At 70.6% G+C, this 56525-nt stretch carries 51 protein-coding genes (2 of these 51 running past the window's edge); 25 read left to right on the forward strand and 26 right to left on the reverse strand.

Annotated elements, in window-relative coordinates; all coding sequences use genetic code 11:
- The 4 genes from L3Q67_RS11285 to L3Q67_RS11300 all read left to right on the forward strand — a co-directional run.
- On the forward strand, nucleotides 1-1736 hold the 3' portion of the coding sequence (locus tag L3Q67_RS11285) for a serine/threonine-protein kinase (RefSeq protein ID WP_499189459.1). 451 nt of this gene lie to the left of the window's left edge; 1736 of the gene's 2187 nt are visible here — the last part of the coding sequence; its start codon lies beyond the left edge, outside the window; it ends in the stop codon at nucleotides 1734-1736.
- Nucleotides 1733-4006 carry a serine/threonine-protein kinase gene (locus tag L3Q67_RS11290; RefSeq protein ID WP_499189460.1) on the forward strand — a complete coding sequence of 758 codons (2274 nt, stop codon included), beginning with the start codon at nucleotides 1733-1735 and terminating at the stop codon, nucleotides 4004-4006. The genes L3Q67_RS11285 and L3Q67_RS11290 overlap by 4 nt, the downstream gene beginning before the upstream one ends.
- Nucleotides 4007-4228: 222 nt before the next feature.
- Nucleotides 4229-4870: a hypothetical protein gene (locus L3Q67_RS11295; RefSeq protein ID WP_499189461.1), complete on the forward strand. Its 642-nt coding sequence runs from the start codon at nucleotides 4229-4231 to the stop codon at nucleotides 4868-4870.
- 22 nt (nucleotides 4871-4892) lie between these two features.
- The gene (locus L3Q67_RS11300; protein ID WP_499189462.1) at nucleotides 4893-5543 is read left to right on the forward strand and encodes a Rossmann-fold NAD(P)-binding domain-containing protein; all 651 of its coding nucleotides are present in this window, start codon (nucleotides 4893-4895) and stop codon (nucleotides 5541-5543) included.
- Here the strand turns inward: L3Q67_RS11300 and L3Q67_RS11305 are convergent.
- Complete coding sequence (locus L3Q67_RS11305; protein WP_499189463.1) at nucleotides 5540-6847, reverse strand: FAD-binding oxidoreductase; 1308 nt, start codon at nucleotides 6845-6847, stop codon at nucleotides 5540-5542. The two genes, L3Q67_RS11300 and L3Q67_RS11305, sit on opposite strands and share 4 nt — an antisense overlap.
- 86 nt (nucleotides 6848-6933) lie before the next feature.
- Here L3Q67_RS11305 and L3Q67_RS11310 point away from each other — a divergent pair, with 86 nt between their 5' ends.
- Nucleotides 6934-8121 (forward strand): amino acid deaminase/aldolase, encoded by a 1188-nt coding sequence (locus L3Q67_RS11310; protein ID WP_499189464.1) that lies wholly within the window; start codon nucleotides 6934-6936, stop codon nucleotides 8119-8121.
- Between the two features lie 639 nt (nucleotides 8122-8760).
- On the opposite strand, the gene L3Q67_RS11315 is transcribed toward L3Q67_RS11310, so the two are convergent.
- Nucleotides 8761-9426: a TetR/AcrR family transcriptional regulator gene (locus L3Q67_RS11315; protein WP_209663350.1), complete on the reverse strand. Its 666-nt coding sequence runs from the start codon at nucleotides 9424-9426 to the stop codon at nucleotides 8761-8763.
- 128 nt (nucleotides 9427-9554) lie between these two features.
- Between L3Q67_RS11315 and L3Q67_RS11320 the strand changes: the two genes are divergently transcribed.
- Entirely contained in the window at nucleotides 9555-10883 is a 1329-nt protein-coding gene (locus L3Q67_RS11320) for a glycoside hydrolase family 1 protein (RefSeq protein ID WP_499189465.1), read from the forward strand.
- On the forward strand, nucleotides 10873-12114 hold the full coding sequence (locus L3Q67_RS11325; protein ID WP_499189466.1) for an MFS transporter: 1242 nt from the start codon (nucleotides 10873-10875) through the stop codon (nucleotides 12112-12114). Before L3Q67_RS11320 ends, L3Q67_RS11325 begins: the two co-directional genes overlap by 11 nt.
- Nucleotides 12115-12440: 326 nt before the next feature.
- Here L3Q67_RS11325 and L3Q67_RS11330 read toward each other — a convergent pair whose 3' ends face one another.
- Both L3Q67_RS11330 and L3Q67_RS11335 read right to left on the reverse strand, forming a co-directional pair.
- Nucleotides 12441-12836, reverse strand: coding sequence for a hypothetical protein (locus L3Q67_RS11330; RefSeq protein WP_499189467.1), 396 nt, complete (start codon nucleotides 12834-12836; stop codon nucleotides 12441-12443).
- Nucleotides 12837-12849: 13 nt separating this feature from the next.
- Nucleotides 12850-13110 carry a hypothetical protein gene (locus L3Q67_RS11335; protein ID WP_209663346.1) on the reverse strand — a complete coding sequence of 87 codons (261 nt, stop codon included), beginning with the start codon at nucleotides 13108-13110 and terminating at the stop codon, nucleotides 12850-12852.
- A gap of 376 nt (nucleotides 13111-13486) precedes the next feature.
- Here L3Q67_RS11335 and L3Q67_RS11340 point away from each other — a divergent pair, with 376 nt between their 5' ends.
- Together L3Q67_RS11340 and L3Q67_RS11345 are read left to right on the forward strand one after the other, a co-directional pair.
- The gene (locus tag L3Q67_RS11340) at nucleotides 13487-14878 is read left to right on the forward strand and encodes a helix-turn-helix domain-containing protein (RefSeq protein ID WP_499189468.1); all 1392 of its coding nucleotides are present in this window, start codon (nucleotides 13487-13489) and stop codon (nucleotides 14876-14878) included.
- A gap of 42 nt (nucleotides 14879-14920) precedes the next feature.
- A complete protein-coding gene (locus L3Q67_RS11345; protein ID WP_499191501.1) occupies nucleotides 14921-15808 on the forward strand; it encodes a phosphotransferase enzyme family protein in 888 nt (295 codons plus the stop codon).
- Nucleotides 15809-15997: 189 nt separating this feature from the next.
- Here L3Q67_RS11345 and L3Q67_RS11350 read toward each other — a convergent pair whose 3' ends face one another.
- The 5 genes from L3Q67_RS11350 to L3Q67_RS11370 all read right to left on the reverse strand — a co-directional run bounded on the left by L3Q67_RS11350 (nucleotide 15998) and on the right by L3Q67_RS11370 (nucleotide 21270).
- Nucleotides 15998-18052: an ATP-binding protein gene (locus tag L3Q67_RS11350; RefSeq protein ID WP_499189469.1), complete on the reverse strand. Its 2055-nt coding sequence runs from the start codon at nucleotides 18050-18052 to the stop codon at nucleotides 15998-16000.
- Nucleotides 18053-18321: 269 nt separating this feature from the next.
- Complete coding sequence (locus L3Q67_RS11355) at nucleotides 18322-19344, reverse strand: CopD family protein (protein WP_499189470.1); 1023 nt, start codon at nucleotides 19342-19344, stop codon at nucleotides 18322-18324.
- Nucleotides 19341-19880 carry a copper resistance CopC family protein gene (locus tag L3Q67_RS11360; protein ID WP_499189471.1) on the reverse strand — a complete coding sequence of 180 codons (540 nt, stop codon included), beginning with the start codon at nucleotides 19878-19880 and terminating at the stop codon, nucleotides 19341-19343. The genes L3Q67_RS11355 and L3Q67_RS11360 overlap by 4 nt, the downstream gene beginning before the upstream one ends.
- Nucleotides 19877-20647: a YcnI family copper-binding membrane protein gene (locus L3Q67_RS11365; protein WP_499189472.1), complete on the reverse strand. Its 771-nt coding sequence runs from the start codon at nucleotides 20645-20647 to the stop codon at nucleotides 19877-19879. The genes L3Q67_RS11360 and L3Q67_RS11365 overlap by 4 nt, the downstream gene beginning before the upstream one ends.
- 71 nt (nucleotides 20648-20718) lie before the next feature.
- On the reverse strand, nucleotides 20719-21270 hold the full coding sequence (locus tag L3Q67_RS11370; RefSeq protein ID WP_499189473.1) for a hypothetical protein: 552 nt from the start codon (nucleotides 21268-21270) through the stop codon (nucleotides 20719-20721).
- A gap of 323 nt (nucleotides 21271-21593) precedes the next feature.
- Between L3Q67_RS11370 and L3Q67_RS11375 the strand changes: the two genes are divergently transcribed.
- The 5 genes from L3Q67_RS11375 to L3Q67_RS11395 are packed head-to-tail and all read left to right on the forward strand — an operon-like array spanning nucleotide 21594 to nucleotide 26934.
- Nucleotides 21594-23354 carry a BCCT family transporter gene (locus L3Q67_RS11375; protein ID WP_499191502.1) on the forward strand — a complete coding sequence of 587 codons (1761 nt, stop codon included), beginning with the start codon at nucleotides 21594-21596 and terminating at the stop codon, nucleotides 23352-23354.
- Nucleotides 23351-23998 carry an ABC transporter permease gene (locus tag L3Q67_RS11380; protein WP_499189474.1) on the forward strand — a complete coding sequence of 216 codons (648 nt, stop codon included), beginning with the start codon at nucleotides 23351-23353 and terminating at the stop codon, nucleotides 23996-23998. Before L3Q67_RS11375 ends, L3Q67_RS11380 begins: the two co-directional genes overlap by 4 nt.
- Complete coding sequence (locus L3Q67_RS11385; protein ID WP_499189475.1) at nucleotides 23985-25181, forward strand: ABC transporter ATP-binding protein; 1197 nt, start codon at nucleotides 23985-23987, stop codon at nucleotides 25179-25181. The genes L3Q67_RS11380 and L3Q67_RS11385 overlap by 14 nt, the downstream gene beginning before the upstream one ends.
- Nucleotides 25178-25960 carry an ABC transporter permease gene (locus L3Q67_RS11390; protein WP_499189476.1) on the forward strand — a complete coding sequence of 261 codons (783 nt, stop codon included), beginning with the start codon at nucleotides 25178-25180 and terminating at the stop codon, nucleotides 25958-25960. Before L3Q67_RS11385 ends, L3Q67_RS11390 begins: the two co-directional genes overlap by 4 nt.
- Nucleotides 25957-26934 (forward strand): glycine betaine ABC transporter substrate-binding protein, encoded by a 978-nt coding sequence (locus L3Q67_RS11395; RefSeq protein WP_499189477.1) that lies wholly within the window; start codon nucleotides 25957-25959, stop codon nucleotides 26932-26934. The genes L3Q67_RS11390 and L3Q67_RS11395 overlap by 4 nt, the downstream gene beginning before the upstream one ends.
- Nucleotides 26935-27458: 524 nt before the next feature.
- On the opposite strand, the gene L3Q67_RS11400 is transcribed toward L3Q67_RS11395, so the two are convergent.
- Nucleotides 27459-27923 (reverse strand): DUF6474 family protein, encoded by a 465-nt coding sequence (locus tag L3Q67_RS11400; RefSeq protein WP_499189478.1) that lies wholly within the window; start codon nucleotides 27921-27923, stop codon nucleotides 27459-27461.
- Between the two features lie 135 nt (nucleotides 27924-28058).
- On the opposite strand from L3Q67_RS11400, the gene L3Q67_RS11405 reads away from it, so the two are divergent.
- Nucleotides 28059-29690, forward strand: coding sequence for a TM0106 family RecB-like putative nuclease (locus tag L3Q67_RS11405; RefSeq protein WP_499189479.1), 1632 nt, complete (start codon nucleotides 28059-28061; stop codon nucleotides 29688-29690).
- Here the strand turns inward: L3Q67_RS11405 and L3Q67_RS11410 are convergent.
- A complete protein-coding gene (locus L3Q67_RS11410) occupies nucleotides 29687-30445 on the reverse strand; it encodes an SDR family NAD(P)-dependent oxidoreductase (RefSeq protein ID WP_209663336.1) in 759 nt (252 codons plus the stop codon). The two genes, L3Q67_RS11405 and L3Q67_RS11410, sit on opposite strands and share 4 nt — an antisense overlap.
- Nucleotides 30446-30586: 141 nt before the next feature.
- Between L3Q67_RS11410 and L3Q67_RS11415 the strand changes: the two genes are divergently transcribed.
- Nucleotides 30587-31897: a UDP-glucose dehydrogenase family protein gene (locus tag L3Q67_RS11415; protein ID WP_499189480.1), complete on the forward strand. Its 1311-nt coding sequence runs from the start codon at nucleotides 30587-30589 to the stop codon at nucleotides 31895-31897.
- Here the strand turns inward: L3Q67_RS11415 and L3Q67_RS11420 are convergent.
- On the reverse strand, nucleotides 31836-32777 hold the full coding sequence (locus tag L3Q67_RS11420; protein ID WP_499189481.1) for a DMT family transporter: 942 nt from the start codon (nucleotides 32775-32777) through the stop codon (nucleotides 31836-31838). The genes L3Q67_RS11415 and L3Q67_RS11420 overlap by 62 nt on opposite strands.
- A 69-nt stretch (nucleotides 32778-32846) precedes the next feature.
- Between L3Q67_RS11420 and L3Q67_RS11425 the strand changes: the two genes are divergently transcribed.
- Together L3Q67_RS11425 and L3Q67_RS11430 are read left to right on the forward strand one after the other, a co-directional pair.
- Nucleotides 32847-33416 carry a TetR/AcrR family transcriptional regulator gene (locus L3Q67_RS11425; RefSeq protein ID WP_499191503.1) on the forward strand — a complete coding sequence of 190 codons (570 nt, stop codon included), beginning with the start codon at nucleotides 32847-32849 and terminating at the stop codon, nucleotides 33414-33416.
- A 20-nt stretch (nucleotides 33417-33436) separates the two neighbouring features.
- Nucleotides 33437-35206: a gamma-glutamyltransferase family protein gene (locus L3Q67_RS11430; RefSeq protein ID WP_499189482.1), complete on the forward strand. Its 1770-nt coding sequence runs from the start codon at nucleotides 33437-33439 to the stop codon at nucleotides 35204-35206.
- 55 nt (nucleotides 35207-35261) lie between these two features.
- On the opposite strand, the gene L3Q67_RS11435 is transcribed toward L3Q67_RS11430, so the two are convergent.
- Complete coding sequence (locus L3Q67_RS11435) at nucleotides 35262-36137, reverse strand: VOC family protein (protein ID WP_499189483.1); 876 nt, start codon at nucleotides 36135-36137, stop codon at nucleotides 35262-35264.
- Entirely contained in the window at nucleotides 36134-36649 is a 516-nt protein-coding gene (locus tag L3Q67_RS11440) for an RNA polymerase sigma factor (protein WP_499189484.1), read from the reverse strand. Before L3Q67_RS11440 ends, L3Q67_RS11435 begins: the two co-directional genes overlap by 4 nt.
- Before the next feature lie 77 nt (nucleotides 36650-36726).
- Between L3Q67_RS11440 and L3Q67_RS11445 the strand changes: the two genes are divergently transcribed.
- On the forward strand, nucleotides 36727-37284 hold the full coding sequence (locus L3Q67_RS11445; protein WP_499189485.1) for a hypothetical protein: 558 nt from the start codon (nucleotides 36727-36729) through the stop codon (nucleotides 37282-37284).
- 16 nt (nucleotides 37285-37300) lie between these two features.
- Here L3Q67_RS11445 and L3Q67_RS11450 read toward each other — a convergent pair whose 3' ends face one another.
- Complete coding sequence (locus L3Q67_RS11450; protein WP_499189486.1) at nucleotides 37301-37861, reverse strand: hypothetical protein; 561 nt, start codon at nucleotides 37859-37861, stop codon at nucleotides 37301-37303.
- 162 nt (nucleotides 37862-38023) lie between these two features.
- On the opposite strand from L3Q67_RS11450, the gene L3Q67_RS11455 reads away from it, so the two are divergent.
- The 4 genes from L3Q67_RS11455 (at nucleotide 38024) to L3Q67_RS11470 (ending at nucleotide 41609) form a co-directional block, all read left to right on the forward strand.
- Nucleotides 38024-39010, forward strand: coding sequence for a LysR family transcriptional regulator (locus L3Q67_RS11455; RefSeq protein WP_499189487.1), 987 nt, complete (start codon nucleotides 38024-38026; stop codon nucleotides 39008-39010).
- Nucleotides 39011-39243: 233 nt separating this feature from the next.
- Nucleotides 39244-40401, forward strand: a complete 1158-nt coding sequence (locus tag L3Q67_RS11460; protein WP_499189488.1) for a sensor histidine kinase — start codon at nucleotides 39244-39246, stop codon at nucleotides 40399-40401.
- On the forward strand, nucleotides 40398-41069 hold the full coding sequence (locus L3Q67_RS11465; RefSeq protein ID WP_499189489.1) for a transcriptional regulator: 672 nt from the start codon (nucleotides 40398-40400) through the stop codon (nucleotides 41067-41069). The genes L3Q67_RS11460 and L3Q67_RS11465 overlap by 4 nt, the downstream gene beginning before the upstream one ends.
- Nucleotides 41070-41165: 96 nt before the next feature.
- Nucleotides 41166-41609, forward strand: coding sequence for a hypothetical protein (locus tag L3Q67_RS11470; protein ID WP_499189490.1), 444 nt, complete (start codon nucleotides 41166-41168; stop codon nucleotides 41607-41609).
- Between the two features lie 135 nt (nucleotides 41610-41744).
- On the opposite strand, the gene L3Q67_RS11475 is transcribed toward L3Q67_RS11470, so the two are convergent.
- The 5 genes from L3Q67_RS11475 to L3Q67_RS11495 all read right to left on the reverse strand — a co-directional run bounded on the left by L3Q67_RS11475 (nucleotide 41745) and on the right by L3Q67_RS11495 (nucleotide 47229).
- Complete coding sequence (locus L3Q67_RS11475; RefSeq protein ID WP_499189491.1) at nucleotides 41745-42677, reverse strand: Gfo/Idh/MocA family protein; 933 nt, start codon at nucleotides 42675-42677, stop codon at nucleotides 41745-41747.
- A complete protein-coding gene (locus tag L3Q67_RS11480) occupies nucleotides 42665-44035 on the reverse strand; it encodes an NDP-hexose 2,3-dehydratase family protein (RefSeq protein ID WP_499189492.1) in 1371 nt (456 codons plus the stop codon). Before L3Q67_RS11480 ends, L3Q67_RS11475 begins: the two co-directional genes overlap by 13 nt.
- The gene (locus L3Q67_RS11485) at nucleotides 44010-45320 is read right to left on the reverse strand and encodes a class I SAM-dependent methyltransferase (RefSeq protein WP_499189493.1); all 1311 of its coding nucleotides are present in this window, start codon (nucleotides 45318-45320) and stop codon (nucleotides 44010-44012) included. The genes L3Q67_RS11480 and L3Q67_RS11485 overlap by 26 nt, the downstream gene beginning before the upstream one ends.
- A gap of 136 nt (nucleotides 45321-45456) precedes the next feature.
- A complete protein-coding gene (locus tag L3Q67_RS11490; protein WP_499189494.1) occupies nucleotides 45457-46062 on the reverse strand; it encodes a dTDP-4-dehydrorhamnose 3,5-epimerase family protein in 606 nt (201 codons plus the stop codon).
- A 6-nt stretch (nucleotides 46063-46068) separates the two neighbouring features.
- Complete coding sequence (locus L3Q67_RS11495) at nucleotides 46069-47229, reverse strand: DegT/DnrJ/EryC1/StrS family aminotransferase (RefSeq protein ID WP_423581875.1); 1161 nt, start codon at nucleotides 47227-47229, stop codon at nucleotides 46069-46071.
- Nucleotides 47230-47450: 221 nt separating this feature from the next.
- Here L3Q67_RS11495 and L3Q67_RS11500 point away from each other — a divergent pair, with 221 nt between their 5' ends.
- Together L3Q67_RS11500 and L3Q67_RS11505 are read left to right on the forward strand one after the other, a co-directional pair.
- Complete coding sequence (locus L3Q67_RS11500; protein ID WP_499189495.1) at nucleotides 47451-48182, forward strand: class I SAM-dependent DNA methyltransferase; 732 nt, start codon at nucleotides 47451-47453, stop codon at nucleotides 48180-48182.
- Nucleotides 48183-48384: 202 nt separating this feature from the next.
- Nucleotides 48385-49722: a glycosyltransferase family protein gene (locus L3Q67_RS11505; RefSeq protein WP_499189496.1), complete on the forward strand. Its 1338-nt coding sequence runs from the start codon at nucleotides 48385-48387 to the stop codon at nucleotides 49720-49722.
- A 259-nt stretch (nucleotides 49723-49981) separates the two neighbouring features.
- Here the strand turns inward: L3Q67_RS11505 and L3Q67_RS11510 are convergent, their stop codons facing one another.
- The 6 genes in view from L3Q67_RS11510 to L3Q67_RS11535 are tightly spaced (at most 8 nt apart) and all read right to left on the reverse strand, a layout consistent with a single transcriptional unit that may run on beyond the window.
- Nucleotides 49982-51748, reverse strand: a complete 1767-nt coding sequence (locus tag L3Q67_RS11510; RefSeq protein WP_499189497.1) for a glycosyltransferase family protein — start codon at nucleotides 51746-51748, stop codon at nucleotides 49982-49984.
- On the reverse strand, nucleotides 51748-52317 hold the full coding sequence (locus L3Q67_RS11515) for a hypothetical protein (protein WP_499189498.1): 570 nt from the start codon (nucleotides 52315-52317) through the stop codon (nucleotides 51748-51750). Before L3Q67_RS11515 ends, L3Q67_RS11510 begins: the two co-directional genes overlap by 1 nt.
- Nucleotides 52310-53917: a glycosyltransferase family 4 protein gene (locus L3Q67_RS11520; RefSeq protein ID WP_499189499.1), complete on the reverse strand. Its 1608-nt coding sequence runs from the start codon at nucleotides 53915-53917 to the stop codon at nucleotides 52310-52312. Before L3Q67_RS11520 ends, L3Q67_RS11515 begins: the two co-directional genes overlap by 8 nt.
- Nucleotides 53914-54678, reverse strand: coding sequence for a class I SAM-dependent methyltransferase (locus L3Q67_RS11525; protein ID WP_499189500.1), 765 nt, complete (start codon nucleotides 54676-54678; stop codon nucleotides 53914-53916). Before L3Q67_RS11525 ends, L3Q67_RS11520 begins: the two co-directional genes overlap by 4 nt.
- Nucleotides 54675-56195: a class I SAM-dependent methyltransferase gene (locus L3Q67_RS11530; RefSeq protein WP_499189501.1), complete on the reverse strand. Its 1521-nt coding sequence runs from the start codon at nucleotides 56193-56195 to the stop codon at nucleotides 54675-54677. The genes L3Q67_RS11525 and L3Q67_RS11530 overlap by 4 nt, the downstream gene beginning before the upstream one ends.
- An 8-nt stretch (nucleotides 56196-56203) precedes the next feature.
- Nucleotides 56204-56525, reverse strand: partial view of a flagellar basal body-associated FliL family protein gene (locus L3Q67_RS11535; protein ID WP_499189502.1) — the 3' portion only. The gene runs 1058 nt beyond the window's last position; only the last 322 of its 1380 coding nucleotides appear in the window; the start codon falls outside the window, past its right edge; it ends in the stop codon at nucleotides 56204-56206.

Here is a 56525-nt window from a genome sequence, read left to right on the forward strand (position 1 = left end):
TCGGCATCGCCGTGCTGGCCGGGGAAACCGGGCTGTCCGTCGGCACGCCCTCGTACATGGCGCCCGAGCAGTGGGCGGGGAACGCGGCCACGCCCGCCACCGACGTCTACGCGGCGACCTGCGTGTTCTTCCAGTGCCTCACCGGGCACCGGCCGTTCGAGGCGGACGACCGCGAGGTGCTGCGCAACCTCCACACCCACGCGCCCATCCCGGTCGGTGAACTGCCCGGCTCGCTGTCGGGCCTGCTCACCCGCGGCATGGCGAAGGAGCCCGCCGCCCGGCCGGAAACCGCGGCGGTCTTCCTGGCCGAACTGGAAGCCGCCGCCGTCGCCGCGTACGGCCAGGACTGGGAGAGCCGCGGCTGGACCCGGCTGGCGCAGCGCGCGGGCGCCCTGCTCGCGGTGTCCCCGCTGGCGATGCTCGCCGGGGCGACGATGCTGGCGCCCGCCGGAGCGGGTGCGGGTGCGGTCGCCGGATCGGGCGGCGTCGTCGCCGCAGGCGCCGGTGGTGGCCTGCTGGTCAAGGCGGGCGCGATCCTGACCGGTGCGGCACTGGTCGGCACCGGCGCGGTCATCGTGGTCAACACCACCACCGGGGAGGACGAACCGCCGCCACCACCGCCCGCGGTCGAACGGGTCGCGATGACCGCCGACGTGCGCACCCGCACGGAGAACTTCGGCACCTTCGACTTCGAGGGCCAGTTCGTGGCGATCAGCGGCCTCGCCGACCCGGTGCTGCAGGACCGGGTCAACCAGGCGCTGATGGCCCCGGTCGACGGCTGGATCGAGTACGTCCGCCAAGCGGGCACCGATCCGGCGACCGACACCCCGCACCTGAGCACGCAGGCGGAGATCCGGCGGCAGGACGACAGGGTGCTCTCGGTGCGCTACCTCCGGAGCACTGATTCGACGCAGTTCGGCAACCGCGGCGGGTTCAGCATCCGCGGTGTCACCGTCGACCTGCGGACCGGCGAAGTGCTCGACACGCCGAAGGTGTTCGCCGACGCCGCGGCCACCCAAGCCGGGGCGACCGCACTGGAGGAGCGGTTGCTCGACCGCTCAGCCGGCGGCTTCTGTGGTGGGGTGCCCGCTGAGGAACGCCGGCCGTTGGAGCCGGGGCACCTGACCGAGCCCTACACCGCGGGCGACGGCGACCCGGCGGTCCAGGCGATCTTCGCCGCCGACGCGGTGGAGTTCGACGTGTACGGCCCGGCCTTCGGCGGCCCGATGGCCTGCGACCACGTCACGGTCGTGGTCCCGTACGCCGAGGTGGCCGACCTGATGACCCCGGAAGCCGCCGCCCTGCTGAACCGGGGCGGACCGGCCCCCACCCAGCGGCTCGACCTCGGCTCCTTCACCCTCGAAGTGCCGACGGAGTGGCGGCTGGCCAACCAGGCGAGCACCGGCCCGCTCCTCGCGCGGTCCGCCGACTGCGTGCTGGACGGCTGCCCGGGGGTGCGGATCGCCTACGACACCACCAACGAGCACCTGCCGGGCCGCCCGTGCACCCCGGCGGACGCACCGGACCAGGTGACCACCGGGGCCGAGCGGATCAAGCAGGACCTGCGGCCCGTCGGAGCGAAGAAGGCCGCCTACGAGGAGTGGCGCTTCACGTGCTCGGGCGGCGCGAGTTTCGTCGAACGGTCGTGGGTGCTGCCGAAGACCGGCATCATCTTCGTCGACGACTGGGACACGCCCGGTCTGGACAAGATCCTGGAGAGTGCGATGTGGCGGTGAGCGGCGAATGGACGCTGCCGGGGTTCACCGAGGTGGACCGCCTGGGGGAGGGCAGCTTCGGCCGCGTGGTGCTGGCCAGGCAGGACCGGACGGGGCACCTGGTGGCCATCAAGTACCTCTTCGCCCGGCACCTCGACGACCCGCGGCTGGTGGACGCCTTCCGGCAGGAGGCGCGGGTGCTGTCGCAGGTGGTCAGCCCGCACGTGGCGCGCCTGCACGAGTTCATCGAAACCCCGCGGGGCGCGGCGATCGTGATGGAGGCCGTGCCCGGGGTGCCGCTGCGCGAGATCCTGAGGTCCGACGGCACGCTCGACCCGGAGGCCGCACTGGCCGTGTTGAAGGGCTCGCTGCTGGGGCTGTCCGCCGCGCACCACGCAGGCATCGTCCACCGCGACTACAAACCGGACAACGTGCTGGTCGACGCCCAGCGCCAGAGCAAGCTGGTCGACTTCGGCATCGCCGTGCTCGCCGGGCAGGCGGGGCTTTCCGTCGGCACGCCCGCGTACATGGCGCCCGAGCAGTGGGCCGGGAACACGGCTTCACCCGCGACGGACGTCTACGCGGCGACCTGCGTGTTCTTCCAGTGCATCGCCGGGCACCGGCCGTTCGAAGCGGACAGCACCGAGGTGCTGCGCAACCTCCACGCCCACGCGCCCATCCCGTTCGGTGAGGCGCCGGAACCGGTGCGCGGGCTGATCACCCGCGGCATGGCGAAGAACCCGGCCGAGCGGCCCGCGTCCGCCGACGCGTTCCTGGCCGAACTGGAATCGACCGCGGTCGCCGCGTACGGGCGGGACTGGGAGGAACGCGGCTGGGGCAGGCTCGCGCAGCGCGCGGGCGCGCTGCTGGCGTTGTCGCCACTGGCCATGCTCGCGGGCGCGTCGGTGGTGGCTCCGGCCGGTGCGGGGGCGGCCGCGGTCGCCGGTTCCGGTGGCGTGGCCGCCGCGGGTGCCGGGAGCGGCGTGCTGGTGAAGGCGGGCGCGATCCTGGCGGGCGCGGCGCTGGTCGGCACCGGTGTCGTCGTGGTGGTGGCCAACTCCGGCGAGGAGCCGCCGCCGGAGGTGCGGAACGTCGCGTTGCAGGTGAACACCAACACCACCACGGACAGGGCACCGGGGTCCACTGTGGACGTCAACGCGCAGTTCCTCACCGTCAACGGCGGCAGTGACCCGGCCGTGGTGCAGCGCATCAACACCGCGCTGCGCGAGCCGGTGGACCGCTGGGTCGCCTACATCAGCCGGTCCGCGCCGGAGTGGGGACCGAACACCGGCGGCCCGGCCTCGATCGGCACCGACGCCACCATCGGCCTGCACAACGACGACCTGCTGTCCGTCCGCTACACCCACGAGGTGGCCAACCCGCCGCACTCCACCTGGACGTTCAAGACCTCGGCGCTGACCTTCGACCTGCACACCGGCGAACTGCTGACCACGGACAAGCTCCTGCGGCCGGAGAAGCTGAACCCGCCGGGCCTGGCGGAACTCGCGGACGTGCTGTGGCCGGGTGGCGACCCGTGCGGGGAGAAGTCGCGCACGCCGGCGATCCCGGTCGACAGGCTGACCGAACCCGACTCCATCGAGCGGCCGATCGAGGCGCTGCTGACCCCGGACGGCGTCGAATTCGCCGTGGAGATGCAGTCGTTCGGTGGCACCACCGCGTGCGGGGTCAACGAGACCAAGCTTTCCTACGACAGCCTCGGCGGCCTCTTCGCGCCCGGCGTGCTGGCGAAGGTCGGCGCCGTGCCGCCGTCCAGCGCGCCGCCGTCCAGCCGCTCCACCGGGGCCGAGGTGGAGCTCGATGCGGGGCCGCTCACCTTCCGGGTGCCGCCGACCTGGACGCAGCGTTCGCAGGGTTTGGAACAGGTGATCGTCGACGCCGCGGAATGCGCGGATCCGGTGAAGTACTTCAACTGCCGGTACTTCATGGTGACCGACAACACAAAAGCGAATGCCGAACAACCCGCATATGTGCCGGGAAAGCCTTATCGGCGCAGCTCGAACGGTCGCGCCTGCAATGCCGTCGGCCGCAAGGACCTGTGGCAGAACGGGAATTCCACCCTGCAAGAGACCACCGAAACCCAGGTAGGCGGGCGTCCGGCGCGGTTCGAGCGGTGGACCGTGGAATGCGTTCCGCGCGACGCGAACGGTGGTGTCGGCGAGGTACGGGTGACCCAGCGAATCTGGTTCGTGCCGGAGTCCGGCGTGGTGATCGTGGACGAGTGGGACGTGCCGGGACTGGCCGGGATGCTCAATTCCGCGGAATGGAACTGAGCCCGGCGAAGCGGCCGTTCAGCGGCTCCTCACCCGTCCGGCGGCACCGTGGGACCGAAGTCCGATGACCGCTGGTCGACCGGTCACCGATGGCTGACTGCCGCCGATCGCAGGTGACCGGTTGACGTGGCGCTCTCACCGGAAGGCCCTGGTACCAAATCCATGTGCCTCTTTTCACGAGGCACACCAGGACTCGCGACGACAGGAAGAGGAGGCGGACCCGTGGCGGTGACACCAGGAGAGGTCGCGGTGACCGGCGGTGCGAACGGCACGCGGTCGTTGCCCAGCCGCGTCGTGCCGCCGCACCAGCTGCCCTCGACGGCCGACGAGCTCGCCACCGAAGCCGCCGCGCGGCTCGGCTGGCAAGGCGTGGTGCTGCCGGAGACCCGCCTGCTCGGCCGCAAGGTCAACCTGGTGGCCCGGCTGCGCACGGTGCCCCACGCCGAGCGCATCGCGATGGGCGTCGGCCCGGTCATCGACCGCGCCGTGGTGGACACCTGGACCTGGCCCGAGTTCGTCGGCAGCGCGCCTGCCGCCGCGGTGGAGATCGTCGGCGTGCTCACCGTGCAGCGCCACTGGCGGACCGGCGTGGCCGCGCTGGTGCCGTTCGCCCGTTACGGCGAAACCGCGATGGTCCTGCCCTCGGCCGCCACGCTGACCGAGGACTACGTGGACAACTGCCTGCCACGCGCCCGCACGTACGGCATGGCCGTGCTGACCGCCGACGAGGAGGCCAAGGTCCAGACCGACCTGCTCGGGCACAGCGAGCGGCTGCTGGTCACCGGGGACCCGATCTCCCGCTGGATCAACGAGGTCGCCTACGAGCTCCTGCTCGCGCACGACGTCCCCGCTGCCGTCGACTGACTTTCCGCTTAGGGTCGGTGGCATGCGAGTTGTGATTGCCGGCGGACACGGACAGATCGCGCTGCGGCTGGAGCGGCTGCTCGCCGCGCGCGGTGACGACGCGGTCGGCCTCATCCGGAACGCGGAGCAGGCGGCCGACCTGCGTGACTCCAGCGCGGAACCGGTGGTGCTCGACCTGGAGAACGCCGAGGTGGACGCCGTCGCCGAGGTCCTGCGGGGCGCGGACGCCGCGGTGTTCGCCGCCGGTGCCGGCCCGAACAGCGGCACCGCCCGCAAGGACACCGTCGACCGAGGGGCCGCGGCGTTGTTCGCCGAAGCCGCCGAGCGGGCCGGGGTGCGGCGCCACGTCCAGGTGAGCGCGATGGGCCTGGACCGCGCCGACGACCCCGGCATGGACGAGGTGTTCTCGGTCTACCTGAAGGCCAAGGCCGCCGCCGAGGACGACCTGCGGGCCCGTGACCTGGACTGGACCATCCTGCGCCCGGGCCGCCTCACCGACGACCCCGGCACCGGCCAGGTTCACCTGGCCGAGTCCGTCGACGGCGGCGCCATCACCCGCGACGACGTGGCCGCCGTGCTGGTCGCCCTGCTGGACGAGTCGCGCACCATCCACCGGACCCTCGAACTCGTCGAAGGCCACACACCGATCGACGAGGCATTGGAGAGAATCTAAGCGAGAGGGCCCAATACTCGGTCCAGGTAGGCGTTGGTGAACACCCCGCTGGGGTCGACCTCCTTGCGCACCTTGAGGAAGTCGTCGAAGCGGGGATACCGCTCTCGCAACGCGCTCGCGTCGAGGTTGTGCATCTTGCCCCAGTGCGGACGGCCGCCGACCGCGCTCGCGATCTTCTCGAACGCGGCGAAGTACTCGCGGTAGGGCATGCCGACGAACTGGTGGATCGCGATGTACGCGGAGTCGCGGCCGTGCGCGGTGGACAGCCAGATGTCGTCGCCGGCGGCCACCCGCACTTCCACCGGGAAGGCCACCGGGTTCTCCAGCTTCGGCACCAGTGCGCGCAGTTCGCCGAACACGTCGTGCAGTGCTTCACGCGGGATCGCGTATTCCGACTCGACGAACCGGACCCCGCGATGGGTGACGAAAACGCGGTGCGAGGTGTCGCTGTACTCGCGCGCGGACAACACGGACGAGGCGAACTTGCCGAGCGGCCGGACCAGCTTGGGCACTGTTCGCCCGATCCGGCACAGCGTGCCGAACGCGGTGTTCTCCATGATCCGGTAGTCGATGAACTGCCGCGTCCGGCTCAGCGGCTCGGGTTCGGTGCCCGCCGGCTGCCGGTTGTTGCGCTTGACCAGCGCGTTGCGGCCGTAGGGGAACCAGTAGAACTCGAAGTGGTCGTTGGCGTCGGCCTGGTCGTGGAAGGACTCGAGCACGCCCTCCAGCGGTTCGGCGCGTTCCTCGGCGGCGAGCACGTAGGCCGGTTCGCACTGGAGGGTGACCGTGCTGATCACGCCCAGCGCGCCGAGGCCGACGCGGGCGGCGTGGAACAGCTCCGGCCTCCGGTCCGCCGAGCAGCCGACCACCGTGCCGTCGGCCAGCACCAGTTCCAGCGCGGCGATCTGCGTGGAGATCCCGCCGAATCGGGCGCCGGTGCCGTGCGTGCCGGTGGAGATGGCGCCGGCGATGGTCTGCGCGTCGATGTCACCCAGGTTGGTCATGGCCAGGCCGAGCCGGTCGAGCTCGGCGTTCAGCTCGCGCAGCGTGGTGCCGGAGCGCACGGTGACGCGCTTGGCTTCGAGGTCGACCGAGGCCACGCCGGTCCAGTGGATGAGCGAGAGCGCGTCGGAATCGGCGACCGCGATCGGGGTGAAGGAGTGGCCGCTGCCCAGTGCGCGCACGCGACGCCCGTCGACCGCGACGTCGGTCACGGCTTCGGAGATTTCCGCGAGGCCGCGCGGTTTGTGCACGCGTTGCGGGCTGGCCGTTGCGGTCCCGGCCCAGTTCGTCCACCGTGTCATCAACTGATCCCGTCGCTGGATGGCGTAAGCGAACGATAAGTGAATAGTATTCGCGTTTCAAGCCTGTTTGTCGTACCGTACTGGGGGTGAACCTCCCTGACGCCACGGCGCTCGAGCTGGCGACGAAGGACCTCGATCCGCCGCTGGCGATCGTCGACCTCGCCGCCTTCGACGCGAACGCCGATGATCTCGTGCGACGGGCGAGCAAGCCCATCCGCGTGGTGAGCAAGTCGGTGCGCTGCCGGGCGCTGCTGGAGCGGGTGCTGGCGAAGCCGGGGTTCCGCGGCGTGATGAGCTACTCGCTGGCCGAGGCGTTGTGGCTGGTGGAAAGCGGCACGTCGGAGGACGTCGTGGTCGCCTACCCGACCGTGGACCACGCCGCCCTGCGCCGCCTGGCTGCCGACGACCGCGCCCGCGCGTCGATCTCGATCATGGTGGACTCACCGGATCACCTGGACGTGGTCGACTCGGCGCTGGGGCTGGAGCACCCGGAAATCCGCGTGTGCCTGGAATTGGACGCTTCGTGGCGCCCACTACGGTCACTGCACGTCGGCACCCGTCGATCACCGGTCTTCACCCCGCGCCAGGCCCGCGACTTCGCCGCGATCATCGAGCGGCGGCCGGGTTTCCGGCTGGTCGGCATGATGGCCTACGAAGGCCAGATCGCGGGTTTCCCGGACGCGACCGGTGGGCGTGCCCAGTCGACCGTGGTGCAGTGGATGCAACGGAAGTCAGCGGCCGAATTGCTGCGCCGCCGCGGTGCGGCGGTGCGCGCGGTGCGTGAGGTCGCGGACCTGGAGTTCGTCAACGGCGGCGGAACCGGAAGCGTCGAAGTCACCGGCTCGGACGCCTCGGTCACCGAAATCGCCGCGGGCTCCGGCCTGATCGGCCCCACCCTGTTCGACGGCTACACCCGCTTCCACCCGCGCCCGGCGGCTTTGTTCGCGTTACCGGTGGTCCGCAAGCCCACCCGAGGCATCGCGACCCTGTTCTCGGGCGGTTATGTCGCCTCGGGCCCGGCGCAACCTTCGCGCCTGCCCTCGCCCTACCTGCCCACGGGCCTGAAGCTATTGGGCTTGGAAGGCGCCGGCGAAGTGCAAACCCCGGTCTCCGGCAAAGGCGCCCGCACCCTGAACGTCGGCGACCGAGTCTGGCTACGCCACGCCAAAGCAGGGGAACTGGCGGAACGCTTCACCCACTACCACTTGATCCAAGGTGATCGCGTGGACCAAACCGTCCCCACCTACCGAGGCGAACACCAAAACTTCGGCTGACGCCCCAGCGAGTCCCACGTTCCTGCACCCGAGTTCCACGTTCAGGAAGCCGAACCCCACACTCCGGCGGCCGAACTCCACGCTCAAAGCCTCAAACCAGCCAAGTGGGAAGCTCCCACCCCGGTCTTCTATCCCCAAGGGCCTTACTCCAGCCCCCGCCGCTCCCTGGGGGGCGTCCCCGGGCTCCACTCTACTCGAGGTGGGGTTGGGGGCTCTGGGAATCGGGGGAGTTGTCCACAATGGGCATTGCGCTGTGGATGGATGGGGTGGGGTCTTGACATGGGGCATGCATGGGCTGGCTCCCACCCCGGTTTTTTATTGTGACTACGGCGGGGATTTCTTTGTCAAGGCGGGAAAGCTTGCCTTGACAAAGAAATCCCCGCCGTGTTTTTGGCTGTGGACCGGGGTGGGGAGGGGAATCTGGGTGGTAGCTCGGCTCGGGTTCCCGGGTTCCTGAAAATGATCGGGAGGGTGCTGACTTTGGCTTGTGGTCCCGGTTTCCAAAAAGGCCTGGTTCTCGGAAGCGGGGGCGGCTATCGGTCCGGGAAGTGCCTGGGGATCCCGGAAGCGGCTCGGAGCTCCGAGAAGTCCGGAAGTGCGCGTGGTCGAGAGCGGATCGTCCTGGAAGCGGGCTTCCCGTTATTCTCCCAGGCGGCTGGCCAGGTAGGTTTTGATCAGGTACTTCGTTTCCTCCACCACTTCCGCATCCCCGTTCGGGTCGCGGTGGAAGGCCAGTTTCAGCAGCGAGTCCGCGGCTTCGTTCGCGATGGCGATGGCGAACCACAGGCGTTCCTGCGGCACGTCCAGGTAATTCGAAAGCAACTCCGTGAGCGCATCCGCGATGACGCGGTTGTTGTCCCGGCTTTCGTCCAGCAATTGCCGGTCGACGACATCGCCGAAGTGGACCTTCGAGAAGCCTGGGACATTGCGGTGCATGTCCAGGTAGATGTCCAGGATGGAGTCGACGACGTCCCACCAGTGCGAGTGCTCGACCCCGCTCAGGCGTTCCCCGATGGCGGCCATGAACCGGTCCAGGTTCCGCTGGGTGAGCGCCTGCACCACGGCCCGCTTGTCCGGGAAGAACTGGTACAGCGAGCCCACCGCCACGCCGGCGCGCTTCGCGATCAGCGTGGTGGTCAGCGATTCGTAACCGATCTCGTCGATCAGCGCGGCGCCGGCGTCCAGCATCTGCTCGACGCGCTTGGCGCTGCGCTGCTGCACCGGTTGCCGGCGCAGTGCGGTGGTTTCCCCGTGTGCCTTGTTCTCGGACACGTCCTGCTCCTCCCAGCCGCAACGCCCCGGCATTCGATCTTGCCGATGTCGCTCCCCGCTGGTCAGGACCCTACCGCGTACGCACCCTTCCCCCCGGTCGAGGGAACGGGTTAGGATATGAGAACTATTCACGTTACCCCGAGCGGGAAAGCGAGTAGCTGGTGGAGAACCCGAACTTCCCGCCCGGCTTCCGCTGGGGCGTGTCCACCTCGGCCTTCCAGATCGAGGGCGCGGTCACCGAGGGCGGTCGCGGACCGTCCATTTGGGACACATTCACCGCGACGCCGGGCAAGGTCGCCGGCGGCGAACACGCCGGGGTCGCGGCCGACCACTACCACCGCTACCGCGAGGACATCGCGCTGATGGCCCGCCTCGGCGTCGACGCCTACCGGTTCTCCTTCGCCTGGCCCCGCGTCCAGCCCACCGGCAAGGGCACCCCGGAACCCCGCGGCCTCAGCTTCTACGACCGCCTGCTCGACGAGATCTGCGCGGCGGGCATCGATCCGGTCGCCACGCTCTACCACTGGGACACCCCGCAAGCCCTCGAAGACGCCGGTGGCTGGCTCGCCCGCGACACCGCTGAGCGCTTCGGCGAGTACGCCGAGATCCTCGGCACGCACTTCGCCGATCGGGTGAAGATGTGGATCCCGCTCAACGAGCCGATGGTCATGTCGATCTTCGGGTACGCGGTCGGCGAGTACGCGCCCGGCCAGACGCTGCTCCTCGGTGCCATTCCCACCGCGCACCACCAGCACCTCGCGCACGGGCTCGCGGTCAAGGCCCTCCGCGCGGCCGGTGCGAAGACCATCGGCACGGCGAACAACCACTCGCCGATCTGGCCCGCCACGGATTCCGCCGCCGACCGCGAGGGCGCACGCAGGCTCGACGCGCTGCTCAACCGCCTCTTCGCCGATCCCGTGCTGCTCGGCAGCTACCCCGAGGAGTTCCACGAGCACCTGCCCGCCGGGTTCGCCGACGACCTGCCGACGATCACCCAGCCGATCGACTTCTACGGCGTCAACTACTACGAACCGCAGGGGGCCGCCGGGCCGGGCGAGGGCAATCCGCTGCCGTTCGAACTTCGCCCGATCGAGGGTTATCCGAGGACCAACAACGACTCGCCGATCGTGCCCGACGGGTTCCGCGAACTGCTGGTGCAACTCAAGGACCGCTACGGCGACCGCCTCCCGCCGATTCACATCACCGAGAACGGCTGCAGCTTCGCCGACGAGGTCACGCCCGACGGTCGCGTGCCCGACCCCGAGCGCATCGACTTCCTGCGCGACCACCTCTGGGCGGTGCGCGCCGCGATGGACGCCGGTGTCGACGTGCGCGGGTACTTCGTCTGGTCCCTGCTCGACAACTTCGAGTGGTCCAAGGGCTACGCGCCCCGCTTCGGCCTGGTGCACGTCGACTACGAAACCCAGGCCCGCACCCCGAAGGACTCGTTCTTCTGGTTCCGCGAACTGATCGCGGCCCATGGACACTAGGCCCGACGCCCTCGCCGAACCGACCACCCGGGTCCGCCCTGGCTGGACCGCACTGCTGTTCTTCGCGAACTTCGGCCTGTGGCTGGGTTTCTACGCCCCCATCCAGGTGCTGCTGCCGCGGCAGGCGGAGTTGCTCGACGCAGCGGGCAAGGAACTGGTGTTCGGCATCGTGACCGGCGTCGGCGCGTTCGTCTCGCTGATCGCCAATCTCGCCATCGGCCTGTTCTCGGACCGCACCACCTCGCGCTTCGGCCGCCGCCACCCGTGGACCGTCGCGGGCGCGGTGCTCGGCGCCGCCGGGCTCGCGCTGCTGGCCGTCGCGCCGAACGTGCTGGTGATGACGCTCGGCTGGTGCCTGGCCCAGGCCGGGCTGAACGGCATGCTCGCCACGCTGACCTCGGCACTGCCCGATCGGGTACCGGTCGGCCAGCGGGCGCAGATCGGCGGCTTCATCGGCATCAGCCAGATGTTCGGCACCGTGCTCGGCGCGGTACTGGTCACCGTGCTCGTCACCAGCCTGGCCGGCGGGTACCTCGCCTGCGCGCTCGTCGTGCTCGTGGGCGCCGCCGTGTTCGTGCTGCGCACGCCGGACGCCGCACTGCCCGCCGCCTGGCGTCCGGGCGGCTCGCTGCGGGAACTGCCGAGCCGGATGTGGATTTCGCCGCGGCGGCACCCGGACTTCGCGCGGGCGTGGGGTTGCCACTTCCTGATCGGCCTCGGCAACGCGCTCGGCACGCTCTACCTGTTGTTCTTCCTCAAGGACGCGGTCGGCCACCCGGATCCGGACACCGGCTTGCTGGTGCTGATGGGGTTGTACGGCGTCGCGTTGATCGTCGGCGCGCTCGGCGCCGGGGTGCTGTCGGACCGCTCCGGCCGCCGCAAGCTGTACGTCGTCTGGGCATCGGCCGCGATGGCGCTGGCCGCGCTGCTGCTCGTCTTCTCGCAGACCTGGGTCGCGGCGCTGTTCGCGGCTCCGCTGCTCGGCATCGGCTTCGGTACTTACTGGGCGGTGGCGATGGCGATCCTGACGCAGGTGCTGCCCGCCGCGCAGGACCGGGCGAAGGACCTCGGCGTGGTCAACATCGCGAACGCGCTGCCGCAGGTGGTCGCGCCACTGCTGGCGATGGCAATCCTGGCCGGATTCGGCGGCTATCCCGGATTGTTCGCGGCGTCGGCGGTGGCCACGCTGTTCGCAGGATTAGCGGTCACCAGGATCCGATCAGTGCGCTGACCAGAAGTGGAGATGGGACCGCGGACCGGTGCCGGTCGGGGGAGGGGGAGTGCAACGGCACCGGTCCGCGGGGTTTCGGGGCCCGCTCGGGAGGGCGGGGAGCACCACGGGTTGCGTTATGCAATTTTGGGCCCGTGGGCTTGATGCTCACGTTAGCGTTCGATTACCGCGCTGGCTAGCCGGTTCACAAAAATTTTGCGATTAATCGCAGAACCGGTGGGGAGCCGGGGAGTTGGATGGCGGTCGACTCATCTCGCTCGGGGGTACGGATGAGCCGACCGCCGGTCGGGGGGGCCCGCGGGGGATCGGGCACCGGTGGGGGAGTCTCAGGTGGTGGCGACCGCTTGCCGAGGCGGGGTGACCAGCGCGTGGCGGCCGGGCGTGCGGTTCTCGGCGCGGTTCTGCGCCGGTACGCGACGGCCCTTGTCCTTCACGCCGGGCTGGGGCGCGAGCCCGCCTGCCACGAGGTGCTCGTGCGCCACCTGCCACACCGAGCACGGCGCCTTGCAGCGGTGCCACCGGGTGGAGCAGGTCGGGCAGTCACCGCGCTCGTCGGGCTCGTGGGCGCGGAGCATGGCGCGCCACCCTTCGGTCAGCCGCGGCAGCTCGGAACGGGCCACCGAGACCAGTGACTGCGCGTCGGCGCGGTTGGCGAGGTCGGAGAGCATGTCGAGGCGCTCCCACACGGCATTGCGGAGTACCTGCCCGAGGATCTGGTCCACCTGGAACTCACCGTTACCTTTCCGCCAGTTTGGCGGCTTCGTTGAGCGCGGTCCGGAGCTGGCCGAGCTGGCTGCCGGTCATCCGCGCGGTTTCCCCGGGCGGGCCGACCAGCACGACCTGGCTGTCGTCGACGAAAACCGTGACGCAGCGCTCGCGGTTGATCAGGTCACCGCACTGCACGCGCCACACGGTCTGGCCGCCCTCGTGCCGGCGGAGGTTCGCCGAACGGGGGTCGACCGCCTGGGGCACGGCACGCGGGACGGAAGAACGCACAGGGGTCACGGTGGCCGTACGACCTGTCGGGATCGAGTCCAGGAACTCCACCGGCTACTCCGCTCTGCTCGTCGCTCGTCGTATTCCGTGTTCTCGTAGTTCTCGTAGCTCTCCGTGAAGGGCGGCCGCTGGTGGTCGCTGTCCGTGATCACCGGGGGTGCCGGAGTGCTCACGGAGAACTGCGATCTACATTGCGGTGAAAGCGAGGCGGAAAGAAGGCTGCACCGGCGTCATAGCGGCGACCGGCCAGACTTCCACGATAAGCGGTCGGCGGAGTTCGCCCGGGCCGATCAGACTCAACAATCGACGTTTCGCACGGTTGAATGGGTGTGCCTACGCTGTGGACAGACGCCCGACGGACTGTGAGGGGGCGCGAATGGACGCCATGAACAGCACGGAGTCCCGCCAGGGACAAGCTGGTCATCCCATCCCGCCGACTGCCTGGGAGCAGCCGGAGATGCGAGAGGCGCTGGCCGCCCGCGAGATCAGCTCGGTCTACCGCCAGCTGCGCAAGCACGGTGTGTCCCAGCGCCAGATCGCCGCGATGACCGGCCAGTCGCAGTCCGAGGTGTCGGAGATCCTCAAGGGACGCCAGGTCATGGCCTACGACGTCCTGGTCCGGATCGCCGACGGCCTGGGTGTCGCCAGGGGATACATGGGCCTCGCCTACGACGAGGCCACGGCGATACAGGTCGTCGGCAACGCCGACGGCCGGCAGGCTGAGGAGGACGAGTCCGTGAAACGGCGGAAGTTCCTCGCGCACGCCGCGCAGGTCACCATGGGTGCAGCGGTCTTCGGACCGGCGTCCGAGGCTTGGGCGACGCGTCCCGCGAGGACACCGGCGCCTGGCCGGATCGGGATGACCGACGTCCGGCAGATGGAGGCGGCCACCCGGGCGCTGCGTGCGCTGGACTACCAGTACGGCGGCGGTTTCTGCCGCGACGCGGTGGTCGCGCAGTTGTCCTGGGGACAGCAGATGCTCGAATCCAGCGGTGCCGAACTGGTCAAGTCCCGGCTCTACGTGGCGCTGGCCGATCTGCACAGCCTGGCGGGCTGGACCTCGTTCGACACCGGCCTGGTCGACTCGGCGCGCGGGCACTTCGCCAACGCGCTGGACCTGGCCAAGCAGGGCGACAACAACCCGCTGGTGGCCAACGTGCTGTACCGGATGGGCCGGGTCTACCTGCACCAGGACGCGCCCAACGACGCGCTCAAGCTGTTCCAGCTGGGCCAGATCGCGGCCCAGGAATCGGGCTCCGAGCTGGCGATCTCCGTGCTGTGCGCGAACCAGGCCTGGGCCTACGCGATGATGGGCAACGAGGAGCAGGCGCTCAAGCTGCTCGGCCGCACCAAGGACGAGTTCGCCCGCGCGGACATCGCCAACGCCGAGTCCTGGGTGCAGTTCTTCAACGAGACCGACGTCTACGCGATGATCGGCACGGTGCACACCGCGCTGGCCATCGAGGGCAAGGTGGACCACACCAAGTACGCGATTCCGGCGCTGACCAGGGCGGTCGAGGCCTACGGCGACGACATGGCCCGCAGCCGGGTGTTCAACCTCAGCGCGCTGGCCACCAACCACCTGCTCGAGGGCGACCTCGACCAGGGCGCGCGGGTGGGCGGCAAGGCGCTGGACGCGGCCGAGGGCCTGAAGTCGGCGCGGATCAAGGACCGCATGATGCCGCTGAAGGTCGAGGCCGAGCGGCGCCGGAACAACGCCGACGCCCGCGACCTCGCCGACCGGATCAACGCGTTCTACGCCGCCTGAGCGAGGCGGGCAGGACCGGTGACGGCGACCCTGGAAAGCGTCTTGGACGGCCGGTTCACCAGGGAGAAGCTGGACGGGGTGCTCGCGCAGGCGTGCGCCCTGCTCGGCGTGGAAGCACGCGGGGCGAAGCTGCTGCGGTTCACCAACAACGCGGTCTACTCGCTGGCGGGCGCACCGGTCGTGGTGCGCATCGTCGGGTCCCGCGCGCTGCGCCACCGCGCCTACAAGGTGGTCGAGGTGGCGCGGTACTTCGCCCGGCACGGCGTCCCGGCCATCCGCCTCTTCGGTGACCTGCCGCAGCCGCTCGAGCTGGGCGAACACCTGGTCACCGTGTGGGAGCGGGTGCCGGGTCAGGCCGGGCACGGCACGGCCGCCGACCTGGCCGCGCTGCTGCGGCGGGTGCACCGGCTCGACCCGCCCGACGGCGTCGGCGGGTGGGCGCCGCTGGACGACGTCCGCGCTCGCGTCGCCGACGCCGAGGAGCTGTCCGCCGGTGACCGGCGCTTCCTGCTGGACCGGTGCGCCGAGGTCGAAGAACAGCTGGCCGGGGTCGAATTCGCGCTGCCGACCGCGCTGGTCCACGGCGACGCGCACCCGGGCAACGTGATCGCCGGGCCGGACGGGCCGGTGCTCTGCGACTTCGACTCGTCCTGCGCCGGCCCGCCGGAATGGGACCTGATCCCGCTGGCCGTCGGCCGTGAGCGGTTCGGTGATCCGGCCGGGCGCTACCGCGAGCTGGTGGACGGCTACGGCTTCGACGTCACCCGCTGGTCCGGCTTCCCGGCGCTGCGAGCGGCCCGCGAACTCAAGCTCACCACCAGCGTGCTGCCCATCCTGCGCAGCCACCCGTACGTCCGCGGGCAGCTCCGCATGCGCCTGGCCGACCTGCGCGCCGGGCGCACCGGCACCCGATGGAGTCGGTACCGCTGAACAGCGGTCAAAAATCGCGGACATTCAGCGACGGGGAATGACCGTTCGTCGTTTCTGTACGAACAGCAGGCTGCGGGTAGTGAATTCGGTCCGACTGATCACTCCACGGAAGAAGATTGGTTACGCAGAATGAACGTGCACTGATTACTCACGGCCACCGGAATCCCGTTGGAAGATCGTCCTGCCTGCTCAGGCGAGTGAGCGGAGCTCTTCCGCGAGCGGTTTCGCCTCGGGACGGTTGAGCTCTGTGTAAATGGGCAGCGCCGCTTCGTAACGCGACTTGGCCTCCGCGATATCCCCGGAGAGCTTCGCGACATCGCCGAGCGCGTGGATCGCACGCGCTTGTTCGAAGGCGGATCCGGCCGATTCCATCGTGGCGAGTGCCGCGTCGAGCTCGGTGCGCGCTTCGTCGAACCGTTCGTCGTGCGCGAGCGCCCGCCCGAGGTCGATCTGCGCCCGCGCGCGGTTGTACTCGTCACCCTGCGCGTCGAGCAGCGACTTGGCCTGCTCGAGCCGGTCGACGGCCTCCGCCGCACGCCCGGCCCTGACCAGCGTGGCACCGAGATTGACCAGCGCGAGGTTCACGTCGTGGGCGCGTTCGAGGCGGCGGGCGTAGGTCAGCTCCTCGTCGAAGTGGGTCAGCGCGTCCTCGACGCGGTCCTGGGCGAGCGCGACCAGGCCGAGCCCCTCGACGGACCGGATCGCGATCGCCTGGTCACCGCCGTCGGCCAGGGCCTGCTTCGCGGCCGTGTAGTACTCGACCGCCTCGTCGAACCGCCCGGCGCCACGGCAGGCGGCGCCCGACCGGTTGAGCATCAGCGCCTTCGCCGAGGGGTTGCCCCACTGCTCGGCGCAGGTCACGCCGAGCTGGCTGACCGTGAGGAAGTCGCGGTAGTGCTTGCGGAGCAGGAACAGCGGCCACATCGCGGCGGCGAGCTGCCAGGCGAGTTCGGGCAGCTCCTGGGCCTGGGCGGCCTGGATGGCGGCGATCAGGTTGGGGCGCTCGCGCTCGAGCCAGGGCAGCGCGTCGTCGTTGCCTGGCAGCGACTCGGGGTCGGGGCCGCGGTCGCCGAACTCGTAGGGGATGCGGTCCTGGTCGGGGACGGTGAGCGTGTCCTCGGTGCGACGAGCGGCACGCAGGTACCACTCGAGGATGCGGCGGCGCGCGGCCTCGGCTTCCTCGGGATCGGCGGCGGCCTTGTCCTCGGCGTGCAGGCGCACCAGGTCGTGGAAGCCGAAGCGGCCCTTCTGCGCTTCGAGCAGCCCGGACTGCACGAGCTCGCCGAGCAGCTCCTCGGTGTCGTCCACCGACCGCCCGGCGGCACCGGTCGCCGCGCCGAGGCCGAATTCGGGCCCGGGGTGCAGGCCGAGCGCGCGGTAGAGCTGCGCCGCGTCCGGGGACAGGTCCTGGTACGAGAGGTCGAACGTGCTGGTCACCGAAAGGTTCTCCTTGTGGTCCGCCAAAGCCGCCAGCCGCAATCGTTCCAGCTGGGCGACGGCTCGTGCAGAGGAGAGGTGGGGCTGGTTGGCCAGTTTCACACCGAGGACGTGCAGGGCGATGGGCAGTCCGTCGCAGAAGCTGACCATCTTCTTCAGGTACGGGTCGGCTTCGTCGGTGCGCTCGTCGTCGACGATCGCCGAGAGCAGCTGGATGCCGTGGTCGTGCTCGAACTTGGTCAGTTCGAGGCGCCGCGCACCGTGGCTCGCCCGCAGCCCGCCGAGGCGGAAACGGCTGGTCACGAGCACGATGCTGCCGGGCGCGGAGGGGACGAGCGGAGCGACCTGGTCGGAGGAGACGGCGTCGTCGAGCACCACCAGCAACGGGCGGCCCGCGGTCTCGGTGCGGTACATCGCCTTGAGGTCGTCGAGCCCGGCGGGCTGCTTCTTGGCGTCGATGCCGAACGCGACGAGGAAGCGCTTGAGCAGTTCACCCGTATCGGTGGGTCCGGTGGCGTTGAAGGCGCCGAGATCGGCGTAGAGCTGCCCGCGCGGGAAGCGGGCGCGCACGCGGTGCACCCACTGGCGCGCCAGCGCCGACTTGCCGATGCCGCCGAGCCCGCAGACCACCTGGACCACCGGCCGGTCGCCCGGCTCGTCGAGCAACCGGTCGAGCACCGCGAGCTGCTCGGTGCGGTTGGTGAAGTGGGCCGGTGGCTGCTCCAGTTCCCTGGGTACCGCCGGTTCCGCCTCGGGCGATCGCCGTGGCGCCGGCGCGGTCGTGATCGGGGCCTGGCCGGTCGTCACACCTGCTCCTCCGCTGTGCACACGCGTGCTGACGTCAGAGCTTGGCGGCTCGGTTCCACCCCGGGCAATACAGTCGCCAGGAAGCAACCTTTCAGCCTAACGCAACTGGGCCGAACGCCGCCCGTTGATCCACAGGCACCACGCACATGTGGACAACTCCAGCGCACGCCCCTCCGCCGACGGGGTGCTGGACTACGCTGGACTTGGGGACGCCCCCCTGGGAGTGGCGGGGGTTGTATTCGGGTGGGTTGCTGGGGCTCAACGGTTGGTCAGGCGACTGGGGCTCGGGTCAGGACCACGGCGAAGCCGAAGGCCAGGCCCATCACCGACAGTTCCAGCGTCGCCCACAGGGCCAGGGCGGTGCGTTCGTGGCGCATGATCTTCGGCATCAGCCGCCAGCGGACGTGGGCGCCGAGCGCGGCGATGACGACGGTGCACACCAGCTTCAGCACCACCAGTTGCCCGTACGGCGTGGTGAACAGGCCGGTGAGCAGGTCCATCGTCGGGTTCAGGTTGATCTCGACGATGCCGTTGAACAGTCCGGTCGCCGCCGAGAGGAGCAGGCAGAGGGTGGCCAGCTTCGAAAACCGCGGCAGGGCGTGCGCCAGCAGGGTCCGGTTCCCGATCAGCAGCACCGTCATCGCGCCGAGGCCGCCGGTCCAGGCGACGGCGCTCATCACGTGCAGCTCCATCGAGATCATCGTGTAGTCGTGGTAGTCCCAGTTCGACGCGTGCCCGGTGACCGGTAGCGGCAGCAGCGCGAACAGGCCCAGCCCGACCCGCACTTCGGCGGGCACCTTCTCCCCGTGCCGCAGCGCCAGCACCCCGAGCCCGGCGTGCACCAGCGCCAGCACGCCGACCACGAGCAGCGCCTTCCCGGCGCCGATCTGCACGATGTAGGCCCACACGTCCCCGGCGCCGATGGTCTCGGCGCCCGGGCGGAACTCCGCGGTTTGCAGCACCAGCGCGACGAACGCGGTCGCCGACCAGACCAGCGCGGCGGCCACCGCGGCGGGCCGCGCCAGTCGCAGGATCGGTTCGGTCAGCTTCGGCCGGTCGTAGCCGACCAGCACCGACAGCAGCGACAGCCCGATCGTGGCGACCGCCGCGATGTCCAGCAGCACCCGCACGATCGGGATGGCCACCGAGACCACCTCGCTGACCTCGGTCACCCCCGGGATCGGCGCGGTCGCCGACAGGGCCACGCCGATCAGCGCGCCCACCAGTGCGGCGGTGACCACGCAGACCAGCGTGGAATAGCGGACCGGCGAGGTGGTCTCGGCCTGCGTCATGACTTCGTCGGTTCCTTACCCGCCCGCAGGGCGAACACCAGGCCCAGCGCGAGCAGCACGACCGCGCCGGCGATCCACACCCACAGCGGCACACCGCCGGAGTCGTTGTCGGCCGCGCCGCCGCCGGTGCCGCCGGAGCGCGCGGCGTCGGCGGCCGCCGGGGTGCCGGTGCCCGCCTTGGCCAGGGTGAACTTGATCTCGTCGCTCACCGCGTGCCCGTCCGCGGACAGGATGCGGAAGCCCAGCGTGTACTCACCGGCCGGGCCGAGCGGGCGCAGCGGCGCGGTGACCACGTTGCCCTTGACCTCGACCGTGCCCTCGGCCCACTGCGAGCCGCCGGGCCCGGTGACCGCGACCTGGTTCACGTCGGCCGCCTGCACGTACTGGTCGAAGGTCAGCGTCACGCGCTGCGGACCTTCCTGCAGCGAGGCGCCCTTGGCCGGGTCGGACGACACCAGCACGTTGTGCGCCAGCGCCGGGGAGGCCAGGCCGAGCAGCGCCGTCGCGGTCAGCAGCGCGACCAGGACGCGCCTCATGAGCTCGCCTTCCCCGACTTCCGGGCGCGGATGGTCGCGCCGGCGCCGACCCCGAGGCCGAGCGCGCCGACGGCGAGACCGGCCCCGCCGAGCCAGCGCGCGGTGTTGTCGGTGCCCGCGGAGGCCGACGCCTCGTTGTGGCCGGAAGCCTGCTCACCCGAGGCTGCCGCGCCGGCTTCGTGCCCGTGGTCGCCACCGCTGCTCGCCGCGGCCAGCTTGATCGTCGGCGCCGGGTGCTCCGGCTCCTCGCCGCCTTCGGGGGGCGGCGGCGCGTCCCACGCGACCACCTTGCCGCTCTCGTAGGTCTGCGTGGCCGGCAGTACCAGGGTGTCCACAGTGGACGGCAGAGTGGAGGCGTTGAACTCGAATTCCTGGTATTCCGCGGATCCGGCGGCGATCTTGTTCCCGTCCTGCGCGGTCCAGGTGATCTTGCTGATCACTTCGGCGACGTCGGCGCCCTTGCCGTTCTTCACCGGCGTGGGCAGCGTGGCCTTGGTGATCTCGGCGGTCCAGCCGGGCACCGGCTTGGTCCTGGCCGAGGTGATGCCGTACTCGGCGGGGAAGGCGACCTCGACCTTGGTGGTGCCGGCGTCGGTCTCCTCGTTGGGCACGCGCAGCACGATCAGGCCGCGGCCGCCCTTCTGCGGCTCCTGCCCGTAGTAGTCCGCGGTGACGTGCGCCGAGGCGAGCCCGGCACCCATCAGGCCGGTGAGCCCGGTCACGCCCGCGAGCACGGCGGCACGCTGGATGAATCGCTTTGTCGACATGGAAGTTTCGCTCCTGAACAAGGGGGTTTCGTGAGGACCGCCACAGTGCCTACGCGGTCCGGAAGGAAGGTTCAGGCGACGACGGGCGGACCGCGACGGCCGAGCACGGTGCGCAGGAACACCGGGACCGGCCCGGCGGAGAGTTCGGGGTGGACGGTCACCGGCCGCACGGGCCCGCCGCGCACCGGGGCCGCGGTCCAGACCACCGGCAGCAGCAGTCGCAGGCTCGCCACCACGACCGCCAGCAGCGACTCGGCGCGGGCCAGCAGCGCCGCCGTGCCGAGCACCGCGAGCGCGTGCGCCGCGGTCATCGGCAGGGTGCCTTCGAGCACGCCGCTGCCACTGTGGACGGACGTGTGCCCGCTCAGTTCGGTGAGCACGAAGTGCATCACCACCTGCGCCGGGCCCAGCACGAGGAGGATGCCGGGCAGCCCCTTCGTGCGGTCCGCCAGCGCCGTGGAGGTCCACCCGATCAGGGCGGTCAGCAGGAGCGTGAGCGAGGGGCTGGGCATGGCGCCGTCGGCCAGCGCGTGGGCGGTCACCGCGAGGGCCGCCGATGCCGAGGCGAGCAACGTCCCGCGCACGAGGCGTAACGCGCTGTGCTCACTGCGGACCGGGCTCACCAGACCAGCGTATGGGACGCTCCCACCTGCGGCGAAGCCCGTCCCGGCTGGTGAACGCGGGGTATCGGCGACTTCGCGCAAAAGTGGGGGGAAATCGTGATCGTCCCAGGTGGAACCGGGCGCGGCGATAAATCGGGTGCCGATTGACACGGTCCCGTGCTTGCCGATTCCGGGGTGATCCGCAAATGTAAGCGCACCCAATGGCGGCTTGACCCGGTCAGCGATTCGGGGCACGCCGCGTACGGGGTACGGGTTAGGGTGCTGCACCAAACGGGTTACAACCGGGTCGGAAGGAGGTCGCGCCGATTCGTCGGCGCGTGCGTATGACTACGGGTCCGCAGGACGGCAAGCCAGGCGAAGGCGAGGTCGGGGGCGCGCACAGCACGGAGCGCACCGATCTCGCGAACGCGCCGGACACCACCGGCGCAGGGCACACACCAGAGGAGCACGTTCCACTCGAACTCGCCGCGGACAGACCAGCCAAGACCGACAAGGTGGTCTTCGGCGTCGCCGCGGTGCTCGCCATCGCCATCATCGCCTGGGGCGTCGGATCCCCCGGAAGCCTGGCCTCGGTCGCCAAGACACTGCTCAACAAAGCGGTGATCCCTTATGGCGGCTGGGCATTCGTGCTCACCGCCTCCGGATTCGTGTTGTTCGCCGTGTGCCTGGCCATCAGTCGTTACGGCCGAATTCCACTCGGCCAGGACAAGGAGAAGCCGGAATTCCGGACGTCGTCCTGGATCGCCATGATGTTCAGCGCCGGAATGGGCATCGGACTGATGTTCTTCGGTGTCTACGAACCGGTTTCGCACCTCGCGAGCCCGCCGCCGGGAACCGCCGTGGCCGGCTCCGACGAGGCCGTGCACACCGCGATGGCGACCACGCTGTTCCACTGGACCGTCCACCCGTGGGCGATCTACGCCGTGGTCGGCCTGGCGATCGCCTACAGCACCTTCCGCAAGGGCCGCAGCCAGCTGATCAGCTCGGTGTTCGCGCCGCTGCTCGGCAAGCGCCGCACGGAAGGCCCGCTGGGCAAGGCGATCGACGTGATGGCGATCTTCGCCACGCTGTTCGGTTCCGCCGCTTCGCTGGGCCTCGGCGCCCTGCAGGTCGGCGGCGGGCTCGGCGCGGTCGGCTGGATCGACAACCCCGGCAAGGGCGTGCTGGTGGCGATCATCGCCATCCTGACCATCGCGTTCATCGCCTCGGCGGTGTCCGGGGTGGCCAAGGGCATCCAGTGGCTGTCCAACATCAACATGGTGCTGGCCGCGGTGCTGGCGCTGTTCGTGCTGGTGGTCGGCCCGACCGTGCTGATCTTCAACCTGGTGCCCGGCGCGATCGGGGACTACTTCCGCGAGCTGGCCGAGATGTCCGGCCGGACCGGGGCCACCGGTGGCGAGGAGATGCAGACCTGGCTGTCCGGCTGGACGGTCTTCTACTGGGCCTGGTGGATCTCGTGGACGCCGTTCGTCGGCATGTTCATCGCGCGCATCTCGCGCGGGCGCACCATCCGCCAGTTCATCCTCGGCGTGATCGCGGTGCCGAGCGTGGTGAGCCTGATCTGGTTCGCCATCTTCGGTGGCGCGGCGATCGACCGCCAGCAGAACGGCGTGGACATCGCCGGGGCGGGCACCGAGCAGTCGGCGACCTTCGAACTGCTGGAGACGCTGCCGTGGTTCATCCCGATCGCCATCCTGGTCATGGTGCTGGTGTCGATCTTCTTCGTCTCCGGCGCGGACGCCGCGTCGGTGGTGATGGGCACGCTGTCGCAACGCGGATCGGTGCACCCGAAGAAGAACGTGGTCATCTTCTGGGGCGTGCTGATGGGCGCGGTCGCGGCGGTGATGCTGCTGGTCGGCGGGAACGACGGCCTGAAGGGGTTGCAGAACCTGACCATCCTGATCGCCGTGCCCTTCGTGGTGGTGATGATCGGTCTGTGTGTCGCCGTGTGGCGCGACCTGCGCCATGATCCCCTGGTACTGCGGGAGAACGAGATGATGAGGTCTCTGGAACAGATCCACGAGGAACGCACCAACGGGGACACCAAGCCCCGGCGGCGGCTGCTCAAGGGCCGCCGGCCGTGAACCTCTTCGAATTCGTCGCCGACCGGTGGGATCGGATCTCGCTCGAGGCGTGGTTGCACGTGAGCGCGGTCGTGCAGTGCACGATCATCGCCGCGGTGCTCGGCGTGCTGATCGGGGTGGCGGTCTACCGCTCCCCGGTCGGCTCGGCCGTGGCCACCGCGCTGGCCAGCGCGATCCTGACGATCCCGTCGTTCGCGCTGCTCGGCCTGCTGATCCCGGTGGTCGGCCTCGGCACCGAGCCGACGGTGATCGCGCTGGTGCTCTACGCGCTGCTGCCGATCGTGCGCAACACGATCGTCGGGCTGGCCGGGGTCGACCCGGCCATCGCCGACGCGGCCAAGGGCATCGGCATGAGCCGCGTCGGGGTGCTGACCAGGGTCGAGCTGCGGCTCGCCTGGCCAGCCATCCTGGCCGGGATGCGGGTCGCCACCCAGATGCTCATGGGCATCGCGGTGATCGCGGCCTACGCCAAGGGCCCCGGCCTCGGTGACGAGGTGTTCTCCGGCCTGGTCCGCGCGGGCAGCGCCAACGCGCTCAACGAGGCGCTGGTCGGCACGATCGGCGTGGTCATCCTCGCGCTGCTCCTCGAGGGCGTGTACTTCCTGATCTCCCGTTTCACCATCTCAAGGGGTGTCCGTGGCTGAGAACGTGGCAACGTCGGCGACCGCCGTCGCGAACAGCGAAGAGGTCTCCGGGGTGGAGATCCAGCTCGAGCAGGTGAGCAAGCGCTACCCCGGACAGCAGCACCCGGCGGTGGAGGACTTCTCCATGGTGGTGCCCGCCGGGAAGATCGTGATCTTCGTCGGGCCGTCGGGCTGCGGCAAGACCACCACCATGCGGATGATCAACCGGCTGATCGAGCCCAGCTCCGGCAAGATCACCATCGGCGGCGAGGACGCGCTCTCGCTCAACCCGGACCAGCTCCGCCGCAAGATCGGCTACGCGATCCAGCAGGCCGGGCTGTTCCCGCACTTCACCGTGGCGCAGAACATCGCCGTGGTGCCCGGCCTGCTCGGCTGGGACAAGCAGAAGGTGACCAACCGGGTCGAGGAGATGATGGACCTGGTCGGGCTCGACCCCGGCCAGTTCCGCGACCGGTTCCCCCGCCAGCTCTCCGGTGGGCAGCAGCAGCGCGTCGGGGTGGCCCGCGCGCTGGCCGCGGACCCGCCGGTGCTGCTGATGGACGAGCCGTTCGGCGCGGTCGACCCGATCACCCGCGGCAACCTGCAGGACGAGCTGCTGCGGCTGCAGACCGAGCTGAAGAAGACGATCGTGTTCGTCACGCACGACTTCAGCGAGGCGGTCAAGCTCGGCGACAAGATCGCCGTGCTCGGTGACCGCTCGACGATCCTGCAGTACGACACCCCGGACGCGATCCTGGCGAACCCGGCGAACGACACGGTGGCAGGCTTCGTCGGTGCCGGTGCCTCGCTCAAGCAGCTGACCCTGCTGCGCGTGCGGGACATCGACTACAGCGACGAGGGCATGATCACCGTCACGCACAGCGAATCGCCCGCCGACGTGCGCAAGCGGCTCACCGACGCGCGCAAGACCTACGGCCTGGTGCTCGACGACCGGCGCCGCCCGCTGAGCTGGGTGCACGTGCGTGACCTGGCCTCGGCGAGCACGCTGGCCGCGGTCGCCCGCCCGATCAACGACTCGGTGAGCACCCAGTCGACCCTGCAGGACGCGCTGGAGGCGATCCTCACCGAAGGCGGCCGCGCGGTGGTCACCGGGACGCGCGGGGAGTACGTCGGCGGCGTCGACATCGAGACCGTGATGGAGACGGTCCGGCAGTTGCGGGCCGAGCACGGGGACGACGCATGACCACGGCGCAGACCGACACCTCCGGCTTCACCACCGGATCGGGCTCGGCGCGCGCGGAGCGGGTGCGGTTGTTCGCGCAGCCGCTGGTGGTCGTCGTGGTCGTCGGCGCGGTGCTGGCGTGGGTGTTCTCCAGCGAGCTGAAGCCGAACGAGCTGAAGACGCTGAACGCGAGCACGCTGCTGTCCACGCTCGGCCAGCACCTGCTGATCACCGTGGTGGTCACCGCCATGGTGGTGGTCATCGCGGTGCCGCTGGGCGTCGCGCTGACCCGGCGCTGGGCGAAACCGGCCGCACCGGTGTTCCTGGCCATCGCGAACATCGGGCAGGCCGCGCCGGCGCTGGGTGTGCTGGTGCTGTTCTTCCTGTGGACCGGCTGGGAAGGGCTGTGGGTGGTCTCCATCCCGCTGGCCTTCTACTCGCTGCTCCCGGTGCTGCGGAACACCATGGTCGGGTTGCAGCAGGTGGACCCGGCGCTGATCGACGCCGGGCGCGGCATCGGCATGTCGTCGTCGGCGGTCCTGCGGCGCATCGAACTGCCGCTGGCCGTGCCGCTGATCCTCGCCGGGCTCCGGACTTCACTGGTGCTCGCGGTCGGTACCGCGACGCTGGCGGTCTTCGTCAACGGCGGCGGGTTCGGCGTGCTCATCGACACCGGCTACAAGCTGCAGCTCAACCGCGTGATCGTGGTGGGCGCGGTGCTGGCGGTCGGCACGGCGCTGATCGTGGACTGGCTCGGCGCCGTCGCCGAGCAATACCTGGGACCGAAGGGGCTGCGATGAACCGCCGGATCCGCAAGATCACCGCGGCACTGGGTGCCGCCGTGCTGGCCTTGTCGGTGAGCGCGTGCGGCCTGGAGACCAACGCCGCACTGCCGTTCGCGGTCGGGCCGGGCTCGATCAAGGCGGTGCCCGCACTGTCCGGTGTGGACGTCACGGTCGGCTCGAAGGACTTCACCGAGAACATCGTGCTGGCCTACATGGCCGAACTGGCGCTGTCGGCGGCCGGGATGGACGTCACCGACCTGTCCGACATCAAGGGCTCGACGAACGCGCGGCAGGCGCTGCTGGCCGGTGAGATCGACGTGACCTGGGAGTACACCGGCACCGGGTGGATCAACTACCTGGGCAACACCGACCCGATCCCGGACGAGCGGGAGCAGTACGAGGCGGTGCGCAAGGCCGACCTCGAACTCAACGGGATCAGCTGGCTGGACTACTCGCCGGTGAACAACACCTACGCCTTCGCCACCACGGCGGCGTTCGCGCAGCAGCACAACCTGAAGACCACTTCGGACATGACGAACTACCTGAAGCAGAACCCGCAGGAAGCGGTGTTCTGCGTGGAAACCGAGTTCGCCAGCAGGCAGGACGGCCTGCCCGGGGTGCAGAAGCTCTACGACTTCCCGACCACGGAGATCAAGCAGTTCGGCACCGGGGCGATCTACGCCTCGATCGCCAACGAGACCTGCCGCTTCGGCGAGGTCTTCACCACCGACGGCCGGATCGCCGGGCTGAACCTGGCGGTGCTGGAGGACGACAAGAAGTTCTTCCCGCAGTACAACGTCTGCCCGACGCTGCGGCAGGACTACCTGAACGCCCACCCGGAGATCGCCGACGTGCTGCGGCCGGTGGCCGCGGAAATGACCAACGACCAGATGATCCAGCTGGGCAAGAAGGTGGACATCGACGGCCAGGACGCCGGCGCCGTCGCCCGGGACTGGATGGTCGAAAAAGGCTTCGTAACCGCCGGCTGACCCCCCACGAATGTGGCTTTGGCCCACCCCAAAGCCACATTCCACCCCCCCTCCACCCCGACCCCCACGTTCACGCCCCGAACTCCACACTGGTGCAGCCGAGTCCCACGTTCGGGCATTCGAACTCCGCACTCGAGTAGCCGAACTCCACACTGGGGCACGCGAGTTCGACGTTCAGGCACCCGAGTTCCACACTCGGGCAGCTGAATTCCGCGTTCGTGCAGTCGAGTTCTGCATTCGGGGGCGTGAGTTCTACGTTCGCGTTTCGCCTCGGGGCGAGGTTCACCGCGCGTGCGCCGGGGGCTGCCCGCTCATTTGCCATTCGCGAGTGTGGAACTCGGCTACCGGAGTGTTGATGTCGGCTGCCTGAGTGTGGAACTCAGGCGCCTGAACGTGGAGTTCGGCTGCCTGAGTGTGGAACTCGGGCGCGCGAACGTGGGGTTCGGCTGCCTGAACGTGGAACTCGAGTGCGTGAACGTGGCGTTCGGCTGTACGAGTGTGGGGTTCGGGGGTGGGGGGAGGGGTTAGATGCCTAGGCGGTGGAGGAGTTGGCCTTCCAGGTGGTCCAGTTCGCTGCCGACGGCTCGGTGGGCGGCTTTGCGCCGCGCGGTCGGCATGCGTTCGGCGGCGCGGACGGAGGCGGCCAGTTGGTGCAGGGTTCCGGCGGCCCGGTCCGCGAACTTGGTGTCCTCGGCCGAGGCGTGGGGGGAGGCGCGCAGGTCGTCCAGGCCTTCGCCGACGCCGACGATGCGCGCGTGCAGCCGTGCGCCCCGGCCGGTGAACTCGCCCAGCCGGTCGACGTCGATGCCGAGTTTGCGGGCCTGGTGCCGGTCGTAGGCGTCCCTGGCGGCACCGGCCGCGCGCACGGCGAACGGGGCGACCACCGGGATCACCGCGGGCCCGACCACCTTCGCCAAGGCGAGGGCGTTGCGGGCCTTCTTCGGGGTGAACAGCCCTTCGGCTTCCTTCTCGATCTTCTTGCGGCCCATCGCGCGTCACCTTCCGTGCCCACCGGCGTCCACGGTGAACTTACTGCCCGCCCACGATCGGAGCACTTCGGCACGCGCTAACCCGACATCGACGGCGCGTGATCTTTTGTCGTACCCGCGACCTAGAGTAGGGGGATGGACCACGAGGTGTTGCTGGACGCGGGAGCGGTCACCCGCTGTCGTCGTCGGGTGCACCTCGACCACGACCCGGCCATGCGCGAGGTGCCCCGCGCCCCGCAGGACCCGTCCGCGGCGCAGCGCATCGCCGACGCCGCCGCGCACCGCGAGGACATCGCCCGCCGGCTGATCGCGGCCACCGGCGAGGGCTGGGCGAGCGTGCCGCGCGAGCTGCCCGTGCCGGACCGGGCTGCGCTCACCGAATCCGCGCTGGCCACGAAAGCCCCGTTCATCTGGGGTGCGCTGCTGCCGGTCGACCACGACGGCGGCCGCCGCGGCGGGGTCGAGGTGCTGGTGCGCACGGCCGCCGGGTACCTCCCGGTGCTCGTGGTGCGCCACCGCATCACCGACCGCGGCGAAGGCGCGATGACCACCGGGCTCACCGACCTCGACCCGGACAACGCCACCCCCGACCCGGCGCGCAAGGTCCGCTCCCACCCGCGTGACCAGCTGCGCCTGGCGCACATCCGCCGCATGCTGCAGAAGCTCGGCCTCGCCGACCCGCGGGCGCTCGGCGGGGTGATCGGGCTCGACGCGGACGTGGTGCTCTGGCACGACCTCACCGCCCCGACCTGGCCCGGCGGCCGGGGTGCGCTCGACGAGTACGACGTCCGCTTCGCCGATCGGCTCGCCGTGGCGAAGGCGGCCGCCGCCGGGGACGAGCCGCTCGCGCAGCCGTCGCGCGTGCTCGAATGCCGCCACTGCCAGTGGTGGCCGATCTGCGGCGACCAGCTGCTCGCGGCCAGGGACGTCAGCCTGGTGGTGCGCGGCGAGGACGGCGTGGAGCTGCGCCGCGCCGGGGTGTCCACTGTGGACAAGCTAGCCGCGCTGGACCCGGCCGAGGGCCCGCCGGTGCCGCTGACCGGGGAGTCCTTCGGCAATTCGGTGATGCTGGCCAGGGCCTGGCTCGCGGACCTGAACGTGGTCCGCAAGGTCGACCGGATCGAGGTGCCGCGCGCCGACGTCGAGGTCGACGTGGACATGGAGAGCTTCGGCGATTCCGGCGCCTACCTGTGGGGCTGCCTGCTCTCCGGGGCGGACATCGGCGTGCGCCCCGGGTACCACGCCTTCGCCACCTGGGAGCCGCTGCCGACCACGGACGAGGCGCGCTCGTTCGCCGAGTTCTGGGGCTGGCTCACCGAAGTGCGCCAGCGCACCGAGAAGGCCGGGCTGACCTTCCGCGCCTACTGCTACAACGCACTCGCCGAGAACCGCTGGCTCTTCGGCACGGTCAAGCGCTTCGCCGGGGAGGACGGCATCCCGCCGCGCTCGGAAATCCAGTCCTTTGTGGACTCCGACGAGTGGGTGGACCTGTTCCAGCTGGTCTCCGACCAGTTCCTCTGCTCGCACGGCAAGGGCCTCAAGGTGATCGCCCCGGTGGCCGGGTTCAGCTGGCGCGATCCGGAGGCCAGCGGGGAGGCCTCGATGCGCTGGTACCGGGACGCGGTCGGCCTCGACGGCGACGAACCGCGCCCCGAGCAGGCCGAACGCATCCTGCGGTACAACGAGGACGACGTGCTGGCCACGTTCACGCTCCGCCGCTGGATGACCGACGAAGCGCAGAACGTGCCCTACATGGGTGATCTCTAGCGCGGCGCCATCCGCAGCGAGCCGTCCATCCGGATGACCTCGCCGTTGAGGTAGTCGTGGTCGATGATCGACAGCGCCAGCTTGGCGTACTCCTCCGGCTGCCCCAGCCGCTTCGGGAACGGCACCCCGGCGGCCAGCCCGGCGCGGAAGTCCTCGCTGACCGTGGCCAGCATCGGGGTGTCGATGATGCCCGGCGCGATGGTCATCACGCGGATGCCGTGCGAAGCGAGGTCACGCGCGGCGGAGAGGTTCAGCCCGACGATCCCGCCCTTGGACGCGGCGTAGGCGGCCTGCCCGATCTGCCCGTCGAAGGCGGCGACCGAGGCGGTGTTGATGATCACGCCGCGCGCGTCGTCGGCCAGCGGCTCGGTCTTCGCGATCGCCTCGGCGGCCACGGTGACCACGTTGAACGTGCCGATCAGGTTGATCTCCACGACCTTGCGGAACAGGTCGAGGTCGTGCGGGCCCTTCTTGGACAGGATGCGCGCGGACGGCCCGACGCCGGCGCAGTTCACCACCACCCGCAGCGGCGCGCCGGCGCCCGCGGCCTGCGCCACGGCGGCGCGGACCTGTTCCGGGTCGGTCACGTCGGCTTCGACGTAGGTGATGCCGTCGACCTGGTCCGCCTTCGCGATCGACGGGGCGAGGTCGAGCGCGAAGACCTTCGCGCCCCCGGCCGCCAGCGCCTGGGCGGTCGCGCCGCCGAGCCCGGACGCGCCCCCGGTGACCACGGCCGCGGTGTCGGTGATCTGCATGTCTGCGGTGTCCCTTCTAACCCGAGTACGGCACCAGGTTAACGCTCGTTCGCAGCGGTCGACCCCACCCGTCCGCAGGAGTACGCGGGTGTGTTCGCTGCTGTTGGTTTCGCGGTCAACTCCGGCTGTCACCTTCACCGCATGAGTCCAGCTCGGATCGTGGTGGTGGGGACCGGATACGTAGGACTGACCACGGGCGCCTGCCTGGCGTCGATCGGTCATCAGGTGACCTGCGTCGACGTGGACGCGGCGAAGGTGGCCCGGCTCGCCGCCGGGCGGGTGGACATCCTCGAACCCGGACTGGCCGAGCTGGTCGGCCGCGGGCTGACCAGCGGGCGCCTGTCCTTCGTGGTGGGCGCGCGGACCGCGGCCGCCGGGGCCGACGGCGTCTTCCTGTGCGTGCCGACGCCGATGGGCGCGGGCGGCGCGGCCGACCTGCGCGCGGTGGAGGCGGTGACCGCCGAGATCGGCGACGTCATTCCGCCGGGCTGCGCGCTGATCACCAAGTCGACCGTGCCGGTGGGCACCTCGCGGCGGATCCGTGAGCTGCTCGGCCGCTCGGACGTGCCGGTGGTGTCCAACCCGGAGTTCCTGCGCGAGGGCACCGCGGTGGCCGACTTCCTGCACCCGGACCGCATCGTGGTCGGCTCGGACGACCTGGCCGCCGCGCACTGGGTGGCCGGGCTCTACGACGAACTGGCCGCGCCGAGCGTGGTCACCGACGCCGCCAGCGCGGAGCTGGTCAAGTACGCGGCGAACTGCTTCCTCGCCACCAAGCTCTCCTACGTCAACGCGATCGCCGAGCTGTGCGAGCGGCTCGGCGCCGACATCGAAGCGGTCACCGAGGGCATGGGCCACGACCGGCGCATCGGCCGCTCGTTCCTCAAGCCCGGCCCCGGCTGGGGCGGGTCCTGCCTGCCGAAGGACACCCACGCGCTGACCCGGATCGCCGAGGCCGCCGGTTTCGAGTTCGGCCTGCTGCGTGCGGCGATCGACGAGAACGTGGCCCAGCGCGACCGGATCATCGCGAAGATCGCCGGCGCGGTCGGCGGCTCGCTCGCCGGGGCCCGGATCGGCCTGCTCGGCCTGGCCTTCAAGGCGGGCACCAACGACCTGCGTGACTCGCCCGCGCTGGCGGTCGCGTCGGTGCTCGCCGCGCACGGCGCCGAGCTGACCGCCTACGACCCGGCGGTCGGCGGCGAGCTGCCCGGCATGGTCGTGGTGGACGATCCGTACCAGGTGGCCAAGGGGGCGGACGCGGTCGTGGTGCTCACCGAGTGGGCCGAGTTCCGCAGGCTGGACTGGGTGTACCTGGCCGAGCTGATGGAGGGCGACGCCGTGGTGGACACCCGCAACCTGCTCGAACCGCGGCGGGTGCTCGACGCCGGGCTCAGCTGGCAGGGCATCGGCCGCGCTCGGGAGGCACTGTTTCCGAAGACCGCTGTTTCCTGAGCACCAGGAACACCGCGAGCGCGCAGACCGCCACGCCCAGCAGGCCGCGCACGTCGAGCGTCTCGCCGAAGAACAGGAACGCGGCGAGCATGGTGGTCGGCGGGGTCAGGTAGAGCAGGCTGGACACCGAGGTCACCGAGCTGCGCCGCAGGTTCAGCCAGTAGAAGCCGTAACCGCCGAAGGTGGACAGCAGCACCAGCCAGGCGATGGCGAGCCAGAACGAACCGTTGCCCGGCGGCACCAGTTGCCCGGTGACGGCGGCCAGTGCGGTGAACACGACCGCGCTGGTCAGGCATTGGATCATGAGGTTGGTCTGCACGCGCAGCGTGTCCGTTGAGGGTGGTGGTGGGCTGGCGGGCGGGCTGTCCGCTACTGGGGTGCGGACGTCGGCCCGGCGTTCGATCAAGGTCCCGGCGACCAGGCCGAGCATCGAAAGCACCGGCAGCGCGTAGGCGATCGCGGGCGCGTCACCGCCGGAAAGATCACCGCCGACCACCAGCGCGACCCCGCCCAGCCCGATCGCCAGCCCGGTCCACTGGGCGGCCGACGCGTGCTCGCCGAGCACGAACTGGCTGAGCACGGTGGCCACGATCGGCTGCAACGCGGCGATCAGCGCGGCCGTGCCGGTCGGCACGCCGAGGCCGACCGACCAGAAGACACCGAACAGGTAGACGCACTGGGACAGCAGGCCGATGCCCACCTGGAGCCGGATTTCGGCGAAGCTCAGCGCCCGTCGTCTGGTCAGCCACCACCAGCCGCCGATCAGCACCGCCGCGACCAAGCACCGCCACGCCAGCGTGGTCAGGCTGCTCGCGGTACCGGCGGCGAGCGCGGCCCCGACGAAGCCGGAGCTCCACATCAGCACGAACCCGATCCGCATGCACGCCTCCCTGAGTAAACAGAACGGTTTACCTCTACGAGGGTGGTAGACAGATCGGTGTACTGTCAAATCGTGGCTGCGGTGAAACTGACCCCGGCGGCCGAGCGCGTGCTCGAAGTCGCCGAAGAGCTCTTCTACGCCAGGGGTATCCACGCGGTCGGCGTGGACTTGATCGCGGGTGAGTCCGGGGTCACGAAGAAGACCCTGTACGACCGGTTCGGCTCGAAGGACGCGCTGATCGGCCACTACCTGCGGCGACGCGATGAGCGGTGGCGGTCGCACGTGTACGCCGTCGTCGGTGACGCGCCGCCCGCCGAGGGCCTGCTGCTCGTCTTCGAAGCGCTGGACCGCTGGATGCGCTCGATGAACCCGCGCGGCTGCGCCTTCGTCAACGCGCACGCCGAACTGCCCGACGGCGACCACCCCGGGCGGCAGGCGATCACCGAGCAGAAGCGGTGGCTGCACGACCTCCTGCGTGACCTGGCCGCCCGAGCGGAACTGTCCTCGAAGCTGGCCGACGAGCTGCTGATCCTGCTCGAAGGCGCGACCGTCGCCGACTCGCTGAAGCTGGTGCCGGACGCGGTCAGGGCGGCGAAGCAGGTAGCCGCGGGCCTGATCGCGGCTGAGCAAAACCGTTAGCAACGCGTACTATCGGGCCTGTGTTCACGACTCGGCCGGAGCTGACCGGCACATACGGCATGGTGGCGTCGACACACTGGCTCGGCTCGGCCACCGGGATGGCGGTACTCGAAAGCGGCGGTAACGCCTTCGATGCGGCGGTCGCGGCGGGCTTCGTGCTCCAGGTCGCCGAACCGCACCTGTGCGGCCCGGCCGGCCAGGTCCCGGCGCTGTTCACCACCGCGGACGACCCGACGCCGCGCGTGCTCGCCGCGCAGGGGCCCTCGCCCGCGGCCGCGACGCCCGGGCACTTCGCCGACCTGGGCCTGGACCTGATCCCCGGCAGCGGACTGCTGCCGGCGACCGTGCCCGGTGCCTGGGACGGCTGGCTGCTGCTCCTGCGTGACCACGGCACCAAGACCCTGCGCGAGGTGCTCGGGTACGCGATCTCGTACGCCGAAAACGGCGTGCCGCTGGTCGACCGCGTGAGCGCGACGATCGACCTGGTGGCGGAGCTGTTCACCGACCACTGGCCGACGTCGGCGGAGATCTGGCTGCCGGACGGCAAGTCGGCCAGGGGCGTGCACCGCAACCCGACCCTGGCGCGCACCTGGACGCGGCTGCTCGAAGAGGCCGAGGCGGTCAGCGGCCGTGAGGCGCAGATCGACGCGGCCCGTCGCGCATGGTCTCAGGGATTCGTCGCCGAGCACGTGGATGCCTTCTCCCGCAACGCCTTCCGCGACGATTCGGGTCGTGACCACGCCGGGCTGCTCACCGGCGACGACTTGGCGAACTGGGAAGCGACCTACGAAGACGCCGTGGTGGTCGACCTCGACGGCTGGAGCCTGGTCAAGGCCGGTGGCTGGACGCAGGGGCCGGCGCTGGCGCAGCAGGTGCTCCTGCTGGACGGCCTGCGCGACGAATTGTCCTATGTGGACGGCAAGGCGACCGCGCGCACGGTGCACCTGGCGGTCGAGGCGGCGAAGCTGGCCTTCGCCGACCGGGAGGCCTGGTACGGCGACACCGACGTCCCGCTGGAGGACCTGCTCTCCCGCGAATACGCCGCCCAGCGCCGCGAGCTGATCGGTGATGAGGCCAGCGGCGAACTGCGTCCCGGTTCACCGGGTGGGCGTACGCCGAAGCTGCCCCAGATCCTCGATTCGCTGCGTGACGCGACCGCCGCCGTCGGCGCGGTCGGGGAGCCGACGGTCATGCCGACCGGCGAGACCCGCGGCGACACCGTGCACATCGACGTCGCCGACCGGTTCGGCAACCTGGTCTCGGCGACCCCGTCCGGCGGCTGGCTGCAGTCCAGCCCGGCGATCCCCGAACTGGGCTTCTGCCTCGATTCACGCGGGCAGATGTTCTGGCTCGAGCAGGGCCTGCCGAACTCGCTGGCGCCGCGCAAGCGCCCGCGCATCACGCTTTCACCGTCGATGGCGCTGCGCGACGGCGTGCCGCGGATCGCCTTCGGCACGCCCGGCGGCGACCAGCAGGACCAGTGGCAGCTGTGCTTCTGGCTGGCGCACACCCTCGGCGGGCTGAACCTGCAGGAGAGCATCGACACCCCGGCCTGGCACACCACCGCGTTCCCCAGTTCGTTCTACCCGCGTTCGTGGACCCCGCGTGAGATCGTGGTGGAGTCGCGACTCGGGCGGTCTACTGTGGACCAATTGCGGGCTTGGGGGCACGAGGTCGTCGATGGTGGCGAGTGGGGCCTGGGCCGGCTTTCCGCGGTGTCCAACGAAAACGGCGTACTGCGAGCGGCCGCGAACCCCCGCGGGATGCAGGGGTACGCGACCGGAAGGTGATCCCGCCCGCCGGCCCACCACCACCCTCGACGGAGTCGCTGCGCGACGCTGATCCTCATGCCTCCCAGAGCCAGAACTCGATGCCCTGGTCGTCGACGCAGTCGGCGGTCAGGCCGTACGGCTCCCGCTTCGGGCCCTCGACGATCCGCCCGCCCGCCGCGCGGACCCGGTCGACCGCGGCCGCCAGGTCGTCCACCGCGTACATCAGCTTCCAGCCTGCCTGGCGGTCCCCGCCCCACAGCCCGCCCTGCAGTCCGTTGCCCTCGACACCCCAGGCGCCTTCGACGCTGCCCGGGCTGAACTGCCAGCCCAGCACCGAGCCGTAGAAGGCCTTGGCGGCGGCGTCGTCGGGCACCTGGAAGGTGAAGTACAGCGCGTGGCCGTGCCGGATCTCCGGCCCGCTTTCGAACGGCCGCACCGGTGCCGGGTTGATGAGCCAGCGCTGGCCGAACGGGTCCTTGATGCGCCCGGTCAGCCCGTGCCCGTGGTCCTCGACCTCGCCCTGCGCCTCGGCGCCCAGCTCGACCGCCCGCGCCACCGAGGCGCGCACGTCCGGCACCTCGACCCGGATCAGCGGACCGCCTTCCGGCGCGACCACGTTGCCCAGCTCGGGGAACTCCTCGGCGAGCATCAGCACGGCGTCGCCGATGGCCAGTTCGGCGTGCCCGACCCGGCCGTCGTCCATCACGATCGGATCCGCCCGCCGGGTCGCGCCGAACACCTCGACGTAGAACTCCAGCGCGCGGCGGGCGTCGGTCACCACGAGGTACGGGGTCAGCGAGCGCACCTCGGCACGCGTTTCGGTGGTGGTCATCTCTGCTCCTCCATTCAGCACCGCGCGGCGCAACCGGTCGCGCAGTTCGCCGGCGAACCGCGGATCCGGGTCGGCCGGGCCGCTCGAGGCGCGGAGGGAGTCGAACGGATCGGTCACGATTCACCCTCCTCGTAGGCTCGGCGGAACGCGGTCCGCGCCCGGACCAGCAGGGCTTCGGTGGCGTGCACCGTGCGCCCGAGGTGCTCGGCGACCTCGGGCACGGGCAGGCCGTCGAGATAGCGCAGGCTCAGCGCGGCCTGGTGGTGGGCGCCGAGCGAAGCGAGCACCTCACGCGCCCGCAGCACGTCGAGTTCGGCGTCCCACGGGTCGACGACCTCGGGCCGCTCGTCGTGCACCAGCCGCAGCCCGTGTTCTTCGCGGGCCCGGCGGCGCCAGTGGTCGGCGAGCTTGTGCCTGGCCACCCCGATCAGCCAGGGCACGGACACCGGTCCCGCGCCCGCCTTGCGGTAGGTCCGGACCGCGCCGAGGAAGGTCTCCGAGGTCAGTTCCTCGGCCACCGCCCGGTTGCCACACCTGGCCAGGAGGTAGCCGTAGACCTCCGGCAACGCCGCGTCGTACAGCTCGAGCAGCGCGAACGCCGGGTCCCGGTGCACCCTGGGTTCGTTCACACCCCCATCGTCGTCCGGGAAGCCGGAACTCCGACGCCCTTCCTGCCGGAAATCTCCGGTGCGCGCACACTGGCGGGGTGGACGTGGTCGAACGGGTGCGGGCCTGGCTCGCCGATCGGGATGTGTTCGAGGACGACGGCGTGTGGTCCGCGCGCGGTGAAGTGCTCAGCGCGGACGAGGTCGCCCACGAATGGGCGCGGGAACTGCTCGAAGAGCCCTATCTGAACCCCTACGCGCGGCTGCTGCTCGGCTTCGGCCTGCTCGACCTGCTCGACGCGTATCCGGTGACGGTGGAGATCCGGCGGGCGCTCGATCCGTCGCTCACCGGCGAGTTCTGGGCGAACTATCGGAGGCGGCTGGAGGCGCCGAAGCCGCCGGAGGCGATCCTGGAATCGCTGTGGACGGACCTGTTCGTGGACGAGGACACCGCGCCGGAGGCCTTCGCCGAGGTGCTGGGCAACGACCTCCGGCTCCTGCACACGCCGGGCGAGCTGCGCCGGGCCCGGCGTGTGCTGACCATCTCCGCCCCGGTGCCGTGGACAGCGAAGGACCGGGCCTACCGCTATGCGGCGACCCGGCCCGACCTGCGCCCCGCTCTGCCTCGTGAGTGGGAAGGGCCGCCGGAACAGCCCTGACCACTCACGACCCCCCTCAGGGTCGGCGAGCGAGCTTCGCGGCGCGTGCGTACCGGTTGTTCGCGGGCAACCAGCACAGCACCACCGCGGCCAGGCCGGTCGCCACGGCGACCCAGCCCAGCGGACCCACCGCGCCCGGTGGGTAGTCGGCGACGATCAGCAGGTGCGTCAGCACCACCAGCACCGAGCCGATGGTGATCAGCACCCGCGCCCAGGTGGCCGCCTTGCTCGCGCACAGCGCGGCGACCAGCAGCCACACGGCGAGGAAGACGGCGAACCCGCCCCGGACGGCGAGGCTGCTCGCACGGGAGTCGATCACTTCCTGCCACAGCGAGCCGGACAGCTCCTCGAGCTCGGCGGCACCCGTGCCGGACGGCAGGCCGAGGTCGGGGGCGAGCTGGTCGAACACCGAGCGCACGTTCTCCGCCGCCAGTTCGGCGCCGCCCGCGAAGACCAGCACCGCGCCGGCCGCCGCGGACAGGGCGGAAACCGCGGTGGTGAGCAACAGGGCGGACAGGGTGGCCGGGCGCCGGGGCGGAGCCGCGGGTTCGGCCGCGGTCAAGGGCGGGTGGGTCACGGGCGTGTTTCTCCTGACGAACATGGGAACTCGGGGCAGCCTCCGGCGGCGGGCGAAATACTGGCACGCGGCGGGTGGGGTTGAGAAGCAATTGTCGCAAGTAATTTTCAGATTTGTTGAAGTGGCGCGGGGATCAGTTTCCGCAGGTCTACACTCCGCCCCATGAATCGGTTGCTCCAGAGTCCGCAATCGTTGCTGGACACCACGATGGATCAGCTGCGCACGTTGATCGCGGTCCGTGATACCGGGACAGCGCTGGGCGCGGCCAGGGTGCTCGGCCGCGCGCAGTCCAGCATCCAGAAACAGCTCGACACGCTCAATCGCAATTTCGGCGAGCTCTGCGGCGAGCCGCTGGTGGTCAAGCAGGGCCGCGGGCAGGACGTGCTGTTCACCGAGACCGGCAAGGCGATCGTGGAACGCGCGCGGCGCACGCTCACCGACTGGCTCGACGAGATCGACGAAGGCCGCCGCCGCGCCGGGGAAACGCTGACCGTCGGCACCACCCGGTTCACCCTCGGCTTCGTCACCGACGTCAGCGAGAAGATCGCCGGCGAGCTTTCGCGGCTCGGCGTGGAACTGCGGTTCCTCCACCTGCGCACCAAGGACCTGCTGCCCGCGCTCGCGGACAAGCGCGCCGACGTGGTGTGCGGCAGCGTGGTCACCTCGGGCGGTGAGGAACTCGCCGGGTGCGAGGTGCTGGAATGGCGCCGCAGCGGGCTGTCGGTGATCACGAACCTGCCGGAGACCCAGCTGCCGGGCCGGGTGCTGCACGCGAGGGAGCTGCACACGCTGCCGCTGGTGGTCTCCGCGACCGGGCTGATCGCGGAGATCCTGCGCGGCTGGTTCGGCTCCGGCTACCGCGAAAAGCTGGACGTGGCCGCCGAGATCGACACGCTGAACTACGGGTTCGAGCTGCTGCACTCCGGGCTGGTGCGCGGCTGCATGCTGGTCACCCGTGGGATCGGCGAGGCCGCCACCGACGGCCGGATCCCCGAGGGCGGCGGGCTGCGTGTCATTCCGGTGGTCAACGACGTGGATCCGCGACTGGAAGTGCTCGTCGGCGCATTCGCCCGCCGCGGTGAGTCCTCACCCGCGGTGAAATTGCTCTGGGACGCATTGCTGCTCCAGCATTCGGAATGGCGGGAATGACGAACGCCGGCGGAGCCGGCAGTTTCTCGAGAATAGCGAAAACTCCGGTGAAGTGGGCGCCTGAATCGTCACGATCAGCACGAACGCATTCCGCATGCCGAGCGCGGCCACACCCCAGGCCGTCGAGGTCCGAGCCGGGGCCGGTGCCGGGGTGCGCGTAAGGCACACGTCGTAACCCAACAGCCGCTTTTGAACGGACGTGCTGGTCCATCCGGTGCCGTAGCTTCCTAGGAGTGGTTACGGGGAGTCGAACACGCAGGCCGGGCTGGGCCGATCTGGTCCTGACCGGAGTGGTGCTGGTGTTCGTGGTGGGGTTCACCTCGGGCGCGTCGCGATGGCAGTCGGAGTGGGAACCGGCGGCCGAGCCGTTCCGCCCGCTGGACGCGCTCGGGTACGGCTGGCTGGTGGCCGCGGTGCTGCCGCTGCTGCTCGCGCGCCGGTTCCCGATCGTGGTCTTCGGCCTCTGCTCGGCGCTGGCGGTGACCTACTACTGGTCGGACTACCCCGGCGGCCCGATCAGCGTGACCTCGGCGATCTCGTTGTTCGTGCTGACCGTGGTCCGCGGGGTGCTGCCGGGGGCGATCGCGGGCGGCGGGCTGCTGGTCGCGCTGTACGTGGCCCACGTGGTGTCCACCGGCAACCCGGTGCCGACGCCCGCTTCGGGCGCGCTGGCCGGGGCCGCGGTGGCGATGGTCGGCATCGGGGCCGCGATCCGGGCACGCCGGGCGGCGACGCGGGCCGCGCAGGACCAGGCGCGTGAGCACGAGCAGCGGCTCGCCGAGCAGGAGCGGCTGCGGATCGCGCGGGAGGTGCACGACGTGGTCGCGCACAGCCTGGCGATGATCAACGTGCAGGCAGGGGTCGCCGTGCACGTCGCCGACCGGCGGCCGGAGCAGGCGAAGGAGGCGCTGCTCAACATCAAAGAGGCCAGCGCATCGGCGCTGGTGGACCTGCGGGCCACGCTCGCGGTGCTGCGCTCGGGCCAGGAACGCGGCCCGGTGCAGGGGCTGGCGCAGATGGACGAACTGCTCGAGCACGCCCGCGCCGCCGGGCTGACCGTGCGGGTGCACGGCAGGCCGGGCGACCTGCCCGCGCCCACCGACGGCGCGGCCTACCGCATCCTGCAGGAGTCGCTGACCAACGTGGTCCGGCACGCCAACCAACCCTCCATTGTGGACATACATTTCGGACGGCCGGGCGGGCGGCTGGAGCTGCGGGTGCGCGACGACGGCATGGGGGCGACACCGCCGCGGCTCGGCAACGGCCTGCGCGGCATGCGTGAGCGCGCCGACGCGCTCGGCGGCAGCATCGAGGCGGGTCCGGTGGACGGCGGCGGTTTCGAGGTCCGGCTGCGGTTGCCGGTCGGCGGGGACAGGAGGGACGGCGAATGACGATCCGGGTGGTGCTGGCCGACGACCAGGCACTGGTGCGGGCCGGTTTCCGGGTGCTGCTGGAGACCGAGGACGGGTTCGAGGTCTGCGGGGAGGCCGGCAACGGGGCCGAGGCGGTCGAGCAGGCGGTCGCGCACCGGCCGGACATCGTGGTGATGGACATCCGCATGCCCGGCACCGACGGGCTGGAGGCCACCCGCCGGATCACCGCGGACCCCGAGCTGGCCGGGGTGAAGGTGCTGGTGCTGACCACCTTCGACGTGGACGAGTACGTCTACGAGGCGTTGCGCGCGGGGGCGAGCGGGTTCCTGCTGAAGGACACCGAACCGGTCGAACTACTGCGCGCGCTCCAGGTGATCGCCTCCGGCGAAGCGCTGCTGGCGCCGACGGTGACCCGGCGGCTGATCGCCGAGTTCGTCGGGCGGCCGGAGCACCGGAAGGTGGACACCGGGGCGATCCACCAGATCACCGAGCGGGAGCGCGAGGTGCTGGCGCTGGTCGCGGGCGGGCTGTCGAACGACGAGATCGCCGAGCACCTGGTGATCTCCTCGGCGACCGCGCGCACGCACGTCAGCCGCATCATGACGAAGATCGCCGCGCGGGACCGGGCGCAGCTGGTGGTGCTGGCCTACGAGTCGGGCCTGGTCAAACCACGGAGCGCTCACTAAACGTCACAAAGCTCACGTTGAAAACGCTGCGGTTACGCCATTGGAGCGATATGGTCACTTCGGACAGTAGTTCGATCATGAGGGGACCGATCCGCCATGGCCGCGTGGCCGTCTCTCGACAGTGAGCAGCAGCAGGAGACGCTGGAGGAGCTGACGAACACCGTGCTCGCCGCGCTCCCGGCGCAGTGGCAGCAGCTGGCGATCGAATACCGCCAGGTCGGCGCCCACATCGACGTGCGAACCGGGCTGACGGGGGAGGACGGCGAGACCGAGGTGTGGAACCCGCCCACCGAGGCCTGGCACCGCTTCCAGGACCTGCGGGGCGGCATGTACCGCGAAGGCGAAGGCACCTGGTTCGGCGCCCGGTACGTGCTGGACGCCGAGAAGCGGTTCAGCATCCAGTACACCGAGCGGGAACCCGCCTTCCGGGAACCACTGGGCGAACACGACGTCGCCGCCGAACAACACGAGTTCCCGCGCGACGAGGCCCACATGCCCGACTGGTACCGCCACGCCCTGACCGCCACCGCCGCCGCCTGACCCCACACCCGAACCCCACGTTCGGGAAGCCGAGTTCCACGTTCCCGGGCGTGAGTTCTGCGTTCAGGCAGCCGAGTTCGACGTTCCGGCCTCCGAGTCCCACGTTCGGGCGGGACGAGTACGACGACGCGGGCGCTAGCGTTCGGCGGCCCGCACGACGCGGTCGCGCGTCCGGGCGTCGCTGAGCAGGGCGGTGTCGAACTCCCGCGAACCCTCTCGCACCGCGTCCAATACGGCGGCGAGGAACAGCTCCATGCTGTCCGCGGGCTGCACGCTCCGCGTCCGGTGCTGGCCGTCGACCTCGATGTGCAGGTCGACGGTCAGGTCCGGCGGCGCGGAGAACGGCCTGGGGACATCGACGGCGACGCCGGGCCCGAGCAGTTGCAGGGCGTTGCGGTAGTGCGTGGTGAAGCCGAACTGCCCGACGATGGTCCGGCCGCCGGGGTAGCCGGCCAGCACGCTGTAGGCCAGCTCCAGGCCGTCCGCGGTGCGGTCGCCCACGATGACGTGCACGTCGTCCGGTTCGAAGCCCCACAGGACCCGGCCCAGTGACGCGAAGTACGGGCCGGTGTCGAGGAAGGCGCCGCCGCCCGAGGACCGGTCGTGCCGGAAGTCCTCCGGCGGAACGGGCGGGGTGAACACCGCGACGGCCTTGGTGATGTCCTTGGTCAGGTCCGGCGAGAACATCGGGTGGAACGGGTAGTTCGTGGCCTCGGCCAGCACCCGCGCCTCGGTCCGAGCCAGCGCGACCAGTTCCTCGGCCGTGTCCAGGGTGAGGAAGGCGGGCTTGTCCACCACGACGTGGTGGCCCCGCCGCAACGCGTGCCGGACCACCTCGGCGTGCGTGCTGTTGACCGTCGAGACGTAGACCAGCGCGGGCTCGGTGCCGTCCAGCGCCGCGCGCCAGTCGGTGTGCCGCCGCCCCGGTTTGGGCAGGTCGTCAACGGCACCACCGTGCGCGCTGGCGACATCGACGATCTCGATGCCCTCGAGCGCGGACGCCGCGGGCAGCACCCGCCGCCGGGCGAACCGCGAGAGGCCGATGAGCAGGAGCCTCACAGCAGGCACGCCATCAGGCTGCGGGCTTCGACGTTGAGGTAGTAGCCCGACTGCATCAGCCGCCCGAGCAGGCCGAGCGTCATCCACCGGTAGTTGTCCGGCACCTCGACGTGGTGGTCCTCGGGGATCTCGATCACCAGGTGCTCGGTGTCGGCCCGGTGGAACCGGCCGCCGTCCTCGGACTGCACCGACTGCAGCCGCACCTGCCCGACCGCCGAGTTCAGGTACTCCACCAGCGGCGGCAGGTCACGCGCGTCGCGGCAGTACCCCGGGGCCAGCTGGATGGACGCGCCGAGTTCGAGCCGGTCGGTCGACCCAGGCTGGATCATCGCCTGGGTCAGGAACCGCAGCACGCCGTTCTGCCGCTGGCAGAGGAAGGCGACCAGGTTGCCCGGCACCGGCTCGAGCATCGGCTGCGACCAGGTGCCGACCTCCCGGCTGGTCGCCGCCACCGACAGCCCGATGATCCGGAAGTACAGGCCGTCGCGGTGCCGGATGCTGCCGCCGTCGGCGGCCCAGCCTGCCATCTCGGACAGGGCGATCCGCTTGACGTCGAGGGTGTAGGTCTCCTTCTGGTCGATCAGCCACGTCATCGCCTCGGACAGGTCCGCGTCGGACCGCTGCGCGTTGTGCGAGGCGACGGTCTGCGCGTGGAAGCCCTCGGCCGACTGCAGGTCACGGGCACCTTCGTAGGAGACGCAGGCCAGCACGGTGCGGGCGTTCATGTTGACGTTGCCGAGCGCGAGCTGCCTGCGCAGCTGGCCGAGCGTGAGCCAGGTGAAGTCGTCGCGCTCCTCGACGTCCTCGTCCGGCGGGATCTCCACGATCATGTTGCGGTTGCGTTTGTACAGGTACCAGGACGCGTGCTCGGACAGCAGCCGGTCCACCAGGATGTGCCCCCGGCTGCCCTTGAGGAAGTACTCCAGGTACGGCGTCGGCCTGCCGCCGTGCACCCGCTGGTAGTTGCTCTGCGTGGCCTGCACCGTCGCCGCGTACTGCACCAGCGTGGTGTTGCCCGGCTCCATCTTCACCTGCATCAGGAAGTGGTGGACGCCGTCGATCTTCTTCACCAGGATGCCCAGGATGCCGATGTCGGGCTGCACGATGATCGGCTGGCACCACTGCGGGTTCGGGCCGAAGCTGGTCCGCACCGACAGTCCCTCGATGGTGAAGAACCGGCCGGTGTGGTGCTCGAGCCGGTCGCCGAGCCGCCACGCGGCCAGCGTGTCCAGCGGGATCTCGTCGACCTGGTAGCTGGAGGCGGTGAACCGCTGCTTGAGGAAGAGGTCCGGGTCCTCGGTCTGCCCGCTGATCGTGGTCAGCGCCGAAGCCAGGAAGTCCTCAGCTCGGCCGGCCGAAGTCGACATCGCGCTCCTCTCCCTTCCTCCTCAGCGGCGAGACCGCCGAGATCGACGGCAGCGGGAAGACCAGCTTGCCGCCGCCCGCCACGTAATCCCGCTCCCGCTCGACGAACCCGTCGCGGAAGCCCCAGGGGAGCACCAGCAACTGGTCCGGCCGCTGCGCCTTGGCGTCCTCCTCGGAGACGATCGGGATGCCGGTGCCGGGGGTGACGCGGCCGTGCTTCTCGGTGCTGACCTCGCCGATGCACGGCAGGTCGTCGGTGGTGACCCCGCAGTGCTGCAGGATCACGTTGCCCTTGGTCGACGCGCCGTAGCCCAGGGTCAGCTTGCCCGCGGCCTTCGATTCGTCCAGGAAGGACCGCACGTCGACGCGGTGCTGCTCGACGCGGCGGGTGAAGGCGTCGTACGGCGCGTCGGTGTCCAGCGCCAGTGACGTCTCGTACTGCCGGATCCGCTCGATCTGGGGGGTGTCGATCTTGTGCTTGGCCGGGTTCTTCACCAGCGTCACGCACAGGCTGCCGCCGTTGACGTCGGTGACCTCGGCGGTGGCCAGGGTCAGCCCGACCCGCTCGGCCATCCACTCGATCTGACGCAGGAAGTAGTACTCCAGGTGCTCGTGGCAGATCGCGTCGTAGACCGGCGTTTCCAGCAGCGGGACCGCATAGCTCATCTCGATCATCCACACGCCGTCGTCGGTGAGGATGTCGTACACGTCGGACATGAACCCGAGCGGGTCGGGCAGGTCGTAGAACATCGCGATGGAGGTGACGACCTTGGCCTGGCGGGTGCCGAACTGCTCGGCGTAGGAGGCCTTGGTGAAGAAGTCCGGGATCAGGTCGATGTCGGCGGGGTAGTACTCGCGCCACTTCTCGCCGGTGGGGTCCACGCCCACCCTGGTCAGCCCCGGGGCGCGGTAGCCCTGCAGCAGCGTCGAGTCGTTGCTGCCGATGTCGAGCACCAGGTCGCCCCGGTCCAGGTCGACCATGCCGGTGAGGACGTCGACCTTGCGGTGCAGGTGGTTGACCATGAACGGGCGGACGCTCGAGCGGTAGCCGTAGTGCTCGCCGTACATCAGCGTCAGGTCGGAGGTGTGCCGCAACTGCAGCAGCCCGCAGCCGCCGGAGCCGCACCGGACGAGCTCCAGCGGCGCCGTCGGCACCACCTGACCCGGCCGGGGGAAGATGCCGGTCAACGCCTGGTTCCCCAGGTCAAGCACGGTCAGCAGCTCGGTGTTGCCGCAGATGCGGCACGCGGTGCACTCGACGATGGCCATGTTCTCGGCGATGTTCATGGCGCCTTCCCGGTGACGGCCGTTCGAGTTCGGCACCCGACCGGCGGGATGGATCGCATGCGGCTCCTCCCGGAGATCACCACGCGAGTCTCTCGGTGTTCCAGTGTGTGCCCGCGGCGTGCGCGGGAACGTCTCTTCAACTGCGCTCGTGGAGCTCTTCCTCCACGTCCATGCAGTCGTCGTAGTTCGGCAGCCAGCCCTGCTCGTGGGCGTCGGCGAGGGTCGGCGCGACCAGGTCCCGCGGGGACAGGATCGGCTCGGCGGGCAGTGGCAGGTCGAGGTCGGGGTCGCGCGGCGACAACGCCAGCTCGTGCTCCGGGACGTACTCGCCGGAGATCATGTAGCTCATCACCGTGTTGTCCTCGAGCGCGATGAACACGTGCCCGACGCCGACCGGGAAGTACACCGCCCGGAAGTACATCGGGTCGACCTCCACGACGTCCCAGCGACCGAACGTTGGCGACCCGACGCGGATGTCCACGACGATGTCGAGGGCCGATCCCGCCGCGCAGTAGACGTACTTGGCGCAGCCGGGCGGTGTCACGGTGAAGTGGATGCCCCGGACGACGTCCCGGCGTGACCGGCTGTGGTTGGTCTGTGCCACGGTGAACAGCCGCTGGCCGGTCGCCCGCTGGAAGTGCGACTCCTGGAACGGCGAGACGAACAGCCCGCGGTCGTCGTCGTGGATCGCGTCCGGCGTCAGCTCAAGGGCGCCCGCCACGGCGAGTTCGCGGACCTTCATGTCGGCTCACCCGGCATCGCGGAGTGCGCGGCGGTGGTCGAGGACCGAGATCAGGCTGCTGGCCACCCGCTCGACCTCGGCGTCGGTCAACGACTGGTGCAGCGGCAGCAGCAGGGTGATCGCCTCGGCCTCGTCGGTGCCGGGCAGCAGCACCCCGGTGGCGAACAGCGGGACCTTGTGCAGCGGGGGATAGCGGTAGGTGGTGTAGATGCCCAGCTCCAGCAGGTCCTCGGCCACCGTGTTGCGCAGGGTCACGTCGTCGAACTGCACCCAGTAGAAGTAGTTCGTCGAGACGTGGCCCTCGGGCAGCTCCGGCGGGCGCCGCACCCCGGGAACGCCCTCGAGCAGCCGGTCGTACTGGGCGATGATCTCGCCGCGCCGCTGGACGAAGCCGGCCAGTTTGCCGAGCTGGACACGGCCGATGGCGGCGGTCAGGTCGTTGCCGATCAGGCGCCTGCCGACCTCGTGGATGGTCTGGTCCCACCAGCGGCGCGTGCCGTCGTTCTTCATCGCGGCGAACGCGCCCCGGTCGTCCAGGCCCTGGTAGGCCAGGCGGTGCGCGCGGCGGGCCAGCTGCGGGTCGCGGACGTAGATCATGCCGCCGTCGCCGGTGGTGATGATCTTGCGCGAGTCGAAGCTCCAGATGGCGATGTCGCCGAAGGTCCCGCAGGCCCGGCCGTCGATGCTCGACCCGATGGCGCAGGCGGCGTCCTCGATGAACGGGATGCCGCGCTCCCGGCACAGCTCGGCGATCTCGACGATGTCGCCGGGCTGGCCGCCGTAGTGCAGCAGCATGACCGCCTTCGTCCGCGGGGTCAGCACGGCCCGCACGTCGTCGACGGTGGGGTTGAGGGTGCGCGGGCGGACGTCGCAGAAGACCGGGGTGGCGCCGGCGGCGGCGACGCAGTGGCCGTTGGCCGGGAAGCTCACCGACGGGAAGACGACCTCGTCACCGGGGCCGATGTTCAGCAGCTCCATCGCCAGGTGCAGGCCGGAGGTGGCGGAGTTGATGAACAGCACCGTCTCCGCGGGCACCCCGAGGTGGTCGGCGAACTCCTGCTCGAAGGCCTTGGTCTGCGGGCCGTACCCCAGCCACTGGTTCTCGAACACCTCCGCGACGGCGGCCAGTTCCTCGGCTCCGACCTGCGGCTGAAACATGTTGATCATTCGTGCGCCCCTTCACGTGGGTCACCCCTGTCCACCGATCGATGCTGGCACAACGGGCGCCGGCGGCCTTCCTTTGTCCTGCGCGCTTTTTCCCGGCTGACCACGCGCCGGCGCGACGGGCGCAAGCCAGGAGATGCGGCGGCCCGCCCGGCGGCGTGACGCTGGCACAGCCGACCTGACGGCAAGCCGGGGTACGGCTCCGGTCTGGAGGAGGAGCGCGGATGGACTACGACCCAGAGCACGCCGAACTGTACGAACTGGTCTTCAGCAGTCGCGGCAAGGACTTCGAAGCCGAGACCGAGAAGCACGCTCAGTTGATCCTGTCCCGGTTCCCCGGGGCGAAGAGCGTGCTGGACGTCGCCTGCGGCACCGGCGCCCACCTGGCCGCGTTCGCGAAGAGGTTCGACCACGTCGAGGGCGTCGAACTCACGCCGGCCATGCGCGACGTCGCGATCACCCGGCTCCCGCAGTCCGCCGTCCACCTGGGCAACATGGTGAACTTCGACCTCGGCCGCACCTTCGATGCCGTCACCTGCCTCGGCAACGCGATCGGCGAGGTCGGCTCCGCCGATGAGGTGGCCGCCACGGTCGCCAGGATGGCCGCGCACACCGTGCCGGGCGGCGTGGTGATCGTCGAGCCGTGGTGGTTCCCCGAGCTGTTCATCGACGGCTACATCGGCAGCCACCTGGCTGAGGAGGACGGCCGCGTGGTGACCCGCGTCAGCCACTCCACCGTGCACGAGGGTCGCAGCCGCATCGCCTTCGAGGCGATCGTGGCCGACTCCGACGGCATCCGGAAGTTCTCCTCCGTCCTGTCGGTCGGCCTGTTCACCCGCGAGGAGTACGAGTCGGCCTTCGAGCGGGCGGGCTGCACCGTCGAGTTCCTTCCCGCACTGCAGTTGGGCGACGGACGGGCCACCAGCCCCGGCATCTTCGTCGGCGTCCGCAAGTAGGCCACTGAGCTGCGCGGACTCCGCAGCGATGAGGAAGAGCCGGAACCCGTCGGGGCCGCAGAATCAGCAGTGACACCTGCCGGGGGCGACCCCGGACCCGCCGGCCCGGCCGGTCACCAGCGGCCTCGGACGAGGACGCCCGCAACGCCGCCAGACAACGCCGCCACACCACGACGCCCGACAACGTTTGAGGAGATGTTCGATGCGAGTCCTCGTGACAGGTTTCCCGCATGTCACCCACCTGAACCACCTCATCCCGCACGCTCAGGCGCTGCAGGCCGAGGGGCACGAGGTCGTCGTGGCCTGCCCGCCCGGAGCCGAGGAGCAGATCGTCGCCGCGGGCCTGATCGCGGTCAAGACCGGTGAGCCGGAGCCGCATTCGCTGCAGAACTGGGCGAAGTACGGCCTGCTGCCCAGCCCGGAGGAGATGGAGGAGCTGGCGGCCAAGCTCGACCTGAGCGGCGACGAGCGGGACAACTGGGACGCCTACTACCAGTTCTTCCTGTTCTCCGCCCGGTACTACCTGCCGCCGGAGCCGCGTGAGGACATCGACAACCTGATCGCCTTCGCGAAGCAGTGGCAGCCGGACCTGGTGCTGTGGGAGTCCTGGTTCCCGTGCGGCGGGGTCGTCGCCAAGGCCGCGGGCGCGGCGTCGGGCCGCGTGCTCAACGGCCCGGACTACGGCGGCTGGGCGATCGAGAAGTTCGCCGAGCGGCGGGCCGAGGGGCACGAGACGCCGGTGAACCCGCTGGAGATCTCGCTGCGTGCGCTGGCCGACCGCCACGGTGTCGAGGTCGGCGACGACGTGCTGCTCGGGCACTTCACCATCGACGCGATCCCGGCCGAGTCGATGCGCCTGTCGCGGAACATCTCCACCGTGCCCGTCCGCTGGGTCCCCTACAACGGCGGCGCGGTGCTGCCGGAGTGGCTGCACGAGCGTCCCCAGCGGCCGCGCGTCGCGCTGACCGTCGGCGTCTCGACCCGGGCCTACCACGAGGGCGTCGACCTCATCCCCAAGGTTTTCGAGGCGATCGAGGGCCTGGACATCGAGGTCGTCGGCACGTTCAACGACAACCAGCTGGTCGGCGCGCCGCCGGTGCCGGAGAACCTGCGCATCGTCGACTACGTGCCGTTGACCAGCCTGCTGCCGACCTGCGTCGCGGCCATCCACCACGGCGGCAGCGGCTCGTTCGTGGCCACCCTCGCCGCCGGCATCCCGCACATCATCGCCGACACCGAAGAGCCGCAGCGGATGGTCTTCAGCGGCGAGGGCGAGTCGATCTCGGTCACCGTCACCGAGCGCAGCGTCGACGCGTGGCTCACCGCGCGGCTGGTCAAGGAGACCGGTGCGGGCGTGCAGATCAACCGCATCACCCAGTCCGCCGCGGAGATCCGCGCCGCGCTGGTCGCGGTGCTGAACGAGCCGTCCTACGCCGAAGCGGCCAAGGCCATGCACGACGCGTGGCTGGCCCGTCCGACCCCGGCGGGCATCATCCCGGAGCTGGAGAAGCTGACCGAGTTCCACCGCCCCGCTCGCTGACCGACACACATCGCCCCGGAGCCCGTGATGCGGGCTCCGGAGCGATGTGTGTTGTCAGGTCCACCGCACGCCCGAGAGCGGGGGTCAGCCTCGGCGGAGTTGGCGGGCCAGGCGCACCAGGAACACGACCGCCAGTGCGGCGACGACGGTGATCTCCACCCACATGGCCGCCTCCCTTCTCGCTCGGATGCTCCTTCACTGAGGCGCACCGGAGTGGGATGCGTTCCCCCGACCCGTCCGACCTCACCCGTTCGGTCGGCTAGATCGCCTGGATGGCCGCCCACACGCGGTGCGGATCCAGGTCGACCGGGCGCGGGGCCGGGTCCGGGCGCGTGCGTCGCAACAACACCTGCTGGACCAGGGTGCTTCGGTGCCCGCCATCGACGACGCCCCGCCAGAACACGTGGTCCTCCAGCTCGTCGAACAGCGGCTCCTCGGTCCACCCGCCGACCGTGTCCACCACCGACCGGTGCACCAGGTACCCGCACCCCAGGTACGGCAGCCGTCGCAGGCGGCGGGCTTCGGCGGGCAGGGCGGCGACCAGGCCGTCGACCGGATCGCCGACCAGGCAGTGCGCCACGTCCGTTCCCGGCTCCAGCAACCGCTCCACCAGGAACGGTGAAGCGCGCAGACCGGCGTCCAGCACCAGCAACCAGGGCGCGTCCGAACGTTCCAGCAGCGCGTTCCGGGTGAATCCGCGTCCCAGCGCGAATTCGTGTTCGAGCACGTCGTACGGCCGCGCCGCCGAACTGGTCAGCGCGCCGTCCTCACCGACCAGCAGCCGGCGCGGCAGCACCGTGCCGTTGAGCAGGTCGTTCGCCAGTTCGATCGGGTCCGGCTCGCCAGGCCGCCGCACCAGCAGGACGTCGACCGGCCCGCGCGCGGCATCCGGGAAAACCGGCGCACCCGGGATCCACCGCCGGGTGGCCGCCCGCCGTGCGTAGCGGATCCGGTCGACCGCCATCGCGCACGCCGCCGCGTCCGACTCGCCCGAAGGCCCCTGCGGACCGGGCGCGAACCGCACGTCCCACGAAGGCGTGTCCACCGACAGCGACTCCGCCGCCGACCGCGAACCGACCGCGAGCCGCGTCAGCGGCGTCTCGACCAGCTCCGAGGACCCGGTCACCAAACCGTCGGCCAGCTCCATCAACATCCGGGCCGACCCCGGCAGGTCCAGTTTGTCGCGCACGAATTCGTACCCGGCCAGCCGCAGGTCCCGCTCACGGGACGGCTGCGCGACCAGCGCCGCCGCCGCGGCACCCAGCGCTTCCGGCCGGGCGACCACCAGGTGCTCACCGGGGACCGCGGGCTCCATGTCCGCCGACGGCTCGGTCAGCACCACGCACCCGTTGCACATCGCCTCCAGCACCCGCACCCATTCCAGCGCGACCGTGGTGCCGCGGTGCAGGTTGAGCAGCGTCCGCGAGTTCGCCAGGTGCTCGTGCTTCGCCGAACCGGGCAGGAAGTCGACCCGCGGCGGGCCCATCATCTCGTGCGGTGGCACGAACAACCGCGACCGCACGCCGTCGAGGTCACGCCAGTACGACCCGATCAGCCGCGACCGCCGCCGCTCCTCGGTGCCCAGGTAGGTGACGTCGACCTCGCGCGGGCTGTCCGGGTCGCCGCCCCAGCGGTCCCACAGCGGGGTGTAGCCGAGCTGGAAGTGCTCGACGCGGTTGCCCTGCCGCCGGAGTTCCGCGGTGGAGTCCAGGTTGATGTCCACCCCGCAGGCCAGCCGGGGCACGAACCGCGCGGTCCGCTCGAACGACAGCGTGCCGGGGTGTTCCACGCAGAACCCGATCGTGCGGGCCAGCTGCTCCGGTGACGGCTGGAGGTGTTCCGGGGTGACGATGAAGTACTCGTGCGGCACGATCACGTAGACCGTGTCCGCCTGCGGCTCGGGGAACCGCCCGGCCGCGGTCCGCGCGCGCCCACCGGCCCGGCGCACGGCGTCGGCGACCACGTCGAGCAGCTCGTCCATGAAGACCGAGCCACCGATCCCCGAGACGAAGCACAGGTCCGCCATCAGCGCGCGGTCCGCTTCCGCACGGCTCGCAGCGGCGCGGTGACGCGCCAGCTGATGGTGGCCTTGGTCGCTTCCAGCTCGTTCGACAGCTCCGCCACCTCGGCCGCCAACTGGGCCGCGCGTTCCTCGTCCTCCGGACCGGCCGGCGCGCGGCGGACCGGCATCGGCTGCCCGGCCAGGCTCAGTTCGGCGTCGAGCAGGGTCAGCCGCAGCCGGTCGCGCTCACCGCGCAGGTCGGAAAGCTCGGCACGCAGGGTGTCGCGCTCGGCGCGGGCGGCGGTGGTCTCCTGCCGCAGGGCCTCGGCTTCGGCGCTCTTCTCCCGCGCCTGCACTTCCGCCTCTTCGGCTCGCCGGGTCAGCGACGCGAGGTGCACCTCGGACCGCTCGCCGTTCAAGGTCTCGGCCAGCTCGTCGCGTTCCCCGGTGACCTCGGTCAGCTTGGCTTCGGTCTCGGCCAGCTCGGTGCGCAGGCGATCGCGCTCGGCGGTGTACACCTCGCGCTCGGCACGCAGCCGGGTCAGCTCGGCCCGGACCGGTCCGGGCAGGGTGCTGAATTCACGGTCAGTCATCATCAGTCCCCAAGGATTCCAGCACCTGCGAGTACTCCGCGGCGTATCCCGCCGGGTCGAGGCAATCGGCCAGTTCGGCGAACGCCCGCGCGGCGATTTCGGCCCGTTCCCGCGCCGGCGTCTCCAGCGCGCGGAGCAGGGCCACGGTCAGCGCGTCGACGTCGTTCGGCTCGAACAGCCAGCCCGTCTTGCCGTCCGCCACGATCTCCCGCGCGCCGAACACGTCGCTGGCCACCACCGGCAGCCCGACGCACATCGCCTCCAGGATCGACCGCGGCAGCGACTCCAGGTCCGAGCTGTTCACGAACAGGTCCGCCGCCTGGAACCACGGCACGGGATCGCGCTGCACCTCGACCAGGTTCACCCAGTCGCCGAGGCCCATCCGGCGCACCAGTTCCGCGGTGGCCCGGCCGTACTGCGACTCGTGGTAGCCGACCACGGTGAGCAGCACCTCGGGGTGCCGCCGCCGCACCCGGTCCATCGCCGCGATCAGCCCGGCCTGGCCCTTGCGCGGTTCCATGATGCCGACGTTGAGCACCACCAGCGCGTCCGGCGGCAGGCCGAGCCGCTCGCGCGCCTCGTGCCGCACCCGGCCGCTGGTCCGCCCGTCGAACCGGACCATCGGCGAGCCGTAGCGGATGGTGCGGCCGCGGTGGGCCGGGCTGTACCGCTCGTACATCTCACGGGTGGCGTCGGCGACGAAGGTCAGCTGCTCGACCTCGGCGAACAACTGCTCCCAGCGGGCGCGCACGGTCGGATTCATGCCCGAGCGCCAGGTCTCGTAGGCGAAGGTGCCCAGCGGGAAGCTCTCGTGCACCGCCCAGGTCACCGGCAGACCGGCGCGGCGGGCCGCGTCCACGCCGGGGAACGCGGTGATCGTGTTGACCAGCGCCACGCTCGCGCCGGAGGTCTTCGCGATCAGCGCCAGCTCGGCGATGTGGCCTTCGTAGGCGGCCACGGTGTCCACCTGGTACGGCCGGGTCAGGTGCACGTCGATGCCGAGATCGGCGCAGTCCTGCCGCAGCGGCCCGTCGACCGGCGTCACCACGGTGACCCGCCAGCCGTGCTGCTTGACCAGCCCGTTCAGCAGCTCCTGCAGCCACAGCTGCCCGCCGCCGAGGTTCAGCCCGTGCGCGAAGACCAGCACGTGCCGCGGATCGGCCTCGGTGTGCACGCGGGTCAGCAGGCTGCCCGACCGCGTGCGCAGTTCGGCGGCCAGCTGCTCGTCGTCGGTGTCGCGCGCGGGGTTGCGGACCGTGCAGTAGCGCGCGGGCGAGGTCCATTCGCCGACCTCGTGGTGCCGCAACCGCACGCGCAGCGAGACGCGGTGCTCGGCGCCCGGCGGCAGGTCCAGCGCCACACGTGCCTCGAAACCGCAGGTGCCCGCTTCGCCGTACTTCGGGAAACCGCCCGCCACGTCGGGACGCGGGATGCGGATGCGAGCGCTCATCGGGGCCGCGCCGTCGACCAGCACCTCGGCGAAGCTCGGCGCGTACCCGTCCATCAACGCCCAGCCGCTGACCGGCAGCACGTCACCGGGCACCACGAACTCGGCGGGCGGGTGGTCCAGTTCGAAGTGGACTCTGGGACCGTCGTTCACAGGTCCGCCTTCAGCGTCGCGCCGGCGTCCTTGACCAGCACCATCACGTCCTGGTGGCGGTCCCACGCGGCTTCGTCGTACCCGGCCAGCCGCAGGTCGGGCGCCTCCAGCGCGCGCTGCACGGCCCAGCCGGGGGAGCTGAGGGAGATGCCGTAACCGTCGTAGCCGACGTAGTCGTTGTAGCCGAAACCGCAGGACTTGTACGCCGCGAGCACGCGGTCGATGGCCCGCGCGTCCAGGCCGTATTCCTTACCTGCTTCGGCGCGCATCGCCATCCGGCGGCCGTGCGTGGTGACCACGGCGACGCCGCCGGGAGCCAGCGCGCGCGAGAAGTACCGCAGCAGCGGGCCCCACTGCGGGGCGTCGAGGTGGGTGAGCACCGAACCGCACCAGATCAGGTCCACGTCGGTGACCTGCTCGATGTGGTCGGGGTCCGGGGCGCCGGTGACCGCCCGCGCGCCGAAGGCCTCGGCGCAGCTGGACAGCGCGGCCGGGTCCATGTCGCAGGCGATCAGCTCGGTCGACGGGAAGGCGGCCCGCAGCGAGCGCAGCACCCGGCCGTAACCACAGCCGAAGTCCAGCAGCCGCTTGGGTTCCGGGCGCCCGGTGACGTGCAGCGCGGCGAGCACCGCGCGCAGCGCGTCACGGGAGACGCTGAAGTAGTGCTCGGTGCTGCCGTCGTACATGCTGTCGCCGTCGACGATCGTCGTGTTCACGTCCGCCATCACGCGCGCGACGGTCTCGTCCAGCGTTTCGCTCATCTCTCCACCCCTGGTAGTTCGTCCCGCACGGCCACGGCTTCGGCCAGCCGCTCGTGCCAGGCCGCCCGTATTGTGCCCACTGCCTCTTCGGTCGGGGTGCCCCCGTGCGCCCCGATGGCCTGGAACCGGGCTTCCCGGCCGACCGCTTCGTCCACGTAGTCCGGTGCCACGCCGAGCAGCGCGCCCAGCCAGGCGGCCACGTCGCGGACCGTGCTCGACGGTCCGGCACCCGGCCACGCCAGTCCGGCGAGCCGTTCGGCGGTGAGCAGCAGGCCGCGTGCCACGACGGTCCGCTGGTCCGCCTCGGTGAACCGCCATTCCAGGTCGATCGGCCGCAGTTCGCCGTCCTCGGTGACGATGATGTTGTGCGGCAGCAGATCCCACAGCGCCGGGCCGAGTTCGCCCGCGTGCTCGTGGACCAGGTCGCGCCAGGCCCCCAGCAGTTCCGTGGCGGCCCAGGGGCGTTCGGCCAGCACCCCGACCATGGTCGGGCCGTCGTGGATCGGATCGGTCCACGCCTGCACCGAAACCGGGCCGTCGCCGTCCGGTGCGAGCAGCGGCTCACGCCGGACCTCGTGCCTGGTCACCTCGGCGCCGGTGCACCAGCGTGCCGCGCGATCGGTGTTGAAGTACTTCGCCAGCCTGCCGTCAGGCCACAGCGGGGAATCGCCGGAAACCGTGGCCAGCACGAGGAAGGCGTTCGCCGCGTCCTCGGCCTGGCCCGCTTCGACCAGCTGCGCCCACACCTTCGCCTCGTCGACCGGGCGCGGGGCGTCGAAACCCTCGTCGGCACTGGGCAACCGCGGCAGTTCGATGGCCAGCCGAGGATGGGCCTCCAGCAGCTCGCGGTCGAAAACCACGCGGGCCCAACGGAAATCGGGGAAGCAGCCGAGTACGCGCACGGCGTCGAAACCGGCTTCGCGCAACAGGCGCTCCAGCGGACGGCGAGCGAGCAGCCGGGCGGGACCGCCGAACGGATGGCCTTCGATGGCGTCCCAGCGACGGCCGGTGTGCCGATCCGGGGCACCGGCGAGGTTCCGCACGCCGAACTGGTTCTCCACCGCCAGGCACAGCGTGCCGCCGGGCGCCAGCCGCTCGCGCGCGGTGCGCAGGAACGCGGCCCGTTCGCCGGGAGCCACCAGCGTTTCCAGCATCTCCGCGGCGACGACCACGTCGTAACGGCCATCGGGCAGGCCTTCGAGCACCCGCACCCCGGACAGCCCGGCGGTGCGGTCGACGATGATCTTCGCCAGCTCGGCGTCCGGCTCGACGGCGTCCACTTCGGACACCGTCTCGGCCAGGTACCGGGTCAGCGAACCACTGTCCGCGCCGAGGTGGAGCACCTTGGCGCCGGCCGGGAAGTCCAGCGCGCGCAACAGGTTCGCCCGGCCGCGGTCGAGGTGCCGCCGCTCGCCGGGCTCCCTGGCGGCGAAGTGCAGTTCGTCGCTGAGCGCGGACCGGTCCCCGGCCCTGGCCACGATGGCGCCGGCCAGCGCCGTGGTGAGCCGGGAACCCACCGCCGCCCTCAGCTCGTGACGGGGAAGTTCGCCAGCGTCGCGATGACCTGACGCTGGTAGCTACCGCTCATCGAGGCCTCGGCCTCCTGCGCCGGCGACGGCAGCGGGTCCAGCGAGACGTGCACCTGGATCAGCACGTCCTGCGAGGTCCACACGCCGTAGTAGGCCGCCTTCTTCTCGTTGACGTCCTTGTAGAACTGGACGTCCGACGGGATGTTCTCCAGCGGGTCCTTGACCGCGATGAACTCGAGGTCGTCGAACCGGCCGGTGATCGCGGCCAGCGCGCTCTGCGCCTTGTCCGCGCTCGGCAGGCGGACCGCGCTGATGGAG

The sequence above is a fragment of the Saccharothrix sp. AJ9571 genome (genome assembly GCF_021725495.1).
GTDB classification, from domain to species: domain Bacteria; phylum Actinomycetota; class Actinomycetes; order Mycobacteriales; family Pseudonocardiaceae; genus Amycolatopsis; species Amycolatopsis magusensis.

What these genes read in the sequence shown, in the direction of transcription:
- L3Q67_RS11375 (WP_499191502.1), top strand. Translation starts at nt 21,594, where the DNA reads ATGACTACGGGTCCGCAGGACGGCAAGCCAGGCGAAGGCGAGGTCGGG.
- L3Q67_RS11465 (WP_499189489.1), top strand. Translation starts at nt 40,398, where the DNA reads ATGACGATCCGGGTGGTGCTGGCCGACGACCAGGCACTGGTGCGGGCC.
- L3Q67_RS11365 (WP_499189472.1), bottom strand. Translation starts at nt 20,647, where the DNA reads ATGTCGACAAAGCGATTCATCCAGCGTGCCGCCGTGCTCGCGGGCGTG.
- L3Q67_RS11470 (WP_499189490.1), top strand. Translation starts at nt 41,166, where the DNA reads ATGGCCGCGTGGCCGTCTCTCGACAGTGAGCAGCAGCAGGAGACGCTG.
- L3Q67_RS11360 (WP_499189471.1), bottom strand. Translation starts at nt 19,880, where the DNA reads ATGAGGCGCGTCCTGGTCGCGCTGCTGACCGCGACGGCGCTGCTCGGC.
- L3Q67_RS11485 (WP_499189493.1), bottom strand. Translation starts at nt 45,320, where the DNA reads ATGAACATCGCCGAGAACATGGCCATCGTCGAGTGCACCGCGTGCCGC.
- L3Q67_RS11500 (WP_499189495.1), top strand. Translation starts at nt 47,451, where the DNA reads ATGGACTACGACCCAGAGCACGCCGAACTGTACGAACTGGTCTTCAGC.
- L3Q67_RS11515 (WP_499189498.1), bottom strand. Translation starts at nt 52,317, where the DNA reads ATGACTGACCGTGAATTCAGCACCCTGCCCGGACCGGTCCGGGCCGAG.
- L3Q67_RS11415 (WP_499189480.1), top strand. Translation starts at nt 30,587, where the DNA reads ATGAGTCCAGCTCGGATCGTGGTGGTGGGGACCGGATACGTAGGACTG.
- L3Q67_RS11395 (WP_499189477.1), top strand. Translation starts at nt 25,957, where the DNA reads ATGAACCGCCGGATCCGCAAGATCACCGCGGCACTGGGTGCCGCCGTG.
- L3Q67_RS11325 (WP_499189466.1), top strand. Translation starts at nt 10,873, where the DNA reads ATGGACACTAGGCCCGACGCCCTCGCCGAACCGACCACCCGGGTCCGC.
- L3Q67_RS11315 (WP_209663350.1), bottom strand. Translation starts at nt 9,426, where the DNA reads ATGCCGGGGCGTTGCGGCTGGGAGGAGCAGGACGTGTCCGAGAACAAG.
- L3Q67_RS11410 (WP_209663336.1), bottom strand. Translation starts at nt 30,445, where the DNA reads ATGCAGATCACCGACACCGCGGCCGTGGTCACCGGGGGCGCGTCCGGG.
- L3Q67_RS11300 (WP_499189462.1), top strand. Translation starts at nt 4,893, where the DNA reads ATGCGAGTTGTGATTGCCGGCGGACACGGACAGATCGCGCTGCGGCTG.
- L3Q67_RS11510 (WP_499189497.1), bottom strand. Translation starts at nt 51,748, where the DNA reads ATGGCGGACCTGTGCTTCGTCTCGGGGATCGGTGGCTCGGTCTTCATG.
- L3Q67_RS11455 (WP_499189487.1), top strand. Translation starts at nt 38,024, where the DNA reads ATGAATCGGTTGCTCCAGAGTCCGCAATCGTTGCTGGACACCACGATG.
- L3Q67_RS11490 (WP_499189494.1), bottom strand. Translation starts at nt 46,062, where the DNA reads ATGAAGGTCCGCGAACTCGCCGTGGCGGGCGCCCTTGAGCTGACGCCG.
- L3Q67_RS11480 (WP_499189492.1), bottom strand. Translation starts at nt 44,035, where the DNA reads ATGTCGACTTCGGCCGGCCGAGCTGAGGACTTCCTGGCTTCGGCGCTG.
- L3Q67_RS11525 (WP_499189500.1), bottom strand. Translation starts at nt 54,678, where the DNA reads ATGAGCGAAACGCTGGACGAGACCGTCGCGCGCGTGATGGCGGACGTG.
- L3Q67_RS11340 (WP_499189468.1), top strand. Translation starts at nt 13,487, where the DNA reads ATGGACGCCATGAACAGCACGGAGTCCCGCCAGGGACAAGCTGGTCAT.
- L3Q67_RS11400 (WP_499189478.1), bottom strand. Translation starts at nt 27,923, where the DNA reads ATGGGCCGCAAGAAGATCGAGAAGGAAGCCGAAGGGCTGTTCACCCCG.
- L3Q67_RS11495 (WP_423581875.1), bottom strand. Translation starts at nt 47,229, where the DNA reads ATGATCAACATGTTTCAGCCGCAGGTCGGAGCCGAGGAACTGGCCGCC.
- L3Q67_RS11355 (WP_499189470.1), bottom strand. Translation starts at nt 19,344, where the DNA reads ATGACGCAGGCCGAGACCACCTCGCCGGTCCGCTATTCCACGCTGGTC.
- L3Q67_RS11305 (WP_499189463.1), bottom strand. Translation starts at nt 6,847, where the DNA reads ATGACACGGTGGACGAACTGGGCCGGGACCGCAACGGCCAGCCCGCAA.
- L3Q67_RS11420 (WP_499189481.1), bottom strand. Translation starts at nt 32,777, where the DNA reads ATGCGGATCGGGTTCGTGCTGATGTGGAGCTCCGGCTTCGTCGGGGCC.
- L3Q67_RS11390 (WP_499189476.1), top strand. Translation starts at nt 25,178, where the DNA reads ATGACCACGGCGCAGACCGACACCTCCGGCTTCACCACCGGATCGGGC.
- L3Q67_RS11505 (WP_499189496.1), top strand. Translation starts at nt 48,385, where the DNA reads ATGCGAGTCCTCGTGACAGGTTTCCCGCATGTCACCCACCTGAACCAC.
- L3Q67_RS11405 (WP_499189479.1), top strand. Translation starts at nt 28,059, where the DNA reads ATGGACCACGAGGTGTTGCTGGACGCGGGAGCGGTCACCCGCTGTCGT.